Source organism: Rhodococcus sp. IEGM 1379 (assembly GCF_030056815.1).
GTDB lineage: Bacteria > Actinomycetota > Actinomycetes > Mycobacteriales > Mycobacteriaceae > Rhodococcus_F.
Genome location: NZ_JASHKR010000005.1, coordinates 57,672 through 115,033 on the forward strand (window position 1 = coordinate 57,672; position 57,362 = coordinate 115,033).

58 protein-coding genes, 2 pseudogenes and 1 riboswitch (2 of these 61 cut by a window edge) are annotated in these 57,362 nt (G+C 61.1%); of the genes and pseudogenes, 41 read left to right on the forward strand and 19 right to left on the reverse strand.

Annotated features, from left to right (window positions below; genetic code table 11):
- The 4 genes from QM600_RS04775 to QM600_RS04790 form a co-directional block, all read right to left on the reverse strand.
- Positions 1-655, reverse strand: partial view of an RtcB family protein gene (locus tag QM600_RS04775; RefSeq protein ID WP_283260328.1) — the 5' portion only. Its footprint begins 527 nt before the window's first position; only the first 655 of its 1,182 coding nucleotides appear in the window; its start codon is at positions 653-655; its stop codon lies off the left edge, out of view.
- A 97-nt stretch (positions 656-752) separates the two neighbouring features.
- A complete protein-coding gene (locus QM600_RS04780) occupies positions 753-971 on the reverse strand; it encodes a hypothetical protein (protein WP_094272291.1) in 219 nt (72 codons plus the stop codon).
- Positions 972-1,047: 76 nt separating this feature from the next.
- A complete protein-coding gene (locus QM600_RS04785; protein WP_283260329.1) occupies positions 1,048-1,464 on the reverse strand; it encodes a hypothetical protein in 417 nt (138 codons plus the stop codon).
- Between the two features lie 98 nt (positions 1,465-1,562).
- Positions 1,563-2,285 (reverse strand): hypothetical protein, encoded by a 723-nt coding sequence (locus QM600_RS04790; RefSeq protein WP_283260330.1) that lies wholly within the window; start codon positions 2,283-2,285, stop codon positions 1,563-1,565.
- Between the two features lie 703 nt (positions 2,286-2,988).
- Between QM600_RS04790 and QM600_RS04795 the strand changes: the two genes are divergently transcribed.
- From QM600_RS04795 to QM600_RS04805, 3 genes and pseudogenes are all read left to right on the forward strand, one after another.
- On the forward strand, positions 2,989-4,122 hold the full coding sequence (locus tag QM600_RS04795; protein ID WP_283260331.1) for an Ig-like domain-containing protein: 1,134 nt from the start codon (positions 2,989-2,991) through the stop codon (positions 4,120-4,122).
- Positions 4,123-4,151: 29 nt separating this feature from the next.
- On the forward strand, positions 4,152-5,897 hold the full coding sequence (locus QM600_RS04800; protein WP_283260332.1) for an Ig-like domain-containing protein: 1,746 nt from the start codon (positions 4,152-4,154) through the stop codon (positions 5,895-5,897).
- Positions 5,898-6,133: 236 nt separating this feature from the next.
- Positions 6,134-6,274: pseudogene (locus QM600_RS04805) on the forward strand (ATP-binding cassette domain-containing protein); the annotation flags it as partial.
- Positions 6,275-6,405: 131 nt separating this feature from the next.
- Here the strand turns inward: QM600_RS04805 and QM600_RS04810 are convergent.
- Positions 6,406-7,140, reverse strand: coding sequence for a hypothetical protein (locus QM600_RS04810; protein WP_283260333.1), 735 nt, complete (start codon positions 7,138-7,140; stop codon positions 6,406-6,408).
- A 527-nt stretch (positions 7,141-7,667) separates the two neighbouring features.
- Here QM600_RS04810 and QM600_RS04815 point away from each other — a divergent pair.
- The 5 genes from QM600_RS04815 to QM600_RS04835 all read left to right on the forward strand — a co-directional run bounded on the left by QM600_RS04815 (position 7,668) and on the right by QM600_RS04835 (position 12,536).
- Positions 7,668-8,024 (forward strand): YraN family protein, encoded by a 357-nt coding sequence (locus tag QM600_RS04815; RefSeq protein ID WP_283260334.1) that lies wholly within the window; start codon positions 7,668-7,670, stop codon positions 8,022-8,024.
- Positions 8,024-9,532 (forward strand): YifB family Mg chelatase-like AAA ATPase, encoded by a 1,509-nt coding sequence (locus tag QM600_RS04820; RefSeq protein ID WP_283260335.1) that lies wholly within the window; start codon positions 8,024-8,026, stop codon positions 9,530-9,532. The genes QM600_RS04815 and QM600_RS04820 overlap by 1 nt, the downstream gene beginning before the upstream one ends.
- The gene (gene dprA, locus QM600_RS04825) at positions 9,529-10,656 is read left to right on the forward strand and encodes a DNA-processing protein DprA (RefSeq protein ID WP_283260336.1); all 1,128 of its coding nucleotides are present in this window, start codon (positions 9,529-9,531) and stop codon (positions 10,654-10,656) included. The genes QM600_RS04820 and dprA overlap by 4 nt, the downstream gene beginning before the upstream one ends.
- Before the next feature lie 475 nt (positions 10,657-11,131).
- Positions 11,132-11,491, forward strand: coding sequence for a histone-like nucleoid-structuring protein Lsr2 (locus QM600_RS04830; protein WP_283260337.1), 360 nt, complete (start codon positions 11,132-11,134; stop codon positions 11,489-11,491).
- A 274-nt stretch (positions 11,492-11,765) separates the two neighbouring features.
- Positions 11,766-12,536 carry a siderophore-interacting protein gene (locus tag QM600_RS04835; RefSeq protein WP_283260338.1) on the forward strand — a complete coding sequence of 257 codons (771 nt, stop codon included), beginning with the start codon at positions 11,766-11,768 and terminating at the stop codon, positions 12,534-12,536.
- Here the strand turns inward: QM600_RS04835 and QM600_RS04840 are convergent.
- Entirely contained in the window at positions 12,533-13,723 is a 1,191-nt protein-coding gene (locus QM600_RS04840) for a multidrug effflux MFS transporter (RefSeq protein ID WP_283260442.1), read from the reverse strand. The two genes, QM600_RS04835 and QM600_RS04840, sit on opposite strands and share 4 nt — an antisense overlap.
- A gap of 78 nt (positions 13,724-13,801) precedes the next feature.
- Here QM600_RS04840 and QM600_RS04845 point away from each other — a divergent pair, with 78 nt between their 5' ends.
- Complete coding sequence (locus QM600_RS04845) at positions 13,802-14,734, forward strand: tyrosine recombinase XerC (protein ID WP_502942880.1); 933 nt, start codon at positions 13,802-13,804, stop codon at positions 14,732-14,734.
- Between the two features lie 123 nt (positions 14,735-14,857).
- Positions 14,858-15,976: a MinD/ParA family ATP-binding protein gene (locus QM600_RS04850; protein ID WP_283260340.1), complete on the forward strand. Its 1,119-nt coding sequence runs from the start codon at positions 14,858-14,860 to the stop codon at positions 15,974-15,976.
- A gap of 2 nt (positions 15,977-15,978) precedes the next feature.
- Here the strand turns inward: QM600_RS04850 and QM600_RS04855 are convergent, their stop codons facing one another.
- Positions 15,979-16,488, reverse strand: a complete 510-nt coding sequence (locus tag QM600_RS04855; protein ID WP_502942881.1) for a M23 family metallopeptidase — start codon at positions 16,486-16,488, stop codon at positions 15,979-15,981.
- A gap of 304 nt (positions 16,489-16,792) precedes the next feature.
- Between QM600_RS04855 and rpsB the strand changes: the two genes are divergently transcribed.
- The 6 genes from rpsB (at position 16,793) to QM600_RS04885 (ending at position 21,877) form a co-directional block, all read left to right on the forward strand.
- The gene (rpsB, locus tag QM600_RS04860; protein WP_094272305.1) at positions 16,793-17,662 is read left to right on the forward strand and encodes a 30S ribosomal protein S2; all 870 of its coding nucleotides are present in this window, start codon (positions 16,793-16,795) and stop codon (positions 17,660-17,662) included.
- 115 nt (positions 17,663-17,777) lie between these two features.
- Entirely contained in the window at positions 17,778-18,605 is an 828-nt protein-coding gene (tsf, locus tag QM600_RS04865; RefSeq protein ID WP_283260341.1) for a translation elongation factor Ts, read from the forward strand.
- Between the two features lie 213 nt (positions 18,606-18,818).
- Positions 18,819-19,547 carry a UMP kinase gene (gene pyrH / locus QM600_RS04870; protein WP_243620633.1) on the forward strand — a complete coding sequence of 243 codons (729 nt, stop codon included), beginning with the start codon at positions 18,819-18,821 and terminating at the stop codon, positions 19,545-19,547.
- 70 nt (positions 19,548-19,617) lie between these two features.
- A complete protein-coding gene (frr, locus tag QM600_RS04875; protein ID WP_094272308.1) occupies positions 19,618-20,175 on the forward strand; it encodes a ribosome recycling factor in 558 nt (185 codons plus the stop codon).
- 52 nt (positions 20,176-20,227) lie between these two features.
- Positions 20,228-21,124 (forward strand): phosphatidate cytidylyltransferase, encoded by an 897-nt coding sequence (locus QM600_RS04880; protein ID WP_283260342.1) that lies wholly within the window; start codon positions 20,228-20,230, stop codon positions 21,122-21,124.
- 6 nt (positions 21,125-21,130) lie between these two features.
- Positions 21,131-21,877: a class I SAM-dependent methyltransferase gene (locus QM600_RS04885; RefSeq protein ID WP_283260343.1), complete on the forward strand. Its 747-nt coding sequence runs from the start codon at positions 21,131-21,133 to the stop codon at positions 21,875-21,877.
- A gap of 80 nt (positions 21,878-21,957) precedes the next feature.
- Here QM600_RS04885 and QM600_RS04890 read toward each other — a convergent pair whose 3' ends face one another.
- Together QM600_RS04890 and QM600_RS04895 are read right to left on the reverse strand one after the other, a co-directional pair.
- On the reverse strand, positions 21,958-22,800 hold the full coding sequence (locus QM600_RS04890) for an HpcH/HpaI aldolase/citrate lyase family protein (RefSeq protein WP_283260344.1): 843 nt from the start codon (positions 22,798-22,800) through the stop codon (positions 21,958-21,960).
- Between the two features lie 95 nt (positions 22,801-22,895).
- Positions 22,896-23,306 carry a LapA family protein gene (locus tag QM600_RS04895; RefSeq protein ID WP_283260345.1) on the reverse strand — a complete coding sequence of 137 codons (411 nt, stop codon included), beginning with the start codon at positions 23,304-23,306 and terminating at the stop codon, positions 22,896-22,898.
- A 102-nt stretch (positions 23,307-23,408) separates the two neighbouring features.
- Between QM600_RS04895 and rlmN the strand changes: the two genes are divergently transcribed.
- A complete protein-coding gene (gene rlmN / locus QM600_RS04900) occupies positions 23,409-24,518 on the forward strand; it encodes a dual-specificity RNA methyltransferase RlmN (protein ID WP_283260346.1) in 1,110 nt (369 codons plus the stop codon).
- Between the two features lie 82 nt (positions 24,519-24,600).
- On the opposite strand, the gene QM600_RS04905 is transcribed toward rlmN, so the two are convergent.
- Positions 24,601-24,870 carry a DUF2631 domain-containing protein gene (locus QM600_RS04905; protein WP_283260347.1) on the reverse strand — a complete coding sequence of 90 codons (270 nt, stop codon included), beginning with the start codon at positions 24,868-24,870 and terminating at the stop codon, positions 24,601-24,603.
- A 120-nt stretch (positions 24,871-24,990) separates the two neighbouring features.
- On the opposite strand from QM600_RS04905, the gene dxr reads away from it, so the two are divergent.
- The 5 genes from dxr (at position 24,991) to QM600_RS04930 (ending at position 31,416) form a co-directional block, all read left to right on the forward strand.
- Positions 24,991-26,148 (forward strand): 1-deoxy-D-xylulose-5-phosphate reductoisomerase, encoded by a 1,158-nt coding sequence (gene dxr / locus QM600_RS04910; protein ID WP_283260348.1) that lies wholly within the window; start codon positions 24,991-24,993, stop codon positions 26,146-26,148.
- A 6-nt stretch (positions 26,149-26,154) separates the two neighbouring features.
- Entirely contained in the window at positions 26,155-27,378 is a 1,224-nt protein-coding gene (locus tag QM600_RS04915; RefSeq protein ID WP_283260349.1) for a M50 family metallopeptidase, read from the forward strand.
- 74 nt (positions 27,379-27,452) lie between these two features.
- Entirely contained in the window at positions 27,453-28,610 is a 1,158-nt protein-coding gene (ispG, locus tag QM600_RS04920) for a flavodoxin-dependent (E)-4-hydroxy-3-methylbut-2-enyl-diphosphate synthase (RefSeq protein WP_283260444.1), read from the forward strand.
- Positions 28,611-28,716: 106 nt separating this feature from the next.
- The gene (locus QM600_RS04925) at positions 28,717-29,553 is read left to right on the forward strand and encodes a GNAT family N-acetyltransferase (RefSeq protein ID WP_283260350.1); all 837 of its coding nucleotides are present in this window, start codon (positions 28,717-28,719) and stop codon (positions 29,551-29,553) included.
- 48 nt (positions 29,554-29,601) lie between these two features.
- Entirely contained in the window at positions 29,602-31,416 is a 1,815-nt protein-coding gene (locus QM600_RS04930; RefSeq protein WP_283260351.1) for a penicillin-binding transpeptidase domain-containing protein, read from the forward strand.
- Positions 31,417-31,420: 4 nt separating this feature from the next.
- Here the strand turns inward: QM600_RS04930 and QM600_RS04935 are convergent, their stop codons facing one another.
- Positions 31,421-32,233, reverse strand: coding sequence for a LuxR C-terminal-related transcriptional regulator (locus QM600_RS04935; protein ID WP_283260445.1), 813 nt, complete (start codon positions 32,231-32,233; stop codon positions 31,421-31,423).
- 174 nt (positions 32,234-32,407) lie between these two features.
- Between QM600_RS04935 and QM600_RS04940 the strand changes: the two genes are divergently transcribed.
- Positions 32,408-34,030, forward strand: coding sequence for an AMP-binding protein (locus QM600_RS04940; RefSeq protein ID WP_283260352.1), 1,623 nt, complete (start codon positions 32,408-32,410; stop codon positions 34,028-34,030).
- 5 nt (positions 34,031-34,035) lie between these two features.
- Here QM600_RS04940 and QM600_RS04945 read toward each other — a convergent pair.
- Positions 34,036-34,242: pseudogene (locus QM600_RS04945) on the reverse strand (ABC transporter permease); the annotation flags it as partial.
- On the opposite strand from QM600_RS04945, the gene QM600_RS04950 reads away from it, so the two are divergent.
- The 4 genes from QM600_RS04950 (at position 34,193) to QM600_RS04965 (ending at position 37,705) form a co-directional block, all read left to right on the forward strand.
- Positions 34,193-34,465: a hypothetical protein gene (locus tag QM600_RS04950; protein WP_283260353.1), complete on the forward strand. Its 273-nt coding sequence runs from the start codon at positions 34,193-34,195 to the stop codon at positions 34,463-34,465. The pseudogene QM600_RS04945 and the gene QM600_RS04950 sit on opposite strands and share 50 nt — an antisense overlap.
- A gap of 116 nt (positions 34,466-34,581) precedes the next feature.
- Positions 34,582-35,301: a transglutaminase-like domain-containing protein gene (locus QM600_RS04955; protein ID WP_283260354.1), complete on the forward strand. Its 720-nt coding sequence runs from the start codon at positions 34,582-34,584 to the stop codon at positions 35,299-35,301.
- 29 nt (positions 35,302-35,330) lie between these two features.
- Positions 35,331-36,188, forward strand: coding sequence for a type I methionyl aminopeptidase (gene map / locus QM600_RS04960; protein WP_283260355.1), 858 nt, complete (start codon positions 35,331-35,333; stop codon positions 36,186-36,188).
- A gap of 2 nt (positions 36,189-36,190) precedes the next feature.
- Positions 36,191-37,705 carry a cobyric acid synthase gene (locus QM600_RS04965; protein WP_283260446.1) on the forward strand — a complete coding sequence of 505 codons (1,515 nt, stop codon included), beginning with the start codon at positions 36,191-36,193 and terminating at the stop codon, positions 37,703-37,705.
- A 26-nt stretch (positions 37,706-37,731) separates the two neighbouring features.
- Here QM600_RS04965 and QM600_RS04970 read toward each other — a convergent pair whose 3' ends face one another.
- From QM600_RS04970 to QM600_RS04980, 3 genes are all read right to left on the reverse strand, one after another.
- Positions 37,732-38,655 carry a hypothetical protein gene (locus QM600_RS04970; RefSeq protein WP_283260356.1) on the reverse strand — a complete coding sequence of 308 codons (924 nt, stop codon included), beginning with the start codon at positions 38,653-38,655 and terminating at the stop codon, positions 37,732-37,734.
- Positions 38,655-39,521: a PhzF family phenazine biosynthesis protein gene (locus tag QM600_RS04975; RefSeq protein WP_283260357.1), complete on the reverse strand. Its 867-nt coding sequence runs from the start codon at positions 39,519-39,521 to the stop codon at positions 38,655-38,657. Before QM600_RS04975 ends, QM600_RS04970 begins: the two co-directional genes overlap by 1 nt.
- 709 nt (positions 39,522-40,230) lie before the next feature.
- Positions 40,231-40,818 (reverse strand): hypothetical protein, encoded by a 588-nt coding sequence (locus QM600_RS04980; RefSeq protein ID WP_283260358.1) that lies wholly within the window; start codon positions 40,816-40,818, stop codon positions 40,231-40,233.
- Between the two features lie 382 nt (positions 40,819-41,200).
- Between QM600_RS04980 and QM600_RS04985 the strand changes: the two genes are divergently transcribed.
- From QM600_RS04985 to QM600_RS05015, 7 genes are all read left to right on the forward strand, one after another.
- Positions 41,201-41,635 (forward strand): hypothetical protein, encoded by a 435-nt coding sequence (locus tag QM600_RS04985; protein ID WP_283260359.1) that lies wholly within the window; start codon positions 41,201-41,203, stop codon positions 41,633-41,635.
- Positions 41,636-41,743: 108 nt separating this feature from the next.
- Complete coding sequence (locus QM600_RS04990; protein WP_283260360.1) at positions 41,744-42,187, forward strand: PPOX class F420-dependent oxidoreductase; 444 nt, start codon at positions 41,744-41,746, stop codon at positions 42,185-42,187.
- An 88-nt stretch (positions 42,188-42,275) separates the two neighbouring features.
- A complete protein-coding gene (locus QM600_RS04995; RefSeq protein WP_283260361.1) occupies positions 42,276-42,893 on the forward strand; it encodes a TetR/AcrR family transcriptional regulator in 618 nt (205 codons plus the stop codon).
- Complete coding sequence (locus tag QM600_RS05000) at positions 42,890-43,210, forward strand: hypothetical protein (RefSeq protein ID WP_283260362.1); 321 nt, start codon at positions 42,890-42,892, stop codon at positions 43,208-43,210. Before QM600_RS04995 ends, QM600_RS05000 begins: the two co-directional genes overlap by 4 nt.
- Entirely contained in the window at positions 43,207-44,022 is an 816-nt protein-coding gene (locus QM600_RS05005) for an enoyl-CoA hydratase/isomerase family protein (protein WP_283260363.1), read from the forward strand. Before QM600_RS05000 ends, QM600_RS05005 begins: the two co-directional genes overlap by 4 nt.
- A 21-nt stretch (positions 44,023-44,043) precedes the next feature.
- Complete coding sequence (locus tag QM600_RS05010) at positions 44,044-44,340, forward strand: hypothetical protein (RefSeq protein WP_283260364.1); 297 nt, start codon at positions 44,044-44,046, stop codon at positions 44,338-44,340.
- A gap of 574 nt (positions 44,341-44,914) precedes the next feature.
- Entirely contained in the window at positions 44,915-45,460 is a 546-nt protein-coding gene (locus QM600_RS05015; protein WP_283260365.1) for an alpha/beta fold hydrolase, read from the forward strand.
- A 66-nt stretch (positions 45,461-45,526) separates the two neighbouring features.
- Here QM600_RS05015 and mtr read toward each other — a convergent pair whose 3' ends face one another.
- Entirely contained in the window at positions 45,527-46,903 is a 1,377-nt protein-coding gene (gene mtr / locus QM600_RS05020) for a mycothione reductase (RefSeq protein WP_283260367.1), read from the reverse strand.
- A complete protein-coding gene (locus QM600_RS05025; RefSeq protein WP_283260368.1) occupies positions 46,900-47,928 on the reverse strand; it encodes an alpha/beta hydrolase in 1,029 nt (342 codons plus the stop codon). The genes mtr and QM600_RS05025 overlap by 4 nt, the downstream gene beginning before the upstream one ends.
- Before the next feature lie 146 nt (positions 47,929-48,074).
- On the opposite strand from QM600_RS05025, the gene mqo reads away from it, so the two are divergent.
- The 7 genes from mqo to cobA all read left to right on the forward strand — a co-directional run bounded on the left by mqo (position 48,075) and on the right by cobA (position 55,884).
- Positions 48,075-49,613 carry a malate dehydrogenase (quinone) gene (gene mqo / locus QM600_RS05030; RefSeq protein ID WP_283260369.1) on the forward strand — a complete coding sequence of 513 codons (1,539 nt, stop codon included), beginning with the start codon at positions 48,075-48,077 and terminating at the stop codon, positions 49,611-49,613.
- Between the two features lie 11 nt (positions 49,614-49,624).
- Positions 49,625-50,101 carry a GNAT family N-acetyltransferase gene (locus tag QM600_RS05035; protein ID WP_283260370.1) on the forward strand — a complete coding sequence of 159 codons (477 nt, stop codon included), beginning with the start codon at positions 49,625-49,627 and terminating at the stop codon, positions 50,099-50,101.
- A gap of 52 nt (positions 50,102-50,153) precedes the next feature.
- Positions 50,154-50,310: riboswitch (adenosylcobalamin (AdoCbl) riboswitch) on the forward strand.
- Between the two features lie 36 nt (positions 50,311-50,346).
- Positions 50,347-52,260, forward strand: coding sequence for a magnesium chelatase subunit D family protein (locus QM600_RS05040; protein WP_502942886.1), 1,914 nt, complete (start codon positions 50,347-50,349; stop codon positions 52,258-52,260).
- Between the two features lie 22 nt (positions 52,261-52,282).
- Entirely contained in the window at positions 52,283-52,897 is a 615-nt protein-coding gene (cobO, locus tag QM600_RS05045) for a cob(I)yrinic acid a,c-diamide adenosyltransferase (protein ID WP_283260372.1), read from the forward strand.
- Entirely contained in the window at positions 52,891-54,267 is a 1,377-nt protein-coding gene (locus tag QM600_RS05050) for a cobyrinic acid a,c-diamide synthase CobB (RefSeq protein ID WP_283260373.1), read from the forward strand. Before cobO ends, QM600_RS05050 begins: the two co-directional genes overlap by 7 nt.
- 13 nt (positions 54,268-54,280) lie before the next feature.
- Entirely contained in the window at positions 54,281-54,664 is a 384-nt protein-coding gene (locus QM600_RS05055; RefSeq protein ID WP_283260374.1) for a cobalamin biosynthesis protein, read from the forward strand.
- Positions 54,661-55,884, forward strand: a complete 1,224-nt coding sequence (cobA, locus tag QM600_RS05060) for a uroporphyrinogen-III C-methyltransferase (protein WP_283260375.1) — start codon at positions 54,661-54,663, stop codon at positions 55,882-55,884. Before QM600_RS05055 ends, cobA begins: the two co-directional genes overlap by 4 nt.
- Before the next feature lie 75 nt (positions 55,885-55,959).
- Here the strand turns inward: cobA and QM600_RS05065 are convergent, their stop codons facing one another.
- Positions 55,960-56,862 (reverse strand): hypothetical protein, encoded by a 903-nt coding sequence (locus QM600_RS05065; RefSeq protein WP_283260376.1) that lies wholly within the window; start codon positions 56,860-56,862, stop codon positions 55,960-55,962.
- A gap of 253 nt (positions 56,863-57,115) precedes the next feature.
- Positions 57,116-57,362 carry the final stretch of a hypothetical protein gene (locus QM600_RS05070; protein ID WP_283260377.1) on the reverse strand. The gene runs 1,694 nt beyond the window's last position, so the window shows 247 of its 1,941 coding nt (coding positions 1,695-1,941); its start codon lies beyond the right edge, outside the window — the gene reads right to left on this strand; its stop codon occupies positions 57,116-57,118.

The following is a 57,362-nucleotide window of genomic DNA, read 5'->3' on the forward strand; positions in this document are numbered from 1 at the left end:
TGATGTAACAATCGAATTCGGGTGTCTTCTCGATCAGGTAAGCCAGGTCCGGGTCAGGCAAGTCGATGTGCCAGCGGGCGCACAGGTCCTTGGCGATCTTGATGTGATGGTGCGCGATCTTGTTGCCGATACCGCGACTGCCCGAATGCAGGAACAGCCAGAGCGCGTCATTTTCGTCGACTGTGACCTCGATGAAATGGTTGCCGGACCCGAGTGTTCCGAGTTGAAACCGCCAGTTGTTCTTGAACTGATCGTAGAACGGCAAGCGATCACCGGCCATCGTCTCGAGTTCTGCGATACGTGGTTTTGCGGTTTCGGTCAGTGCCTTGTTGTAGACACCGGCCGATAGTGGGACGGAGCGTTCGATGCTGTGGCGAAGTGTGCTCAGGTCGCGGCCTTCGATGTCATAGGCGTTGAACTGAGTCTTGACCGCGATCATCCCGCAGCCGATATCCACGCCGACAGCAGCCGGCATGATTGCACCTTCGGTTGGGATGACCGAGCCGACCGTTGCTCCCGCACCGAGGTGTGCGTCGGGCATCAACGCCAGATGCGGCTGGACAAAAGGCATCTGGGACGTACGCAACGCTTGCTCGCGAGTCTTCTCGTCGAGAATCGATGCCCAGTTCCACAGCCTTTTGGTAATCTTCTCCATCATTTTCTCCCACATAGTGCACATCGGAACCTGGTGGTTCTTTTGTGGTGTGCAGGGATGACAATGCTCGCCGAGAGGTGCTGGGCGCAACCTATTTTCATGTGCGAAGGCCGTCGGCAAGCTCGTAAATTCTGCCGACATACTGTTCCTGGAAGGCTTTTCGGGCTGCTTCTGCTTCTTGCCGGGCACCGGCATGCGCGTAGACATACTCGAGGTGAACCAAACTCTCGCCGATATCGACGCGGCGCTGATCGAGCACCGTCAACTCGTCGACCAATCGCTGCAACTCGTGAGTTGCCTCTGTTGTCTCGTTCATGGCGGTCCTCGATGTGCTCGTCGGTGCGTCCTGTTTCAGGTTAGCATTGTTCGAACAAATATTCGAAGAATTTTGATCAGCTCCCAGGGATGAATCCTGGATAGACGAAGTGGCCGGGCCCGCCGCCGGGAAGACCGGATCCCGTCACGCTCGGAAAATTGGCCTGCAAACGCACAAGCTTGTGCGGATTTCCGTACTGATCGGCCTGCCAGCAGCCGGTCAGGGCTCCGTGAAAGGAAGTGCACACAATGCGCGTGCTGGTGCCGAACGGCGATGTCAGTCGGTCCTCGTTCACAAGCGGATTCCAGTACGCCGGGTTATCGGGGGTGAGGAAATTCGAGTTATCGAACGGCACCGACGGGCTCGGGTACGGGGGTATCGGCGGCCACTCGTCTTGAGCCGACGCCATCCCGGTACTGCCGAGGGCAATCGCCGCAACTGATGCTGCGACTACTGCAGCCTGGGTGAGGTGGCGTGTGCGAGGTCTTGTCATCTGTCGAGAATAGGACGCGACGGCCTCGGATAGAACAAAACCGTGGACCTGCTCGAAGTGCGGTGGCTTCGAGCAGGTCCACGGTTAGTGGAACGGAACTAGCTGCCGTTCTTGAAGATCCGGGAAATGACGTCGCCGATGAAGTCGCTGAGCGATCCGGTCGAGGACATGTTGCTGTCGGAAGATCCGAGGCCCGCTCCGTCGAGGCTGCCGGAGACCGATTCGCCGGCGTTCTTGGCACGAACGGTGAAGCAAGCGTCGAGGTTCGGCAAGTTGTTGCCGACGGCCGCGGTGCCTGCAACGGAGATGCCGCCGCTGGTGATCTCGTCGCCTACAGAAACGCCGGCAGGTACAAGGTAGGTCATCTTGACCGTCAACGGGTTCGATGCGGTGACGGACCATCCGCTGCTAGCGACCTTGTATCCGGTGCCGTCGGCAGTCGCCGCTACGGTTTCGGTTTTCAGGCCACCGATTGCGTGGAAAGCTGTTACTTCGGCCTGGACCGGTGCGCCGAATCCGCCGGGCGCGAAGTCAGTCACTCGGTCCACGAACGGGTTTCCAATTCCGCTGGTGCTGATGACCGTCTCGTAGGTCACCTCGGTGCCGGCAGCTACCTCGGCTTCGGTCACCGACTTGGTGTAGGTGTGACCGACACCGATCAGTTCGCCAGTCGAGGCGTCCTTCTTGGTCGCGCTCGAGGACTGCTCGCAGGTCGGTGCAGCGGAGGCAATTCCGGCGCCCATTCCGACGGTGACGCCGGCGGCGATGAGGGTGAGCGACGCGGTGGTAGCTACAGCGCGGCGTACTGAGGTGCGTGACATGTGTGGTTCTCCATTTGGTCGGGCGGTAGTGCAATTGCAGGTCCTGGACGCCCCCGCGTCAGGCTGGGGATACTTGCCTGGTCACGATGGATTGGAAACTTCGAGACCGAACGCGACTGCCTGAGACAAGCGTCCATTTTGCGGCAAGATCCACAGTTCGGATCGTATATGAGGTTTGCGCCTTAGTGACTATTCGGTCATCCTGACTTCCTGTAACCCGTGTCACTATGGGTTGCCGGGAACTCTCGTCAGATGGCATCGTGCAATCCTTACCTGCAGGAATATGGCGCCCGCTCCCTGTTGGGTTCGGCCGTCTGCGTGGGTTTTGGGCACGATATCGGTGGACGCATAGCTATTAACAAGCAAGTTCAATGTTGTCCGCCGGCACTTACGGTGAAGCAGTGGGACGTGTTGGACGGGATTCGTCAAGCTGTTCTGTCGACCAGAAATCTCGTTCAACAGGGTGTCGCATTCTAATGATTGGACGATTGTCCAGTCGTTTGCCCGAATCAGACGAATCGGCGGTTGCTCTGTGGTCTACTGCTCAGAACGTTGACGGTTTGGTGAGCAATCAGGATAAGGAGCCTTTCACTCGTACCTGTCGAGCTCGAATTGCCGCATGAGTGCCAATGGTCTCCGCGTGCAGGCGTCAGCGTTCGTTTCGAGAGCTCGAATTTTCGAGCGCTAACCAAGGAGTAGATGAATGGTATCGACGTTGGTTCGTAGAGGGGCGGTAACTGCCGCGTCCTTGGCTGGTTGCCTTGCTCTCGTAGTGGGTGGCAGCGGCATTTCATCGGCAGCGCCTGTGGATCGTCCGTTCACCGCGTCGTGCCACGGCTGGCAGTTTCCCGGGCCGATCACCCACAACGAGACGCGTGACTCCGGAGTCACGATCACCGCACCGGCTGCCGTCCCGCCGAACTCGACCTTCACGTATCGCATCGCGCCCAAACCGATGACGGTACCCAGCAGCGGCTACGACCTCAGAAACGTCGTGAACTGGACGCGCCTGAAATTCGATTTCGACATCCCCGCCGGCACAACATTTGTCGGCGCGCAGATCGCTGCCGGTACGAGTTCGAATCTCGGCGGCGTCGCACCGTCGGTCAATCGGATCAACGACAACGGCTCTTCCGACCCGAACGGTGCACACCTCCGGATCTCGGGCAACAACATCACCGCCGGCAACGGGCCGAGCACCAGCAACAACAGCGGCGGCGGGATCGAGGTCGGCGGCGGGCAGACATTCCAACTCCCCGCCGTCGATGTCACCGTAGTTTCGGGGGTAGTCGGTACCCAGATCAAGCCGATGCTGCGTGTGACCGACACCAATTCCGGTTCCTACGACAGCGCGAACAATTACCTGACCTTCCTGCAACAGGAAACGTTGCTCGGTGGGGTGAAGTATTGGCTGACTACCAATTGCTCACCACGCGACAACAAGTCGGCTGCGCTGAACTCGGGCGGTCAGCCGCTGACAACAATCAGCGTTGATTCGAATCTGGCCCAGACCGAGACGCGAATCAGCGCACCCGCCAGTGCAGTCGTCGGGGATTCGATCGAACTGACGGCGACAGTAACTCCGATGCCGTCGGGCGGAATGGTGCAGTTCCGTGACGGCGACGTCGACCTCGGAGCTCCGGTAGCCGTGGTCAACGGCGTTGCGAAGGTAAACCGGACATTGACCGCGGCCGGTGACCGAAACATAACGGCGCACTACTTGGGTGCCACGGGATACATGGAATCCATGTCCGGAGCCGTCACGGTCAATGTCACCGAACCATCGGTCCCCGAACCCGGGTCCGGCAGTCTCGGCAGCCTCGGATTCGGATCGTGAAAATTGTGAAGAGAGAACAGGATTCGTCGATGAAAACAGTGTTCCGGCGCGGCAGCGCGATCACAGCAGTATCCGCGTTGGCCGGCGGCGTGCTCATGGTCGCCGGGGGTGCAACCGCCTCCGCCGACCCTGAGATCAAGAACGTGGGTTTCACAACCGCGTGTCATGTCCGCGAGATGGACGGTGCCGCAAGCCCGATCACGTTCAACGAGACCCTTGGATCGGGGGTTACTGTCACCGCACCCGCTACGGCGACTCCGGGAGAAACCTTCACCTATCGTTTGCAGCCGAAGGAGATGAAGGCGAACAGTGGGGGCCATGCCAGCCGGGGGGTTGTGCATTGGGCGCGGATCAAATACGACTTCGATATCCCGGCGGGGGTGGAATTCGTGAAGTCCGAACTTGTGGTGAACAGCGCCTACGGTCTCGGATCCGACAGTGCCACTCCGACTGTCACCCGAATCGACGACAGTGGAAACTTGTCCGCGACCGGTACACATCTGCGGATTTCCGGTCTGAATCGCACGACCGGAAACGGTCCGGAATCCGCAGTTCGATCCAGTGATGGAATCATCGTCGGCGCAAACACCACATTCCGTCTGCCCGCGATCGATGTCACGGTCAAAGCCGGTGCCGCCGGCACCGAAATCAAGCCGTCGGTGCGGGTCTCCGATTCGGGTTCCGCCAATTACGACAACGACAAGAATGCCCTCACTTTCGTCCAGCGCGAGAAAGATGTTTTCGGGGTGAATTACTGGGAGCGATACAACTGCTCCCCCCGGGACAACAAGTCGTCCGGCCTCAATGCCGGCGGTCAAGCGCTCACCACGATTTACGTCAGTCAGCCGACTACGACGACAATGCAGATGCCGGCGTCGATACAGGCGAGTACTCCGACCGAGCTCGTCGCGAATGTCGGTCCGGCTCCGGTGAGCGGCAACGTGCAGTTCCGAATTAACGGTTCCGACATTGGTTCGCCGGTTGCGCCCGGGGTCGATGGTGTTGCGCGGCTACCGTATACGTTCTATACCGCCGGAACAGCACAAGTGTCTGCGGCATTTCAGGGAGTCAACGGATTCCTGAGTTCGAGCTCGACGGAGTCCACGGTGACGGTGACCGCAGCGCCGGTAGTCAAGCAAACCGACACGATTGTGACTGTGCCCGGTGACGCCAAGACCGGTACGTCGGTGACTCTGAAGGCGCAGGTATCACCGCTGCCCACCGCCGGTACTCTCCAATTCAAGGACGGTGCTGCAAATATCGGTGACCCCGTCACCGTGAGTGCCGACGGAAGCGCGACCTACGAACACGTCTTCACCTCAGCGGGAACACATGCTGTGTCGGCGTATTACTCCGGCGCAACAGGATTCATGCCGTCGATGGCACCAGCACAATCGGTGATCGTGTCGGATCCGGCTCCGTCGGACGTCGCGACTTCGGCTTCGCTGACTGTTCCGGCTTCGGCGAAACAGTCTGCCGCGGTTGAACTGTCGGTGACGATCGCACCGAACCCGGGTGGGGGCTCCGTCCAGTTCTTTGACGGTGACCAGCTTATCGGCGGGTCCGTTGTTGTCGGGGCAGATGGTGTAGCACGGATGGCGCACACGTTCACCTCGATCGGCGATCATCGGATCAAGGCTGTATTCAACGGGCGCGCTGGGTTCACTCAGTCGACGTCGGATGAATCTGTTGTGAGCGTGTCGGCGACGCCGGGAGATGGCGGCAACGGCGGAACAGGCAGCCTCGGCTCACTGGGTGGCCTGTTCGGTTCCTGACCTCAACCGAACACTACTGCCCCTGCTGGAGTAGGGCAGTAGTGTTCGGTTGGCAGTATTCTGTGAATGTAACTTTATGTTCGACAACATATTTCGGTAAATTTTCCGTACCAACTGTCGGTTGGTCTAGAGTTTCGTCGCGGATGTCCCAGCACCGAAAATCTGGCGATTGAACTCGCTTTTTCGACGAATGTCCTTGACCGCCGGCGCCCTCGCTCTCGGGGAGTTGGGTCACCCGGCGACTAAATACGCTCAGCGGTGGTCAGGTCGTATCACTCGGTCTCGCGGCGCAACTGTTGCGCCGCCCGGACGTGTTGTTGCTCGACGGGCCGACCAATAACCTCGACCTCGAAGCGAGGCACACGCTCTATGTGGCTTCGGTCTCGCTGGCAAGGCCGCGAAATCGGAGTGGACCGTGCGTCGGAAGCTGCAGAGGAGTACGGCACGACAATGGGCGGAGCTACCGGCATGCGCTGGTAGCTCCGCCCATTGTCTTTGCTTAGCTGGGTCAGCTCATATTGCCGAGCACATTGCCCAGGACTCCGCCGATGACGTTGGTCAGCGACCCCTGTGGGTCCGTGATCGAGCCGAAGACCTGGCCTGATCCGGTGTTCACGGAGCCGAAGCCCAGATCGTCGAGGCTGCCCGAACCGGCCTCGACGGGGTTCGGCGGACGGACGGTGACGCAGACGCCCATCGGGTTGATGTTCCAGCTGCCACTGGCAAGCACGATATTGGTGCCGGCACCGCTGTCGAGTTGAGTGCCGACGGGGACGTCATCGGGAACCTTGTAGGTGGTTTCCAAGGCGACAACGCCGCCACCGGCTGTGGTCCACCCACCGCCCTTGGCAATCACAGAATTGTTGCCGATGACGGCGGTACTGGTAACGTCCGTCCACTGCTGGTCCCCGATAACCCATTTGACGTTAACGCGCGCCTTAACCAACTGGAACCCTGCCGGGTGGAAGTCACGCATCTCGTTGACGAGTGCTCCGGAACCCGACACCTTGGTGAGGTAGGTGACGGTGTGTCCGGCTGCGACAGTGCCGTCGCCGGCAACCTCCTTGCTGAGGGTGTAAGGCGTACCGAAGGAGCCGGCCCACCGATCGGTGACTGACTGGGTGAGCGCACATGCGGGTGACGCGGAGGCAATTCCCGCGCCCATTCCCACAGTGACGCCCGCGGCAAGGAGTGCGAGGGAGGCGGTTGTGGCAACAGCGTGGCGTAGTGAGCGGCGTGACATGTAGTACTCCATTCAATCGGGCGTTCGTGCAAAGTGGGTCCTGGACGCCCCCGCGTCAGGTTGGGATGCAGGCCTGGCCTCGATTGGGTGGAAAATCCGAGGCCGGACGTCACTATGTTTACAGGACAAACGTCCGTCTTGGGGCAGGATCGACAAAAAGGCTCCAAAAAATGATTGCGAATCAGTGACTGTGTCGCCGCAAGTGTTCATGGTTGATTGGCTCACAAGGTATCGTCGCAACCTTGATCAACTGTGATAGTACGGCCATTACCTGCATGAACTTGGTCATCGTCCCCGCGTGGTTCCGGTGCCCGTGTGGGATCTGGGCGAGATTTTCGCGCCTCCTGGTTATCTATTGGCAAGTCATCTCGAAGTATGGTTTTGCGCCACCCTCAACTCCACAAGTGCCTGGTTATCCACAGGCTAGTTTCCTTTTTCCTGTCAATGGTTTCGGCGGGGCACTGTGACGCGTGGGACGCGTTTCGTATCTGCGGGCGCGCGGGAAGTAATAACTTCGGGGGTCTGTGATGGTGGGGAATATGGCGTTGGGGGCGCGGGGCGAGGATTTGGCTACCGAATTCTTGATCGGTGCAGGTCTGGACATCGTCGAGCGTAATTGGCGATGCCGGTACGGCGAGCTGGATGTCATTGCCACGGAAGACGATCGAATCGTATTCGTAGAGGTGAAGACCCGCAGCGGGTTGGGATACGGGTCGCCGGCGGAGGCAGTGACGTTTGCGAAGCGTCGTCGGATTCGGGTGCTTGCGCTGCAGTGGCTCGGTGATTCGGGCCGGTCGTGGTCGAAAGTGCGTTTCGATGTGGTGGCGGTCTTGATTCGTCGTAATCAGGAACCGGTGATCGAGCATTTCGTGGACGCGTTCTGATGGCGCTGGGACGGGCGCATTCGGTGGCGGTCAGCGGCGTCGACGGTCAGATCGTGGAGATCGAGGCTGATATCGGGCGCGGTCTGCCGGCAGTGCATTTGGTGGGTCTGCCGGATACTGCGTTGCATGAATCGAGGGATCGGATTCGGGCTGCGGTGACCAATTCGAACGAGGAGTGGCCGGACAGCAAAGTCATTTTGGCGTTGTCTCCGGCAACACTCCCGAAAGTTGGCAGTGTGTACGATCTTGCTCTCGCTTTGGCGGTGTTGGATGCGGCTAAGAAGTTGCCCCGCAAGGAGTTACGGTCAACTGTCTTTCTGGGAGAGTTGGCGTTGGACGGCAGGTTGCGGACGGTGCGGGGCGTGTTGCCGGCGGTGTTGGCTGCGAAGCGGGCGGGGTGGGGCACGGTCGTTGTTCCGCGGCAGGCAATGGCGGAGGCAGGTTTGGTGAAGGGGATCGAGGTGCTCGGCGCTGATGATCTGTCTTCGGTGATTTCGTGGTTGCGGGGTGAGATTTTTCTGCCGGTGCCGGAGCCATTCGAGCGGGCTGAGGAGATCGGGGTCAGTGATCTCAGTGAGGTTGTGGGGCAGGCGGATGCGCGGTGGGCTATCGAGGTGGCGGCGGCGGGTGCCCATCATCTGATGTTGACGGGCCCGCCGGGGATCGGGAAAACGATGTTGGCGCAGCGTCTTCCGGGGATATTGCCGCCGTTGACGGAGAGTGAGGCGTTGGAAGTGACGGCTATTCATTCGGTGGCGGGCGTGTTGACGGCGGATCATCCGTTGATCGATATGCCGCCGTTTATTGCGCCGCATCACAGTTCGTCGGTGAGTGCGTTGGTGGGTGGCGGTAGTGGGATGGCGCGTCCGGGTGCGGTGAGTCGGGCGCATCGCGGGGTGCTGTTCCTCGACGAATGCGCCGAGATCGGCGTCAAGGTACTCGAAGCATTGCGAACGCCCCTGGAAGACGGCGAAGTCCGCATTGCCCGCCGGGACGGCGTCGCGCGGTACCCAGCACGGTTTCAACTGATCCTGGCTGCCAATCCGTGTCCGTGCGCGCCGCCACGTGATGCTGATTGTGTGTGTGCGCCCGCGGCGAGGCGTCGCTATCTAGGCAAACTTTCGGGCCCATTACTGGATCGCGTGGATATCAGAGTGCGGATGCAGGCAGTAGCAACCGGTGCGCTGATCGACGAGGTGGGGGAGAGCACCGAGAGTGTGCGAATCCGAGTGGCGGCGGCGCGGGACGCAGCGTCGGAGCGCTGGAGTGAATACGGATGGCGAACAAACGCCGAAGTGCCGGGGCCGGCGCTGCGGCAGAAGTTCCGGCTTTCCCGCGACGCCTTGGCGCCGGTCGAACGTGCGCTTCGCAAAGGTGTGATCACGGCGCGCGGGGCTGATCGAGCAATCAGAGTTGCGTGGACCGTTTCGGATCTGGCAGGAGAAACGATGCCGGGGGCAGATCAGGTAGTGACGGCACTCGATTTCAGGGACAGGGGATTCCAATGACTGCGCATGATCCGCAACAACTGGCCTGGGCATACCTTTCGGCGGTTGCTCAAGGCCCGAGCATTCACCTGGCGACGCTGGTCGAGCACCTCGGAGTCGAGGAGACTGCGCACGCGGTGAAGACACGTGACCTGCCGTCGTCGTTGGAGGAGAAGACTCGCGCCCGCGCACATATCGATACGGCGCAACGTGATCTGGATCTGATGGCCGCGATGGGCGGAAGGTTGGTCACGCCGGATTCCCCCGAATGGCCGGCCTGGCGACTGCTCGCATTCGACGGGCTTGATGCAGCGGCGGGCGAGGTTCCGCCATTTGTTTTGTGGGTCTTGGGTTCTCGGGATCTTTCGGAATTGACGGAGCGATCGGTGGCGATTGTGGGAACCCGGGCCTCGACGTCCTACGGGGAACATGTCACCGCTGAGATCGCGGGTGATCTGGCAGTGGACGGATGGACAGTGACATCCGGTGCGGCCTTCGGGATCGACGGGGCGGCTCACCGTGCAGCATTGGGCGTCGGTGGGACCACTGTTGCAGTGCTGGCCTGCGGAGTGGATCGTGCTTATCCGTCAGGGCACGCTCGTCTATTGCGTCAGGTCGTGAACTCGGGCGCGGTCGTCAGTGAGTATCCACCGGGAACGACGCCGGCCAAGTTCAGATTCTTGGCCCGAAACCGATTGGTCGCGGCATTGTCCGACGGTGTTGTCGTTGTCGAAGCTGGATGGCGCAGTGGTGCGAGGAATACTGCGAATTGGGCACGGAAACTCGGGCACCCGGTCATGGCTGTCCCCGGGCCGGTGACATCTGCCTCGTCGGCTGGTTGCCATCGAATGATCCGCGAAGGAGAAGCCCATTTGGTGGCGAATGCCGTGGACGTTGTAGAGGTGTCCGGACCCTTCAATCTTGTCGACTCGGAATCCGATGCCGCAGCGGTTCGTGACATCGACTCATTGAAGGGTAATTCTCGTCTCGTCTACGAAGCATTACCCGGAGCCGGTTCTCGGAGCACGAATGAGTTGTCCGAGGAATCGGGGTTGCTGATTTCTCAGGTACGCGCAACGCTTCCGTTGCTCGAGTTGGAGGGATTTGTCGGTTCTGACGGTAGCGGATGGTTTCGTGCCAAATAGTTCCCGTTTTTTCGGCCGATTTGGTCGGTAATGGTGTGATTGGCCATTTGCTGGATCGTTCGTCGAATCATTGCCAGATCGGTGTGAGTGCAACAGATCAGGGTTATGGGCATGTCAGGGTGTTTTCGCGAGGGGGCTTGCGGATATGTCGGCGGTATGCGGGAGCGTCACTGGCTTCGCTCGCATCAATGTCGTGAGCAATTCTCAGGAAAGCCTCAGGTAGATGTGCTTAAACTCCGATTAGTCGGTATCGGCGAGATAGAGATGTGAGTGATGTCGTCTATCGGTCATCGAAATTAATCGTCCTGGGCGGTGCCAGCATCACTTTTGAAGCAATGCAATGTCGCTAACTCGCCGCTATACGTACCGTGGGGTCTGTTCGATGTCGGATCGATCCTGAGGGCATCTTTGTTGCATGGGCGAGAATCTGTGTATTGTGAATCGAAAGCGAAACATTCATTGAAAGAGGAGTGCAATGGCTGAGAAGCTGATTCGGCAACTCATCGACGATCTTGACGGTAAGCCGATCGATGACGGCTTTGGTGATCGTATCGAGTTCTCCTACCAGGGAACCGATTATGTGATCGACCTTCGTGCTACCAATGCAGAAAAGTTCGATGCTGCGGTCAAGCCGTTCGTTGACGCTGCAGCCAAGGTGACTACTCGTCGCGGCAAGAAGTCGCAGCTCGCATCGCCGCAGGCCACATCGGGTTCGGGGCGCTCCAAGGAGACCCTGCAGGCAATCCGTGACTGGGCAGCGAAGAATGGTTACGAGGTTGCACCGCGTGGTCGCATCAAGGCAGAAATCATCGACGCATTCGATGCAGCACACTAGAGTGCATTGAACTTCTCTGGCACCCCACAGAATTTGTGGGGTGCCAGAGTTGTATTTACCCTTCCATTGCTTTGATCGAAATTTGAAGATTTTCCAAGAAGATATCGTAACCGCATTTCCACTTCGTCCATTCAGGTTGGTCGGTTTGAGTGACTTATCGTCCGCTGATTCGGTCGGTAACTGCGACATCAAGTGGCCGTGCTTGCTATCGACCGTCGACAATCGGAAATCCATGTACCATCGTTAGGTAACACTAACTTTGGAGGATGTGGCTGTGGCCAAGCCGACGACAACGCTGACCGTCCTACGTACGAAAAAATTGACCCCACACATGGTGCGTGTGTTTCTCGGTGGTCCAGGATTTGATAGCTTCACTCCGAGTGTGTTCAGTGACTCGTATGTCAAGATCGAATTCGGGACCGCTGACGACTTGGTGCTTCGGACCTACACGATCCGAAGTTACGACAGCAAGGCTCGCGAGATTGCGATCGATTTTGTGGTTCATGGTGACATGGGGATAGCGGGCCCGTGGGCCTCGTCGGCATCAGTTGGTGCGGAGATAACAATGAGAGGACCCGGCGGCGCCTTTTCGCCGGCAGTATCGGCGGATTGGCATCTCTATGCGGGTGACGAATCTGCCATTCCGGCAATTTCTGCCGCTGTAGAGCGGCTTTCGCCTGATGCAATCGGTTATGTCGTCCTCGAGGTCGGCGGGGTCGAGGACGAGATTGCCATCGACCCTCCGAAGGGCATTGTCGTCAATTGGGTGTACCGGGGTGCGTCTTCGGACGTAGTCGGCGATGAATCAGCCGGCGACAATGCGCCGCTAATCGCGGCAGTGAGGGCGCTCGAATGGCTCCCGGGTTGTCCGCAGGTATTCATTCACGGCGAGGCACAGGCCGTCATGCATAATCTGCGCTCGTACATCCGGAAGGATCGCGGTGTTCCGGCGGGGTCCGCATCGATCTCAGGTTACTGGCGTCGTGGACGTACAGAAGAAGGATTCCGGGTATGGAAGTCGGAGTTGGCGGCGTCCGAACGCTAACCCTTTGTCGACAAGCTGTCTTCGAGATCGCCGCTTCGCGTGAGCGACGCCAACGCCACAGCGGCGAGTAATCCGAAGGTAGGAATCGATACAGCCATCGGAATGGCTGTATCCGGTCCGGCGATTCCTACTATCGGCGAAACGACTGCCGCCAATCCGAATTGACCCGCGCCCATCAGTGCTGAACCGGTGCCCGCGGCTTCGGTGACCTCTCCCTGTGCGAGAGCAGTTGCGTTGCCCATGATGAAGCCGATGCTCGAGATCGAAAAGAAGAGTGGAATCAGTAGTGCGGCTGGGTTTGTGGAGTTGAAAATCGCAGCAGCACAGAACAATGCGGCTCCTGAAGTAGATAGAAGGCTGACTCCGAAGATGAGGAGCGTGCGTGCGCTCACTCGGCCTAGTAATCGGGTGGTAATGGTAGCGGCCAGCACCATTCCGACGGCGTTGGCTGCAAAAACCATCGAGAACCGCGAAGGGCTGAATCCGAGTACGTTCTGCACTACGAAGGGTGACGCCGCGATGTAGGAGAACAACGCACCGAATCCGAAGATGAAACTGAGTGCGTAACCGAGGTACCGACGACTTCCGGTGACGTAGCCGAGATTCAACGCGAGAGCCTTCAGCCCGCCACCGTGGCGGCGCTCCGGTGGCAGCGTTTCCGGAACCAGTGTGATCACTCCGGCAACCATGACTCCGCCCGCAATGGTCAGCACCCAGAAGATGCCGCGCCACCCGACCGGGCCGAGTAGCGCGCCGCCGATCAGTGGAGCGACCACCGGTGCGATTCCGCCGATGATCATCATGATGCTGAACAGTTTTGCTGCTCCGTCGCCGCGAGCGCGATCGGCAATGCAAGCGCGGGCAAGCACGATCGCCGCGCCGCCGCTCAGACCCTGTATCAGGCGGGCGCCGATCAGGAATTCGATGCTGGGGGCGAGGGCGCACGCCGCACTGCCGAGTGTGGTGACAATCGCAGCGCCGAGCAGGAGGCATCGGCGTCCGATGCCGTCGGAGATCGGTCCGATTATGAGTTGGCCGATTCCCAGTCCCGCCATGAAAGTCGTGAGCGTCAACTGAATACTGGCAGCGGATGTGTCGAGCGAATCGGCCATAACTGGCAGTCCTGGCAAATACATGTCGGTAGCGAGTGGTGCGATTGCAGATATCAGCGCGAGAATGCACAGCATTTTTATGGGAATTGCTCGGTTCACCGACCTACCCTACCGGCGAGGGCGCTTGAAGTTTTCTGTGAGGAAGGTGACGGTATGGGCATGAGAGATGAATTGCCACGACGGTTGTCGATCCATCTCGACGCATATGCCGAACACTTGCGCCTCGGGCGCGGACGTTCGGAGCACACGATCCGCGCCTACGTCGGTGATGTGCGTTCGTTGCTCGAGCATCTTGCCGGGCAGGCGCCTGACGTCGAACTGGCTGAACTGGATCTGCGGGTACTCCGTTCTTGGCTGGCCGTACAGAATGCGGGGGGAACGGCTCGAACAACGGTTGCGCGGCGAGTGTCGTCGGCGCGGGGTTTCACGGCCTGGCTTGCGCAGACGGCGCGCATTCCGGCGGACCCCGGCTCGCGGCTGACGGCGCCGCCGGCCCAGCGGACTCTGCCGGTCGTGTTGCGTCAGAATCAGGCCATTGAGGCGATGGAAGCGTCGAAAATTGGAGCGCAGCAACATGATCCGGTTGCGCTTCGTGATCGATTGATCATGGAACTTTTATATTCCACCGGAATTCGTGTGGGGGAACTGTGCGGACTCGACATGGAATCCGTGGATTCGGATCGTCGTTTGTTGCGTGTGCTCGGTAAGGGAAACAAGGAACGGTCGGTGCCGTACGGGTTGCCGGCCGAATCGGCGATCGAGCAGTGGCTCGAGGCCGGACGGCCGATGATGGCGTCGGAGAAATCCGGCAGCGCACTGTTGCTGGGCAAGCGCGGCGGACGGCTCGATCAACGCCAGGCGCGATCGGTAGTGCACGAGAGTGTGGCGGCAGTTCCCGGAGCTCCGAATCTGGCACCGCACGGACTTCGCCATTCGGCAGCGACGCATTTGCTCGAAGGTGGAGCGGACCTTCGTGTGGTCCAAGAATTGCTCGGCCATTCGAGCCTGGCGACTACTCAGCTGTACACGCATGTATCGGTCGAACGACTCCGGGCAGTCCACGATCAGGCGCATCCTCGAGCCTGAAAATTTGCGCGGCGGGAGTTCTGTTGCGTGATTTGATAGCGTCGCGAAGTGAAAGAGTGGACAATCAGCAAGGTTGGACAACCATGTTACGCCGCTCGATGATATGCAATTTCCGGGGGAATCGTGAATCGCCAAAACGTGGAACACCTGCCGCAGGCCGGCCAGACTGCCTGGGTTGCAGGACCGACTCCGATCGCCCTGGCGCCGGTTCCTGCGCCGGAACCTCAGGTGTGGGCACAGGAATCGTGGATGGCGCCACCGCAGGCTGCAGGCCGGTCGAGTCAACAGCAAGTTACCAATCAGGATCTGGTTGCTGACGCATTACTGAGGCGGGCGAGACGGACTCCACGTGGCGGCTGGCGACGGGGTCTCCACCGGGCTACCGGAGGGTTTGTCAATGTCGGAGAGTCCAGTTCCGATCTCCGTGACCAGGCGCTGGTGGCGCGAATCGAGCAGCCGATCCGAAACGACTACCGAATTGCCCTGCTCTCGCTCAAAGGGGGGGTGGGCAAGACAACGGTCACCGTCGGGCTCGGATCGACATTTGCCTCACTGCGCGGCGACTGTGTTGTAGCTGTCGACGCCAATCCGGATTTCGGGACGTTGGCACAGCGTGTTCCGTTGCAGACACCGTCGACGGTTCGGGATCTGATCGCGGCGAGGCCGGATATCAACAGCTACTCGGATGTGCGGATCCACACTTCGCAGGCACCCAGTCGGCTCGAGGTCTTGGCCAGCGAGCAGGATCCAGCCATCTCCGAGGCTTTCAGCGAAGGTGACTATCGCCAGGTCATCGACATCTTGCAGGTTTACTACAACATCATCCTGACCGACTGCGGAACCGGAATCATGCATTCCGCAATGACCGGGGTTCTCGACCTCGCCAATTCATTGGTGCTGGTCAGTTCGCCCGCAGTCGACGGCGCGCGCAGTGCTGCCGCAACCTTGGACTGGTTGCAGATGCACGGATACGGGCACTTGGTGGAACGAACGGTTGTTGTCGTCAGCGCCGCGCGACCCGGTTCGAGTGTCATCGACATGGACGCGCTCACCGATTACTTCATGCGTCGGTGCCGGGCGGTCAAGGTTGTGCCCTTCGACGAACACCTTGCCGAAGGATCGGTCATGGATCTGGAATTGCTCCGGCCTGCAACCAAGCGGGCGTTCATGGAGCTGGCTGCAATGGTTGCCGACGATTTCGCCGATTCCGCTGGGCGTCACGCCGTTGCAGAATGGCGTTGAGGTCAGCGTCGAAGTGGTTTGAGTCGGAGCGGTTGATCGTGGATCAAGCCGAGAGGATCCAGGTACTCACGGGCCCGTCGTAGGCCCCAATGGAGACAGGCGGCCACGGCGCAGCGCTCGTGCCCCGGTTCGAGTGTCCCGATCATCGTTCCGATTCCCACGCGTTCACCCGCAGCGACCACTGCCGTGACAGGTTCGTAAGTAGTTCGGACGCCCCCGACATCGTCGACGGATACCACCGGCTTTCCCGCAACCGTCCCGGCGAAGGTCACGGTTCCGGCGCCGGCTGAGAGCACTGCCTGATCGACGGTTCCAGCCAGGTCGACCCCGCGATGCCCGGGGAGCCAGTTCTTCGCAGGATTGTCGAAGATGCGTTCGACCCGGGGCCGGGGCATCAAGGGCCAATCGAATCGCGAATCCGCGAAGGCTGACGGGCTGGTCGAAAAGGTGGCCAACATGGCCGGCGTGCACAGTGTGACGGCGATGCGCTGCAGCAATGCAGAAGGTGTCATCCCCTGAGTGTGACGCCGATTTGTGTCGTGAAAGCGCAGATCAGGGTGGTTATCCACAGGTTCGGGTGGTATCCCCAATTTCGAAGAAGGCCTTGCGATACCGAGCTGGTTATGGCATTGCCGGACAAGGACGTACACTTGTCGAGCGGTCTGTGTTCGCACAGTCCGACTTCGCGCGCCCGCGCACGTTTTTTCGGCCTTCGGCTGGTCCTGTATTTCCGGATACGGGTCCGACGGCCGTGTGGGCGCCAGGGCGCGGTGCCACCGGCACTGCGCAGCAACCGAATTGAAAGAGAGAACAACAATGCCTGTTGTAACTATGCGGCAGATGCTTGACAGCGGTACCCACTTCGGGCACCAGACCCGTCGTTGGAACCCGAAGATGAAGCGTTTCATCTTGACCGACCGCAACGGCATCTACATCATCGACCTCCAGCAGACGCTGACGTACATCGACAAGGCGTACGAGTTCGTCAAGGAGACGGTTGCCCACGGCGGCAGCGTCCTCTTCGTCGGCACCAAGAAGCAGGCACAGGAGTCCATCGCTTCTGAGGCCACTCGCGTCGGAATGCCCTACGTCAACCAGCGTTGGCTCGGCGGCATGCTCACCAACTTCACCACCGTGCACAAGCGTCTCATCCGCCTCAAGGAGCTTGAGGCAATGGAGCAGACCGGTGGATTCGAAGGTCGCACCAAGAAGGAAATCCTCATGCTCACGCGTGAGATGACCAAGCTGGATCGCACCCTCGGTGGTATCCGCGACATGGCCAAGGTTCCTTCCGCTGTGTGGATCGTCGACACCAACAAGGAGCACCTGGCAGTTGCCGAGGCGCGCAAGCTGAACATCCCGGTCATCGCGATCCTGGACACCAACTGCGACCCCGACCTCGTCGACTACCCGATCCCGGGCAACGACGACGCCATCCGCTCCGCAGCACTGCTCACCAAGGTTGTCGCTTCCGCGGTTGCCGAGGGCCTGCAGGCGCGTGCCGGACTGAGCGCCGACAAGGACGCAAAGCCCGAGACCGCAGCCGGCGAGCCCCTCGCCGAGTGGGAGCAGGAACTGCTCTCCGACGTTGCACCCGCTGCTGAAGCTGCTCCCGCCGAAGAAGCAGCTCCGGCTGCCGAGGCTGAAGCTGCCCCCGCCGCAGAGGCACCGGCCACCGAGGCCTGATTGCTTGAAACCGGCCCTGACCAGAGTTCCTTTGGTCGGGGCCGTTTTCGCCGGTAGGGCATTGCTTCACCAAAAGACCACGTCCGAAACAGACAAACGAGGAGGATCGCTCACCATGGCGAACTACACCGCCGCAGACGTCAAGCGGCTCCGCGAGCTCACCGGCTCCGGAATGATGGCGTGCAAGAACGCACTCGTAGAAACCGACGGCGATTTCGACAAGGCTGTCGAGCAGTTGCGCATCAAGGGTGCAAAGGATGTCGGAAAGCGCGCAGAGCGCACCACCGCTGAAGGTCTCGTTGTCGCCAAGGATGGCGTCATGATCGAGATCAACTGCGAGACCGACTTCGTTGCCAAGAACGAAGACTTCATCAAGCTGGCCGACGCCATCGTGACCGTCGCCGCAGCCGGTAAGCCTGCCGATCTCGACGCCCTCAAGGCACTCGAGCTCGACGGCAAGACCATCGCGACCGTCATCACGGAGCAGTCCGCGAAGATCGGCGAGAAGCTCGAACTGAGCCGCGTCGCAACCTTCGACGGCCCCGTTGCCGTGTACCTGCACAAGCGCAGCTCCGACTTGCCGCCCGCTGTCGGCGTTCTCGTCGAGTACATCGGCGAAGGCGATGCCGCTGCCGAGGCTGCTCGTGGAGCAGCTATGCAGGTTGCAGCACTCAAGGCCAAGTACGTCACGCGTGACGAGGTTCCCGAGGAGATCGTCGCTTCCGAGCGTCACATCGCCGAAGAGACCGCCCGCGCAGAAGGCAAGCCCGAGCAGGCTCTGCCGAAGATCATCGAAGGCCGCGTCAACGGATTCTTCAAGGACGTCGTACTGACCGAGCAGTCTTCGGTTACGGACTCCAAGAAGACCGTCAAGGCGATCCTCGACGAGGCCGGCGCGACCGTCAAGCGCTTCGTGCGTTTCGAGGTCGGCGCTTCCGCTTAATCCGGAGCCCGTACACATGGACCCCGCCAGAAGAGCATCGCTCATCCGGCGGGGTCTACGTGTACCTGTGGCCTCCGATGAGGCAGGATAAGAGTGCCTTCGGGACGCGTCTCGAAAGATCGTCCCGAAGATTTGTGAATCGCCGGTACCAATTCGGCGATTGAATAAGGAATTAAGGACCCCACCGGGTCTTGTATCGAACTGAGGAGAACAATGTCCGAACCAGCCAACGAACGTCCAGGATTCAAGCGGGTCCTGCTCAAACTCGGCGGCGAAATGTTCGGAGGCGGCAAGGTCGGACTCGACCCCGATGTGGTCACCAAGGTGGCTGAGCAGATCGCGGAGGTCGTCCGATCGGGCGTGCAGGTAGCAGTAGTCATCGGCGGCGGAAACTTCTTCCGCGGCGCCGAGCTGCAGCAGCGTGGTCTCGACCGCGCGCGTTCCGACTACATGGGCATGCTCGGCACGGTCATGAACTGCCTGGCTCTGCAGGATTTCCTGGAGAAGGAAGGCGTCGACACCCGCGTGCAGACTGCCATCACGATGGGTCAGGTCGCGGAGCCGTATCTGCCACTTCGTGCACGCCGGCACCTGGAGAAGGGTCGCGTTGTCATCTTCGGCGCAGGCATGGGAATGCCCTACTTCTCTACGGACACCACAGCGGCGCAGCGCGCACTGGAGATCGGTGCCGAGGTCGTCTTGATGGCGAAGGGCGTCGACGGAATCTTCACTGCCGATCCGCGTCTCGATCCGACCGCGACGATGTACACGCAGATCACGCACCGCGAGGTCATCGAACGTGAACTCAAGGTTGCCGACGCCACGGCATTCAGCCTGTGCATGGACAATTCGATGCCGATCATGGTGTTCAACCTTCTGATCGAGGGAAACATCGCACGTGCCGTGTCCGGTGAGAAGATCGGAACACTGGTCAAGTCGTGACCGACACCCACAATTCGTTCGACAATTCGATCCTGAACGACATGAAGCAGACCGACATGGAGGAACAGCCGTGATTGATGAAGCGCTCTTCGAGGCCGAAGAAAAGATGGAAAAGGCTGTCGCGGTGGCCAAGGACGATCTCGGCTCGGTTCGTACCGGACGCGCAAACCCCGGCATGTTTTCTCGCATCGTGATCGACTACTACGGCTCGATCACGCCGATCACGCAGCTCGCGAGCATCAATGTGCCCGAGGCTCGCATGGTGATCGTGAAGCCGTACGAGGCTTCGCAGCTCAATGCCATCGAGACCGCAATCCGTAACTCGGATCTCGGTGTGAACCCGTCCAACGACGGCAGCATCATCCGGATTTCGGTTCCGCAGCTCACCGAAGAACGTCGTCGTGAACTTGCCAAGCAGGCCAAGTCCAAGGGCGAAGATTCCAAGGTCACGCTCCGCAACATCCGTCGCAAGGCGATGGACGAGCTCAGCCGGATCCAGAAGGACGGCGACGCCGGCGAGGACGAGGTCGGACGTGCAGAGAAGGAACTCGACAAGACCACAGCTAAGTACGTGCACGTTGTCGAGGAGCTCGTCAAGCACAAGGAAGCGGAATTGATGGAGGTCTAATCCTCCTCGCGTTCCACGTGTTTGTTTGTCGGGAGTAGATCAGGGAGTTTGGGTGCACGCACAAGAGGGAACCGCCGGCGGTCCCGTCACGGACGGGCCGACGGGGGGCGCTGTTGGCGCGCAGCCGCCTACGTCGAAGGCCGGCAGGAATCTTCCTGCCGCCATCGGCGTCGGACTTGGTCTCGGAGCCTTGGTCATCGGGACCTTGGTTTTCTTGCCGCCCGGCTGGATAGCCGTTGTTGCCATCGCAATGTTCATCGCGACGTGGGAAGTCGCTACGCGTCTGCGTGAAGCTGATATCGAGGTTCCGCGGATCCCGTTGTTGGTCGGCGGCCAGGCAACGATCTGGTTGGGTTGGCCATGGGGTCCTGCCGGTGTGATCAGCGCGTTCACAGCCACAGTGTTGGTGTGCATGGTGTGGCGACTGTTCGACCACGGACTGAAAGCAACCCCGAAGAACTTCCTGCGCGACACATCGATCTCGGTGTTCGTACTGGCGTGGATTCCACTGTTGGCGTCGTTCGGTGCTCTGATGGTGCTCGAAGACGACGGCCCCGGGCGAGTCGCAGTCCTCATGATCGGTGTGGTGTGTTCCGACGTCGGTGGTTACGCCGCCGGCGTGCTGTTCGGTAAGCATCCGATGGTTCCCGCGGTCAGCCCGAAGAAGTCTTGGGAAGGCTTTGCCGGTTCGATGATCTTCTGTGTGATCGGCAGCTTGCTGACGGTGACGCTGATCCTCGACGCGAACTCGATGATCGGTGTTCTACTCGGAGTTGTTCTCGTCGTTGTAGCTACCTTGGGTGACCTCATCGAGTCGCAGGTCAAGCGTGAACTCGGAATCAAGGACATGGGCACCCTCCTGCCGGGCCACGGCGGAATCATGGACCGGTTGGATTCGCTTCTCCCGTCAGCGTTTGTCACATGGCTGATCTTGTACGCACTCGTCTGATCTCTCGTGCGTGAGTTGTTCTCGGGCCGGGCCAAGCCGATTCCCAGTCCGAACATCTTGCCCAGTCCCAACATCTGGCACTGGCCGGACGTGTACGAGGTCGAAAATCGAGCGCAGGACGTCGACGGCGCCGTCTGGGCAGCAATGCGGGCTGCTGTGGATTGGACTGACCGTGACGTCGTCGACATCGGTTGTGGTGCAGGCTTTCACCTTCCGGAATTTGCCCGCGACGCGCGTCGCGTCGTCGGAGTGGAACCGCACCCACCCCTTGTGAAGTTGGCGCGTGATCGAACTCGCGCTTCTGTCTTGATCGATGTGGTCGAAGGTTCCGCCGAGTCGACGGGAATCGACGAATCTTCGGTCGATCTTGTTCACGCCCGTACTGCCTACTTCTTCGGCAAGGGATGTGGCGCGGGAATCCGTGAGGCAATGCGCATTCTTCGGCCGGGTGGTGCGCTGATGATCGTGGATCTCGACGTCAGTGCGTCGCCGTACGGCGATTGGATGCGCGCCGACCTCCCCAAGTACGACGCGGCCGCTGTTGAATCGTTCTTCGCGGCTCAAGGTTTTTCCCTCGCCCGCGTGGATACCCGGTGGGAGTTCGCGACTCGGGACGATCTGCGTCGGGTTCTGGGTATCGAGTTCACCGAGAAGACTTCGGAGCGTGCGTTCGCGCAGGTCTCCGGACTGGCATTTCCCGTTCGCTATCGCGTGCACGTCCGATTGAAGCCGCGGTCGTTGGAAATCATCTGACGTGCCGGAATCTCACGTCAGGCGCTCCCGAAAGTCTGAGCGCCTGACGCCTTCTGCACCGATTCAGAACCCGAGAAAAATTAGCGCTGATTCGTGATGTGGAACAGGGTGGCAAGCTTGTGGATCTTCTTTGCCTTTGCGAGTCTCGGCAGGTCACTGCCGTCGCGTACCCGTGATCCGTCTTCGCCGAGGTCGTCGATGACGTCCTGCGCCCAGACTGCGTCGGCGATGGACGGGCTCAGTCCGGCATTGACAGGGGCGGTTTGCGCCGTGGTCATACACAGCTTGCCCGCCATACCGAGCGAGAGGGTGATTGCGCAGTCACGCGCGAGCAGATCTTGATCCGTACCCAACGTGGGGCCGTCGATCGGTGCGGCGATGCGGGCTGCGCGACTAGCAATGGTCAGGCGCGAGCGTGGGTACGACATCGAGGTGGGGGAGTCGTCCATCCCGGTGTCGCGTCGGAAGTCTCCGCTGCCGAATGCCAAGCGGAAGGTTCCGTCGGTGCGTGCGATTTCCGGTGCGGCTTCGAGTCCGACAGCCGATTCGACGAGTGCCAGGATCTTGGTGCCCGCGGGGAGTCGCTCGGCGGTGGCGTCGACCTGCTGGCCGCTCTCGGTCTTTGCGAGCATGACGCCTTCGAGTCCGGGCAGTCCGGCCAGTGCGGCGAGGTCTTCTTCCCAGAACGGGGTGGTCGCGTCGTTGATGCGCACCCACGCACGGTTGTGTGCGCTCAGGAAATCGACGACGTCTTTTCGGGCGGCAGGCTTGTCGGGCGGGGTGACTGCATCCTCGAGATCGAGGATGACGGCGTCGGCCGCGCTGGCAAGGGCGGCGTCGAAGGTGTTCGGTTTGGATGCAGGGACCAGTAGCCACGATCTTGCCTGTTCAGGAGCAATTCGTAAGGTCACAGGTCTCTCCATGTGAGTAGTCACATCAGGGCCTTTCCGGTGATTTCCACGACACCAATGATGCCTGGTGAGCAAGGGTTCAGGCCAATTGCGTAACTAGATTTCAGTCACAGTTGACGCTTCGCTGCGCGTCGAATCTGAACGATGCGTATACCGCCGGCCAACGCCATTATCAGTGCCCCGGCAATCGCCGAGAGCAAGATCGTGATGCCGAGCGGAAAATCTATCTGCCACGCCAAGATCTTGACCGAAACGCTCTCCAGATTCTGCAGGATGAACACCAGCAGAAGGATCAGCACGATCGCACCTATAACCAGGCCAACCCAGGTAGTGGCTGCGCGGGTGCGGTCGGTGACGGCGTTTCCGGGCGGCGTCGGGGAGGGCGGGGCAACAGGTTCAGGATCGTGCTTTTCGACGGCCGTCATATCGTCTGTCTCGGGTAGTTCCGGGTCGGATCCGAATCCGTCGGTAGGACCGTATACGGGGGCGTTCGACGGATCTTCGGGTGTGCTGGACATGAGTCGATCATCACGCAATAGCGGTGAACATGCACGCCCTACGGGCTCAGAAGCGGGCCGCGGTGGGGGTGAACGTCAAAACAATGGGAGAATGGTGTAACTATGGCTGCCTCTCTTCCCCTCGTCTTCAATGCACCCAAGCGTGGAATGCCTCCTCGGCACCTCGCCGACCTCGATTCTGCAGAGCGCAAAGAAGCGGTGAAAGAGCTGGGTCTGCCCGCCTTTCGGGCCGATCAGTTGGCTCGGCAGTACTACGCCAGGCTCGAAGCCGATCCCGAGAAAATGACCGACCTTCCGGCGTCGGTGCGGGAAAAGGTCGGGGAGTCGCTGTTCCCGAAATTGCTGACGCCGATCAAGCATCTCTCGTGTGATGCCGGAGACACTCGCAAGACCCTGTGGAAGGCGCACGACGGCACGCTGCTCGAGAGCGTCCTCATGCGTTACCCGGAACGGGCGACTTTGTGCATCTCGAGCCAAGCCGGTTGCGGAATGGCTTGCCCGTTCTGCGCAACCGGTCAGGCCGGCCTCGATCGGAACCTTTCCACGGCTGAGATCGTCGACCAGGTTCGTGACGCGGCCGCCGCGATGCGCGACGGCGAGATCGCCGGTGGACCGGGCCGACTCTCCAACGTCGTGTTCATGGGCATGGGAGAGCCGCTGGCCAACTACAAGCGTGTGGTTGCTGCCGTGCGTCGCATCACGTCACCGGCGCCCGACGGACTCGGACTCTCGCAGCGATCCGTCACCGTCTCGACGGTCGGTTTGGCTCCGGCAATCCGCAAGTTGGCCGACGAGGGCCTGAGCGTCACGCTCGCCGTGTCCTTGCACACGCCTGACGACGAACTTCGCGACACCTTGGTCCCGGTGAATAACCGTTGGTCGGTGGCCGAGGTTTTGTCAGCCGCACGTTACTACGCCGATCAGACTGGCCGGCGCGTGTCGATCGAGTACGCGATGATCAAGGAAGTCAACGATCAGCCGTGGCGCGCAGACATGCTCGGCAAGAAACTGAAGAAGGCACTGGGTGGCCTTGTTCACGTCAACCTCATTCCGCTCAACCCCACCCCGGGTAGCGAATGGGACGCCAGCCCCAAGGATGTCGAGCGCGAGTTCGTGCGCCGCGTCATCGCCCAGGGTGTTTCCTGCACAGTTCGCGATACACGTGGCCAGGAAATCGCTGCCGCTTGTGGTCAGTTGGCTGCCGAAAACTAAGAGCTCCAACACAAAAGACCTCCACGAACACTTGGTTCGTGGAGGTCTTTTGCTTGTCTGTCTCTATCGCGTGCGTCTGTCTCTATCGCGGGTGGCGACGGAGAATCATGTCGCGGATCAAGATGATCGCCATCAATCCGGCCGTACCGATCAGCCACAGGTCTTCGACCTTGCCGCTGTGATTGCCGATCATCATCAGGAGAAGGAATACCGTGAAGAACCATCCGGCAATACGCATCGCCTTGAGGCTTTCACCACTCCACCCCCATGCGGCTGAGGGGACCTCGGCCTCATCGACGTGCGAGACCACGACGGGGGCGCTGGACTTGACGTCCAACTGGGTATCGGCCACGGTCGATCCTCCTGCTCATTCGGTTTAACTACTGCCCAATATCGTGACATACGACCGGCCGTCGTACGTAGTTGGGCGTCGATAAGGTTGTTCTCAGGTCTTATCAGGAACAATGGACGAGTGCAGGAAACCAGACCCACCCGCGTCCTTCTCCTCGGCAGTACCGGTTCCATCGGTACTCAGGCCTTGGAAGTCATCGCCGCTAACCCCGAACGGTTCGAAGTGGTCGGTCTGGCTGCCGGCGGGAACAACATCGAGTTGTTGGCCCAGCAGATCGAAGCGACGGGGGTCAGTGACGTCGCCGTGGCCAATCCGGACGCAGCGGCGTCGCTCGATTCGGTAACGGCTCGTTCCGGCCCCGGCGCTGCAGCGGAGTTGGTACGCGAGAGCGGAGCCGACGTCGTTCTCAACGCCCTGGTTGGGTCGCTGGGACTGGAACCGACCTTGGCTGCTCTCGCGTCGGGTGCACGGTTGGCCCTCGCCAACAAGGAATCGTTGGTCGCCGGCGGCGCGCTGGTTACCAAGGCCGCGGCACCCGGTCAGATAGTGCCCGTCGACTCCGAACACTCGGCGCTGGCACAGTGCCTGCGCGGCGGTACGGCCGACGAAGTGGCGCGGTTGGTTCTCACTGCTTCGGGTGGGCCGTTCCGCGGCTGGACAGCGCAGGCTCTGGAGTCGGTGACGCCTGAGCAAGCCGGCGCTCATCCCACCTGGTCGATGGGTCCGATGAACACTCTCAACTCGGCAACCCTGGTCAACAAGGGGCTGGAGTTAATCGAGACGAATCTGCTGTTCGGTATCGACTACGACCGGATCGACGTCACGGTCCATCCGCAGTCGATCGTCCATTCCATGGTCACGTTCTTCGACGGTTCGACTTTGGCTCAGGCGAGTCCGCCGGACATGAAGCTCCCGATCGCCCTCGCATTGGGTTGGCCCGATCGAATTGCCGGCGCCGCTGCGGCATGCGACTTCACGAAAGCGTCGACGTGGGATTTCGAGCCGCTCGACGAAACGGTCTTTCCGGCTGTCGAGTTGGCCCGTAGCGCCGGCAAGGCCGGCGGCTGCTTCACGGCAATCTACAACGCCGCCAACGAGATTGCTGCGCAGGCATTTCTCGATGGCGTCATTACTTTCCCGACCATTGTTCGCACAGTGTCCGCTGTTCTCGATGAAGCGGGCGAGTGGTCGGCGGAACCGACTACGGTGGACGACGTTCTGGCCGCAGACGGCTGGGCACGCACGCGAGCGCGTCAGCTCGTGAAGCAGGAGGGCTAGAGCTTCGTGGTTTTCGCATTTGGCGTAGTGCTGTTTGCCCTCGGTATCGGCGTGTCCATCGCCCTGCACGAGGCCGGCCACATGTGGACGGCCAAGGCGCTGGGTATGAAGGTCCGCCGCTACTACATCGGCTTCGGTCCCAAGATCTTCTCCTTCCGTCGTGGTGAGACCGAATACGGTCTCAAGGCGCTTCCTCTCGGTGGTTTCTGCGACATCGCGGGTATGACGGCGCTCGACGAGATGACGCCCGAAGAAGAGCCGCACGCCATGTACAAGAAGGCGGCGTGGAAGCGCGTCGTCGTCATGTCGGGTGGCATCGCGATGAACTTCATTCTCGGGCTGCTCCTGATCTACGCCTTGCTACTCGGCTGGGGCGCGACCACTACGGCTCCCGCTCCGGCAGTTGTCGAGAAGCTTTCGTGTGTCGCTCCCACCCAGTACGGCCAGGACAAGAACTGGGATCTGGCGCCCTGTGAGGGCGGTGGCCCAGCCGAAGCTGCTGGAATTCTGCCGGGAGATCGCATCACCGCCGTGAACGGAAAGCCTGTCGACACGTTCAAGGAGGTGTCCGCCGCGATCCGCGATACGACGGGCACGGTTGATCTCACCGTCGAGCGCGGCGGCCAGACACTGCAGTTCCCGGTAGCGGTCACTTCTGCCGAGCGATATGTCACGGTACCGGGCAGCACGACGCCCGAACTCACCAAGGTCAGTGCGGTCGGAATCGTCGGAGTCACACCCGAGCCGGAGCGGTACAACGCGCTGACGGCTGTGCCCGCAGCGTTCGATTTCACCGGCGAGATCATGGTCGATTCGGTAAAGGCACTCGCCGACATTCCGTCGAAGGTCGGGGCTTTGTGGGAGTCCGTCACTGGCGGTGAACGAGCGCTGGACACTCCGATCAGTGTGGTCGGAGCCAGTGTCATCGGCGGTGAGGCCGCTGAACGTGCTGCGTGGCCGCAATTTGTCATGCTCCTCGCATCGATCAACTTCTTCCTCGGCGTGTTCAACATCCTCCCGCTGCTGCCCCTCGACGGTGGTCACATTGCAGTCGTGTTCTACGAACGGATTCGGGACTGGTTCCGTGCGCGTCGCGGTCTGATCGCCGGTGGTCCGGTCGATTACACAAAACTTTTGCCGATCACCTACGTCTTCATCGTCATTGGCGGCGCGTTCATGTTGCTGACATTGACGGCAGACATCGTCAACCCCATCAAGATCTTCGGATAGCGTCGACCAGTGCAATCGTCCGCGAGTGACACCCCGGCTAAACTTGCAGTGAAGCTATGAAAGTAGGCACAGACGTGACCATCCCTATCGGTTTGGGAATGCCCTCGGCACCCGCAGCGATTCTCGCTCCGCGACGCAAGACCCGACAGTTGATGGTCGGCAATGTCGGTGTCGGAAGTGATTTCCCGGTCTCGGTGCAGTCGATGACTACAACCAAGACGCACGACATCAATGCGACACTTCAGCAGATCGCAGAGCTGACTGCCTCGGGTTGTGACATCGTCCGAGTTGCCTGCCCCCGGCAGGAAGACGCCGACGCGCTGTCGATCATCGCCAAGAAGAGCCAGATCCCGGTTATCGCGGATATTCATTTCCAGCCGCGATACATTTTCGCTGCCATTGATGCCGGTTGCGCCGCTGTCCGCGTCAACCCGGGCAACATCAAGGAATTCGACGGCCGCGTCAAAGAAGTAGCCAAGGCTGCCGGCGATGCGGGCATCCCGATTCGTATCGGCGTCAATGCAGGTTCTCTGGATCCGCGGTTGATGGAGAAGTACGGCAAGGCGACGCCGGAAGCACTGGTCGAGTCTGCGTTGTGGGAAGCCGGCCTGTTCGAAGAGCACGGTTTCGGCGACATCAAGATCTCCGTCAAGCACAACGACCCGGTCATCATGGTTGAGGCGTACCGCCAGCTCGCTGCAAAATGCGACTACCCGTTGCACCTCGGCGTCACCGAGGCCGGTCCGGCGTTCCAGGGCACCATCAAGTCCGCAGTCGCCTTCGGCGCATTGCTCGCCGAAGGAATCGGCGACACCATCCGTGTCTCCCTTTCGGCTCCGCCCGCCGAAGAAATCAAGGTCGGAAACCAGATTCTGCAGTCATTGAACTTGCGTCCGCGCAAGCTCGAGATTGTGTCCTGCCCGTCGTGTGGGCGGGCGCAGGTCGACGTCTACACCTTGGCCGACCAGGTCTCCGCCGGTCTCGAAGGCATGGAGATCCCGCTGCGCGTCGCAGTCATGGGTTGCGTCGTCAACGGGCCCGGTGAAGCACGTGAAGCCGATCTCGGAGTCGCGTCGGGCAACGGTAAGGGTCAGATCTTCGTGAAGGGCAAGGTCATCAAGACTGTGCCCGAAGCGATGATCGTCGAGACCCTCATCGAAGAGGCGATGAAGATCGCCGAAAGCATGGAAGGTGATTCGTCGGAGGGTGCTCCGGTCGTCACTGTCAGTTGAGTAACACCGGGTAGAAACCTCCCCACAAATAGTAGGTTCGTGGCAATCTGAGTGCACTACAAGTCCAGTGACGAATGGACGCACCCGTGAGCGGAGGGGTTGGTCGATGCTGAAACTCCTTGGAGCCAGGCAGATCGGGAGTCGGGATCTCGACGATGTACGTCGTGTCCTCGACGCCGATCCGATTGCCTCCTGCATGATCGCCTCGCGGGTCGAGGAATTCGGCGTCGACCCGCGCATGATCCACGGTGAACTGTGGAGTCGCGGTGGCCCGTCGTCGTCGCTCTGTTTCGCCGGCGCAAATCTGGTACCGCTACGTGGGGAACTCGACGACATACGTGCGTTCGCCGACCGCGCCTGCCGGATCCCGCGAATGTGCTCGTCGCTGGTTGGTAGGGCCGAACTGGCATTGCCGCTGTGGGAGATGCTGGAACTGGACTGGGGGAGCGCGCGGGAGGTTCGCGCGGAGCAGCCGCTGATGGCTGTTTCCGAGCCGTTGGCGTGCGCGCCCAATCCGTCCGTCCGTCAGGTTCGCTCGGATGAGCTCGACATCTATCTGCCGGCTGCTGTGTCGATGTTCATCGAAGAGGTCGGTATCGACCCGCGGGCCAACGACGGTGGACGCGGATATCGGCATCGTGTGGCCAGCCTGATCGCGGCTGGGCGGGCCTGGGCCCATATCGAGGACGGGCAGGTCGTTTTCAAAGCTGAGGTGGGTTCGGTGTCGTCGCGGTGCGGTCAGATCCAAGGGGTGTGGGTCAATCCGGAATTCCGTGGTCAGGGGCACGGGATCACGGGAACTGCTGCCGTGGCCGAGTCCATCATGGCGAGCGGTCGCATTGCGAGTCTGTACGTCAACAGCTTCAACACAATCGCGCGCTCTACCTATTCGCGGGTGGGCTTCCGTCAGGTTGCGACGTTCGCGACTGTTCTCCTCGATTGAGTCGTGCCTGCGCTTTGCCGAGTGGGCCTCGACCTAGTATGGGATCCGATGAATACTCGGTCGTTCTCCCGTAGTCGTCCCGCGCAATTTCTGGCGTCCTGCACTGTCGTATTCCTGGCGGTGGGGATCACCTCATGCACCCCGAAGCCTTCGGGGCCGGAACCCGTCGCACAGCAGTTTCTGAGTGCGTTCGGTGATCGCGACATCGAGGAAGCTGCCTCGATGACGGATCGTCCTGATTCCGCGGGAGCGGTCATGAGCGATACCTGGGACGCACTGCAGGCCGATTCCATGACTGCGGAAACGACGTCGGTCAAGATGAACGGTGATACCGCGACGGTCGGCTACACCTACGTGTGGAACCTCCCGAAAGATCGTGTTTGGACGTACGACGGTGAAATTCAGATGGGTCGCAAGGACGGAAATTGGTCTGTCCGTTGGAGTTCTACCGACGTGCATCCCCGTCTCGGCGACAAGCAGACCATGTCTCTGCGATCGAAAGCCGCGCCGCGGGCTCGGGTCAACGAGCATTCGGGAACCGATGTCCTGGTTCCGGGAATCGTGTACCGGGTCAAGTTCGATCGGTCGAAGAGTGCAGACGTCATCGGTGCGGCAAATACCTTGGCCGCGACATTGGTTCGATTCGACTCGTCTCTGACCGGTCAGTCGATTGCCGAGTCATCCACCGCGGTCAAGGGCGACTACCTGGTGACACGTTTGCGCAGTGACGATTACGAAGCGGTGTCGGCGCAATTGGCTGGAATCCCCGGTGTGACCGTGTCCGACGAATCGGATCTGGTTTCCACGGATCCGGAATTTGCGCCAGATCTGTTGGGGCAGATCAAGAAAACCATTATCGACGAGGTCGACGGCAAAGCCGGCTGGAGCGTCGTCACGGTCAATCAGAACGGCGTTGACACCGATGTGCTGACGGAGACTGCACCGCAACCGGTTCCGTCGTTCACGATTAGTCTCGACCGCAACATTCAGCTAGCGGCTCAGCGGGCCGTGGCTGTCAGTGCGGATCAGGCGATGATGGTGGTCATCGAGCCTTCGACGGGCGCAATTCTCGCGGTGGCTCAGAACAAGGCCGCCGATCGTGATGGTCCGGTTGCCACGATGGGCCTCTACCCGCCGGGTTCCACGTTCAAGATCGTGACTGCCGGCGCTGCGATTTCCGGCGGTCAGGCGACGCCCGAGACTATGGTGCCGTGCCCGGGCCGCATCGAGATCGGGCAGCGCAGTGTGCCCAACTACAACGAATTCTCCCTGGGCACAGTGCCGATGGCGACTGCGTTTGCGCGTTCGTGCAATACGTCGTTCGCAAAGTTGGCCAGCGAAATGACTCCCGATGCCTTGACCACCGCAGCCTCGCAGTTCGGTATCGGACCGGAATACAACGTGGTGGGATTGCCGACGGAGTCGGGTTCGGTACCGCCGGCACCGGATCTGGTGCAGCGCACCGAAGACGGCTTCGGGCAGGGCTTGGTTGTAGTGAGTCCGTTCGGAATGGCGTTGGCTGCGGCGACGGTTGCCCAGGGGTCCACGCCGGTGCCACACCTGATTTCGGGTCGAGAAACCACCGTCGACGGTGACCGTCCATTGATCAGTGCGGAGATGGTCGACGGCTTGCGCGGAATGATGCGCCTGGTGGTGACCAGCGGTACCGCTGAGCGCGTCAAGGATCAGGGTGAGGTGTATGGCAAAACTGGTGAGGCCGAGGTCGACGGCGGCTCCCACGCCTGGTTCGTCGGCTACCGCGGGGACTTGGCTTTTGCGACTCTTGTTGTGCGGGGCGGAAGTTCGGACAATGCAGTGGGTGTGACGCGAGATATGTTGGCGGCTCTTCCCGAAGGCTACTGACGGCTCAGGGCAGTAGTCCCAGTTTTCTTGCCGTCACGACGGCTTCGTGCCGTGAGTGTGCGTCGAGTTTGCTCATTGCGCTTCTCAGATAGCTCTTGACGGTCTCCGCGCTGACGGAAAGTCGTCCCGCTGTTTCAAGGTTGGTGCATCCGAGCGCGACCTGTGACAGGACGTCGACCTCGCGTGGTGTGAGCGTCACGGTGTTTTCGGGGTCGATGCCCGTGGGGCTCAGGAGAAGTGCCAGCCGTTGGGACAGTCCCCGAAGTTTGATCTGCAGGTCGGAATCGGTGACAGTGTTTGCAACGCTGCGTAGTTCGGCGTGTACGTCACGAATCTCTTCGGTGGACATTCCGTCGCCGGTAGTGGCGGATGCGGCGTGCAGGAGTTGGAGTCGTCTGTCGACTTCGTCGCGGATCGCCAACTCCGTGCCCAGGCGCCGCGACGCGGACACCATGATGTCGGCAGTTCGGTTGCCGATCGGGGCGAAGTCTCGGATTGCGGCATAGAGCACCGCGCGCGATTTACCCGCCACCATGACCGGGACAGCGAGGATGGAATGAAGTCCTTCGCTCAGTACCGGTCGGTCGAAATGATGGGTGATCGATTGAGAATTGCCGTAGTCGTTGACTGCGAACGGCGAGCGTTGGGCGACGACGCGTCCGCCCATGCCCGATCGCGGCGGGATAGCGAGACCTTTGAGGTTGTTGGTGCGGGTGCCCACGAACTCGGTCAGGTGCAAAGTTTCGTCCTGCACTTCGCCGCCGAAGAGTACTGGAACTACTCCCTGAGCTGCGATTGATCGAAGTTCGCTTCGCATGGCGTCCCCGTCGCGGGGGCGTAGAAGGTGTGATGCAAGTCTGGACACGCCGTACCCCTTTCCGGGGGTAGTGAAGTTTCCTTGTGAGCTGGATCATAGGTGCAAGGCAGTACGTATGACGAGTCGGTCGTCGAACCCGCCGCCCAACCATACGACCATCAAAGGAGCACGTCGATGAGCACCGATCCCACCGCACGGGTGCGTGAGCTGTTGGAACAGTACGACACCCCTGGCGCCAGCGTCGCAGAACTCCTCTGCGACCGGCACCCTGCGGCCGGTGTTGCGTTCACCGTCATCGAGGCGGACCTCAGTTCGGTAGACCTGACTTACGGTTACCTCCGAGAACAGTCGTCGCGCTTTGCGGCGGCGCTCGCGGATCTCGGGGTGGAGCCAGGCGACAACGTTGCGACGCTCATGGGCAAGTCTGCTGATCTTGTGGTGGCGCTACTCGGAATCTGGCGTCGTGGCGCAGTCCACGTGCCGTTGTTCACAGCTTTTGCCGCTCCGGCGATCGCCTTCCGGTTGACGGCCAGTGGCGCGAAGGTTGTTGTTTCCGACGCAAATCAGCTGGATAAGCTCACGCCGGGCGAAGACATTCCGGCCGACTCGTCCTGGCGCGTGATTGTTGCCGGCGGCGCAGCAGGCGACGAGTTGGACTTCGACGCACTGGTTGCGGCGCAGGATGGCGACGACCCCCGCGGTGTTGCGCAGGCTGTCGGTGGCGACGCCCCGATGGTTCAACTGTTCACCAGCGGTACGACGGGAACTCCCAAGGGCGTGCCGGTACCTGTTCGCGCACTTGCGTCGTTCCAGGCCTACCAGGAGTTCGGTCTCGACGTCCGTGAGGACGACGTGTTCTGGAATGCTGCAGACCCGGGCTGGGCATACGGGTTGTACTACGCCTTGCTCGGCCCGCTGGTGGCCGGAACTCGCAGTTTGCTCCTGCACGCTGGGTTCTCGGCACCACTGACGTGGCAGATCATCGAGAAGTTCGGCGTCACCAATTTTGCTGCCGCGCCGACGGTCTACCGCAGTTTGCGTGCGGACAAGGCGCCGGTTCCCGACGGAGTCTCGCTGCGTCGGGCATCGTCGGCGGGAGAGCCTCTGACGCCGGATGTTGTTGCGTGGTCGAAGGGTTCATTGGGCGTCGAGGTGCGCGATCACTACGGTCAGACCGAGCACGGCATGTTCATCGTCAATGCGTGGGCCGACGAAATTCGTGAGGATGTACGGCCGGGCTCGATGGGTCGTCCGCTGCCGGGTTGGTCCGCTGCTGTGCTGGAAGATGATTCGGACGACGTGGCGCCCGCTCGCACTCCGGGACGGGTGGCGATCGATACCCACAACAGTCCGCTGATGTGGTTCACCGGATACGTCGACGCTCCCGAGAAGACGAAGCAGCGTTTCACCGAGGATGGTCGTTACTACATCACCGGTGATGCCGGAATGACGGATGAGGACGGATTCTTCTACTTCTCCTCCCGCGACGACGACGTGATCATCATGGCCGGCTACCGCATCGGGCCCTTCGACGTCGAGAGTGTGCTGGTCATGCACGAGCATGTTGTCGAGGCCGCTGTCGTCGGTATGCCGGACCAATTGCGTGGCGAAGTTCTCGAAGCGTTTGTCGTTCTGCGCGAAGGTGTTGACGGCAACGATGATCTGGAGAAGGAACTGCAGACTCTGGTGAAGAAGAAGTTTGCCGCCCACGCCTATCCTCGGACGGTGCACTTTGTTCCGAGTCTGCCCAAGACGCCCAGTGGCAAGGTTCAGCGGTACATCTTGCGTAAGCGATAGCAGGTTCAGCGTCGGCGGATCCTGCCGACCACCCTGAGGGCGCTAAGGGTGAGGGCCAGCAGCAGGGTGGTATTTGCTGCGGCAAGAAATACCTGGCCGCGGTCGGTGAGTCCGAAGATGCTGACCGGCAATGTCTTCCATGTTGCCGGGTAGACCATGACGGTGGCGCCGAGCTCGCCCATCGACAGTGCGATCGAGTTACGTGAAGCAGATCAGCAGGACCTCCACATGCCCAACCTGCCGGTCAATCCGCCGGCGGAAGTTGGCGATCCCGAAGTGTGGGCCGGCCGAGAACGGGCGCGGCTCATCGAGGAGAACAGAGACCTCGGCTTGATCGACGTGGAACTCGAAGGATGGTTCCCGTTCACCACTGTGCTGGTGACCTTCCAACTCTCGGTCGACCAGCATTGTGGCGAGGTGCTTCCACCTTACTGAGTTCCGTACACCTGGACATCATGGAAACCGGCGGCGTCCGACGCTTGAGGTCGCGATCGCACGACGCTTTCGGTCGAGTCTGGGTGTGATGCCCGATGCGCGGTTACTGTGCAGGTATGACCTGTGCCGTGATTTCCGGACTTAGAGGCGGCGACGCGACCAGTCGTGACGCCGAGGGCGGAGTCTTCGCGTCGGTGATTCTCGATTGGGGTCACCCGAGCGTCGAACAGTTTTATGCCGATATCACGCACGAGGCGATGTCGGAGCCGGAGTTTCTCGTGGCGGCTCACCGTGTGATCCAACAGAGAATTCGCGCTGTCTACGCACTCGACGACACCCAGCCGGTTTCGGTCACTCTCGGGCGGGGACGTGGCTCGTGCAGTCAGCGTCTTGCTGTTCTCGAGGCATTGGCACGCCGTCACGGGATTGCGACTCGGGTGACCGGGCTGATCCTGCGTGGCGAGTTCTGGTACCCACGATTTCGCAGATTGCATGCGTTCATCCCCGAGTACGTATTGCTGGCCTGGCCGGAGTTCCTGATCGACGGCAATTGGTGTGACGTATCTGAGGTGCTGGTGGAACCGACCGAGACCACGTCGTTCGAGCCGTTCGCCAATGCCGGAGCCGAGACCCTGTTCGACGCACTCTCGCGGGCTCCGATCAGGTGGACCGAAGCGAGCTCGTGCGATTGCCTGGACTTCTCCGAGTTCGTCGACGAGGAGCTGGGTACCTTCGATTCTCGCGACGCGCTTTTCGCGGAATTCGGCCAGACGATGTCTGCTCCGATCAGGGCAGTCATCGATCCCGTCTTCCGGAATTGGAGTGCGTCCGGCTAGCTCGAGGGTCGAGGTCTAGGCTGTTCTGCATGTCTGTGCGCACACCGTTGGTCCCCGGAACCGTCTCACCTGTACTTGCCGTGCCCTCCAAGATCGAGCGGCCCGAGTACGCGTGGAGGCCGACCGCCAAGGAAGGCAACGAGCCGTGGATCCAGACTCCGGAGACCATCGAGGCGATGCGTATTGCCAGCAAGATCGCTGCGCAGGCGCTGCACGAGGCCGGTAAAGCGGTTGCTCCCGGTGTTACCACGGACGAGCTTGATCGCATCGCTCACGAGTACATGATCGACCACGGCGCCTACCCGTCGACGTTGGGCTACAAGAGCTTTCCCAAGTCTTGCTGCACTTCCCTCAACGAGGTGATTTGCCACGGAATCCCCGATTCCACCGTCATTCAGGACGGTGACATCGTCAATATCGACGTCACCGCGTATATCGGTGGCGTTCACGGCGACACCAATGCAACGTTCCTCGCCGGGGATGTATCCGAGGAGCATCGACTGCTCGTCGAGCGCACCCACGAAGCTACGATGCGGGCGATCAAGGCAGTCAAGCCGGGGCGCGCACTCAACGTCATCGGCCGCGTCATCGAGTCGTACGCTCACCGTTTCGGCTACGGCGTCGTCCGCGACTTCACCGGCCACGGCATCGGTGAGACCTTCCACAACGGCCTCGTGATCCTGCATTACGACGAGCCCACGGTCGAGACCATCATCGAGCCCGGCATGGTCTTCACCATCGAACCGATGATCAACCTCGGCGGCATTGACTACGAGATCTGGGAAGACGACTGGACTGTCGTCACCAAGGACCGCAAGTGGACGGCTCAGTTCGAACACACCTTGGTTGTCACCGACACCGGTGCCGAGATCCTGACCCTGCCTTGACCCTGCGTGGTGCCCTGCTCGTAGCGGGCACGACGTCGGATGCCGGTAAGAGCGTGCTTGTGGCCGGTCTCTGCCGGATGCTGGCACGCCGCGGTGTTCGTGTCGCGCCGTTCAAGGCGCAGAACATGTCCAACAACTCCGTCGTCACCCTGGACGGCGGCGAAATCGGTCGTGCTCAGGCACTTCAAGCACGGGCCTGTGGACTCGAGCCGAGTGTGCGTTTCAATCCCGTGCTGCTCAAACCGGGAAGTGATCGCACGTCGCAGCTGGTGGTGCGCGGCAAAGCGATGACGACGGTCGGTGCTCGTGACTACATGCAGCATCGGGCGTGGTTGCGCGGCGTCGTCGCGGAAGATCTGGCGTCGTTGCGCGAGGACTTCGACGTCGTGATCTGTGAGGGCGCTGGTTCTCCAGCCGAGATCAACTTGCGGGCAACGGATCTCGCAAATATGGGGTTGGCCGAGGCGGCGCAGATTCCGGTGATCGTGGTCGGTGACATTGACCGTGGGGGAGTCCTTGCGCATCTCTTCGGGACTGTCGCGGTGCTGTCGGAAAGTGACCAAGCCTTGATCGCCGGGTTTGTGATCAACAAGTTTCGCGGTGACGTCGGACTGCTGGAACCGGGCCTCGAGCAACTGCGCGAGTTGACTGGGCGTCCAACGCTGGGTGTCATTCCCTTCGCCGAAGATCTGTGGCTCGACGCCGAGGACTCCTTGGGCGTGACCGGCAATGCTCCGGTGGGTCGACCCAGGCCGCCAGTCGGATCGTCGTGGCTGACCGTTGCCGCAATCCGATTGCCTCGCATCTCCAACTCGACAGATGTAGAAGCGCTGGCTTGTGAACCGGGCGTTGCGGTTTCGTGGATCACTGATTCCTCGCGGGTTCGTGATGCGGACCTCGTTGTCATCCCGGGCAGCAAGTCCACCGTGAGTGATCTCGAATGGTTGCGTAGTACCGGACTGGCCGACGAGATCATTGCCCGAGCCGGTCGAGGGCAGCCGATTCTCGGTATTTGTGGCGGCTACCAGATGCTGGGCAAGACGATCGTCGACGACGTGGAATCGGGATCCGGCACCACGCCCGGTCTCGGCTTGTTGAATCTCGATATCGAGTTCGCTGCGGACAAGGTGCTCGCCCAGGTAGACGGGCACGCCGATGGTATTGCAGTGTCCGGGTACGAGATTCATCATGGACGGGTGGTTCGCAACGGGGACTCGCCGTTGCTGCATAACTCTGACGGTTCTCCGGAAGGAAGTATTCGAGGGTCGGTTCGCGGGACTCACTGGCACGGGCTTCTCGAAAGCGACGAGTTCCGACGGATGCTGTTGACGGATCTCGCCGGCGACGGATTTGTTGTTGCCGAGAATATTTCGGTCGCTGAGGTCCGTGAACAGCAACTCGACCTCCTGGCCGACCTCGTCGAGAAATATGTCGATCAGGATGCGCTCGACAAACTGATCGGTGGGGGAGTGCCGAAGGGCTTGCCCGTCATCAGTTCTCGCGTCGGAGTCGGCTAACCGGACTGTTCTCGACCGACGTTCGGTTACGTGAGCGTACTCAGTAGCAGTGGTGTCGAAGTCAGGGGCATGAATCTGTCGATCAGGACCCGCTGGCAACCGTCCATTTCGACCACGGCGGTCTTCTCCACGTCGACGCCGTCTGCGCCTCGGACCTCTATCGACAGCGCAGAAACACGGGATGCGGGTAGCGAGCATTCGGACGCTGGTTCCAGAAGCGCAATCCCGCGCAGCAATACAACGTCATGCGCCCGGGTCGATTCGACGAACGAAACTTCGGACCCGTCGATGCTGTAGTGGCAGATCGAGCGAGCTGTGACCGACAAGGCGTCGGCGTCCATGGGTGTCAATCCAGGTGTCGGCAGCGACACATCAAGTTCACAGCCGGTGTATCCGTGTAAGCCGCTGGCCGAGAGGGTGACTGGCCGCGCGGTTCGGCTCGACTCCGTGAGCGCGCGTACCTCGCCGAGTCCATCGGGGATGTTGTACCCACACTCATCCTCCGGATACGAGGCACGCATTCCTCGACCCTTGTCGTCGATCAACCATAGATCCGGCAGTGACGCTTCCGAAGAAAATGGGCAGATCCGCGTTGTGTTGTCGAGTACCTTGGACGGAGCCTTCAGCGCCTCGAGTGCCGCAGTCGGATTGCCAGTCCATCGGACCTCGTAGAACGTTGCAGTCGGTCCTTCTGCTACGACTGAATCTGCCTGCAGCTCACAAGTAATCGCTGACACGGGATGGAAGTTGACAGGTACCGCGCCCGGCCTCGGGCTGAGGTTGCTGACCCGGTCCGTCAACGCGACCGCTTCGGGGGTGAACGGCACAGCGCACTCGGCGGCCTCGACAATCTCGGCCGGTGTGCGGACTGGACACCTTTCAGGGATTGTGGACGTGCAGCCAGCCACGGCAAACAGAGACGCTACCGAGGCGATGGCCAGAAGTCTCATCAGTCGTCCTCACTGATCGGGACTGCCGTGCCCGTCACCGCGATGCCGCCTTGCATCGGAATATCGACCAGCAGGATGCTCGGCCTACCGACATTCCGGCCCTGGTGAATGGTGATGCGGCGGGGAGTGTTTGCGGGATCGAGAGCACGAAGATACCCACCCGTCGAGGCTGCCGCGGATCCTGTAGCCGGATCTTCGGTGATGTCGCCGGCAGGGAAAACGTTCCGGGCTTCGAAGGTGTTGTCGTCCAATCGATGCAGGAATGTCACGGTTCCGGGCCAGCCTTGCGCATCCATCAGTGCGCGCATTGTGGAGGGGTTGAAGGTGAACTTGTCGAACGTCGACCGGTCCCGAAGCACCACGACGGGATGGGTGTTGCCGGCATAGGACAGTCGGGGAGGGAAGTCGGTGTCGATGGCCGAGGAGTCGAGACCGACGAGTCCCAGTAGGGCGGTGAGTACGGCGTGATCGATATCCGTCACCGACGGTTCGACGCTGGTGAAAGTGGCACGGATGCCTGATTCGTCGACCTGGGTCGTGATCGGCACGGGCCCGACGGAAGTCTCGAACACGAAGGTGCCGGCGCCGTCGCGTTCGGTGAGTGCCACGGCGGTGGCGATGGTGGCGTGACCGCAGAACGGGATCTCCGAAATGGGGGAGAAGTATCGAATTATGCTGTGCTGCTGGTTCTCTGCAGACCCTGGTTCGGTGATGAAGGCGGTTTCCGGATATCCGATGTGGGTCGCGATTGCCTGCAACTCTTCATCGTCGATTCCGCGGGCATCCAAAAGGATTCCTGCTGGATTGCCGCCGGCGGGATCGGAACTGAATGCCGTGTAGCGAAGGATGTCGGGTGCGAGGGCCATGGATCTATTCTTCACTGCGGAAATGCGGTGAGTGAAGGACCGGATTCTCGGAACTGGACTGCCCGACGCCGTGACTTTCGGAATTGATTTGTAGGTCACGCATCGACTATTTCGGCCCCTTGAGGTGCAGGACATCAGAAATCCCTATATACCCAGCCTTGGGTTCATTTGGAAGGCTGATTGGCAAAAGGCCCATGCTTTCCCGGCGTTCGTTAACCGAGAAAACCTACTGTGCTAATTGCGGCTTAACCTGCACGTCGGGGAACTGTGCGCGAAACTCCTCAATAATTTCGTAGACCTCGTCATACCAATCGAGGACATTTATCCCGGGACGCCAACGCGGCCGCGATGCGAAACCATCGATCTCCTCCACGAAAAACTTTTGAAAGCGGTCAGTCCTCGCGAGTATCTTCTCTCCCAGGGTATCGTCAATCCCAATTTGGCCGGGGAGAACGTACGGCTGCCTCGGCTGGCTGATTCTTACCAGTTCTTTCGAAGGCCAGAGAGAACTGGGATGGCCATAGTCAGGGTAGAGGCTAATGACAAGGCCGTCCGTGCCTCATATTTTCATTCTGACTACTTGAGTCTTCGCGAAACTGCCTGGGCACCTGTACTTTTGAGTATCTCGATTCAACTGTTGAGCCGTTCAATCCTTATATGCACGCTCCGTACGGAGGTGCCTCCTACCGGCCTGTTGCGTGGCCACTACTTACGGAAACGCGTACCAGTTGTCAGCAACCAGGCTATAACGACCGAATTGGTCCGGGTTCGGGGTGCAGTTCGCCGTGTATATCCACCCGGCATTGAGTACGACGCTCTGCTCGAGGTCGGCGAAATACACGCAGTTGTCCTCTCGGATATAGACGTGGAACTCGAGTCCGTCGATCACGGTTCTTCGGCCGGTATATGGTGTCTGGTTCTGCTGCATCGAGTCTGCGAGTTGTTCCATCTCACCCCGAGCCCGGTCGAAGGCGCCCTCCGTCGGCATCGGCACCAGCACAAACACAAAGGCTGTCGACGCCACGACCAGTGGGGCAAGCCCGATCTTCCACGACAACTGCTGTTCACGTTGCCAGTAACCGTAGGACCGGAAGATCCAGAGTGCGCCGACAACCGTCAACCCTAGAAGAGCTATCCCGACCGTTGCAGCTTCGAGGAGGATAACTGCGGGACGGGAGTATCGCCACCAGTCGTAGCGCACTCCAGCAAGCAGGGCTAGGAACGGGACTGCGGCGAGAGCGAAGCCGAGTCCAGGCGGACGTGCTCTGAGAAGCTTGTTGTCACGGTGGCCTCTCATTCTTCGCACATTGTCAGAGTAGCCGCGGGATTCGGCAATGATTCCCGAAGTGCTTTTTCAGATCGCAGTCTGTCAGCCCGGACAGTGACGTTGTTCTATTCGTCCACCATTTCAGCCCGATTGTTGGGTGCCGTAGGGAGTCGGGAGACATTTGATGTGGTGGCGTGTCGTTGTACTCAGATGTGAACGGTTGGCAGATCGTCCGGGAAGAATAAGCGGATGAGCCTGAGCGTGTGCACCGACATATCGGCGTCCGATTGGTTGGTTGGGCAGGATATGCCCGTGGTACCAACTCGCCGCGAAGGGTCCGGTCGGGTTTCCGGCCTATGCAAGGCTCCGGTTCCTTCCTGACACCCCTTTCGAGGGCCAGAAGACAACCGATGTGGGCTTTGCAGACAGTTGGTACGAGGACAATGCCGAGCAATTCGCAATTGTCCTGGAATTGCTGTCCCGCTACACCTCCACACCCGACGACTGCTTCTTCTGCTTGTGGGACGGCTGGGGATGTGAGGTCATCGGCGATGACGTTCCGATGGTGAAGATCCTCAACCGTGACTACTGGCTGTTCCGCGGTGCATTCACGGATTGGGGTGACTGGGGCCGCGATGCCCAGTTCAGTCCCCGCGGTGCGTCTGGCGCTGACCCGGCGTTCATCTGGCCGTCGGATCACGCGTGGTGTGTCGCAAATGATGTCGATCCTGACTTCGCAGTGATCGGAGGGCCGGCCGAGGCGATCCAACTTCTCATCGCAGATCCGCGGATCGATGCGGTAACCGTTGCCCCGTACACCGCCACCGATCCCGACCGCTACTACTGAATGTCGGTGGATGGCAAGGGAAATCCTTCGGTGCAAACGTGCGAGTCGTTCCGGGATTAGCAGCCCGACGTCAGGAACAACGTAAGCGCCACCGTCGTTGACCGAACTATGACTGACCACGCAGAAATCCGGGACACGTTGCTCGAGCTTGTTGCCAAAGGGAAACAGGGCGTCTTGGCGACGATCAAACACGATGGCCGACCTCAACTGTCCAACATCATTTATCTGTGGGACGCAGAGTCGCGAACTGCATCGGTGTCGATTACGGCGGACCGCGCGAAGAGCAAAAATGCAGCCCGGGACCCGCGCGTATCGCTGCATGTCAGCGCACCTGATTTCTGGAGCTATGCAGTGATCGAAGGGTTGGCAGAACTGACATCCGTGGCTGCGGATCCACACGACGAGGTTGTCGATGCGCTGGTCGAGTTGTACCGCGACATCAGTGGCCGGGAGCATCCCGATTGGGAGGATTACCGCCGTGCCATGGTCGCCGAGCGTCGCCAGATTCTGAGCCTGCGCGCGGAGCACGTCTACGGCGCGCCGGGGAAGTAAGCGAACGAGCAGTGAACACATTCGGACTCGTCGTGCGTTTGGTTGCAAATTTCCATTTGATAATAACGTTACGGTTTACTATGTAATTGTGAATTCCGAGATCCAACCCCGACCTGGACGTCCTCGTGACCTGAGCAAGGATCAGGCAGTGCTCGTGGCAGCACGTCGACTCCTGGCAGATGTCGGCTACCAACAGACAACGATTGCGGCGATCGCGCGGATGGCCGGTGTGAACACGCCTGCTATTTATCGCCGGTGGCCTACGCGGGAGGCTTTGATCGAGGAAGCCGTGCATGGCACGGGCGGACACCCCCTGCCTGATGAATCCGGCGACCTCCGGACGGACCTTGGCCTCTGGGTGCGTGTCTTCCTCGTTCGTGCTGCACGTCCGGCTGCGCGTGCCGGTGTTCCGGGTCTACTTGCTGATTCGCAAAGCCACGAGGCCCGTCAACGACTACTGGTGATCGGCGCGCCGGTCCGTACGGCCTTCCAAGGTCTGTTCGAAGGTGCCGTAGCGCGAGGCGAAATCCCGGCCGGCGTAGACGCAATGTTCCTGTTCGACTTGATGTCCGGTGCAACGACAATGCGTGGGTTGACCAGAGGTACCGAGGACGAGGACGGCTTTGTCGATTCGCTTGCGGGTTCCCTGTTCGTGTTGGCTGCGCACGCCACCGAGACGCGTGAAATGAAAGCGGTGGACAAGTGAAGGTCGACCTTCAGTTGAACGGCCGGCCCGAGGACGGGGCAGCACGGGCGAAAGAACTTGTCGCCCTGGGATCAGACGGCCTTCACGTTCGAGGGAGCGCACGACGTGGGAATCGCGAATTCGACTCGATGAGGGACCTGATTGATCGCGACATGATGAACGCCATTGCGGTGGTGGGAACTCCCGAAGAATGTGCAGCGAAGATCATCGCGCGATTCGGCGACCACGCCGATCGTGTGTGCTGCTATTTCCCGGGCTATCCGGTGGTGGATGAACATATCGCGGAGATGATTTCGGCGCTCGAGGCGGATCAATGACAACTGGGCTGTCGGTGGAAGTGGACAGTGGTGTCGCCGTCATTACCCTCGATCGTCCGCAGCAGCGCAATGCGTTCACCGGGGCAATGGGTCGGGCGCTGGGAGCGGCTTACCGCGCCCTCGACGACGACGATGCGGTTCGCGCGATCGTGCTGACCGGTGCACCTCCGGCGTTTTGCGCGGGCGCAGATCTCGGTGGCGGTGGTGACACCTTCGATGCACCTGTGGGCGAGGGATTTTCGGCCTCACCGGTAAATCCACCGGCTTTCGATCTACGTAAGCCCGTCATTGCCGCAGTGAACGGACATGCGATCGGAATCGGTCTGACCATTGCGATGCAAGCCGATATCCGGATTTTTGCCGAAGACGCAAAATATGCGATACCGCAGGTTCGTCTGGGTGTGTTGCCCGACGCCATGGCACATTGGACAGTTCCGCACATCGCAGGGATGGCTGCCGCGGCAGATATCTTGTTGACGGGTCGCACATTCGACGGAGCCGAGGCGCTCCGTCTGGGGTTGGCGAGCCGCTGCCTACCGGCGGACGAAGTGTTGCCTGCCGCGTTGGAAATCGCGCGTGACATTGCAGTGAACGTTGCGCCGATGTCGGTGGCGATGTCCAAACGGCTCTTGTGGCAGAGCGCGCAGCGCGGATACGGGCCGGGGCAAGTGGCAGACCTCGAAACGGAACTCCACCTGCGGGTGATGGGTAAGCCGGACGCCGTCGAAGGAGTTCGAGCGTTCATGGAACAGCGTGATCCCCAATGGGTTTCGAAACTGTCCGAGGAATGGCAGGAGGTTGCGCCGGAATGACGTCGCAGCCAACAGACGTCCTTGCGCTCACCACAGGCGATGTCCTCGCGGGCGTTGACGGCGGCGTGGGCAGCTTCGCAGGGAATCGTCGTCGCATCGTCGCCGGAGTTGGCCGTGCATCCGGACGTCGTCGCGGAGTTCGACCGCGCGGTCGAGATCGCCAACCAGGACCTCGCGCGGGTGGAACAGATCACGCGCTGTCGGGTGCTTCCGGCGGAGTGGACTCCGGAAGGCGGGGAAATGACGGCGAGTGTGAAGATCATGAGGCGCGCCGTCCATGAGAAATACGGCGAAGTGTTCGACGCTCTGTACGCGTAGTGAAGCGGCCCCGGGGATGTGCCCTGGGGCCTTTCCGGCGACTATCCCGTCGCGGAAAGGCAACGGCGCCATACCTTTCACGGTCTTTCGGACACCGTGATAGCTGATCGACGTGCCCGTATGCATTTTGGGATTCGGCAACGACGTAGCTGTCGCCGGAAAATGCGGGATCGTTCCACTCCTCGCCTAACGTCCCTGGCAAGACCAGATACGGATGTTCGACGACTTCGGTGAACTGCGCGATCTCCGTGTCGGTCAGTGCTCCTTCGCCCAGCCAGTTGTTTCCTGTGCTGCGGCAGGGGGTGCCTCGTGGTGTCCTCTCGGTTGGCATTTGCGTCTGGTGACACCGATGTTGTCGACGGTTGTTGCCGCATTGGGTCAGTCAGGAAATTTCGCCCGATTGTCCGCCTCCGAATCGAGCGAACGGTACGCCCATCGCCTCAGATGCGCCGAAAGGTGCGTTCGCTCGGAACGGGGGCTAAAAGCCGTAGCTTTGCCCGCAAGACTGTATGAGTTCTCATACTTGGTGCGCTGCACGGTACAGCGGTGATCAAGTCGCGTACCGTTTCCATTCATGGAACTGACTCGAGTAGCGGTGGGCAAGGGGTCGTGCACCGTTCGGATCGACGGACCGGTCAGCAAGCATGCGGTTCTGTTGCTTCCGGGCAAGGGCGATCCCGTCGATGTGTACGACACAGTGTGTGAGCGCCTGCACAATTCGGATTTGCGCACCGTAGCGGTGGAATCGATCGAGAATCTCGACGAAACGACTGCTGTGGTTCTTCTGGACGAGTTGAACATTGCGTGGGTGAATTTGGTGGGGCACCGGGAGGGCGCGGATCTTGCGTGGTTGTTGGCGGCACGTCAGTTCGGACGGTTTGCGAGTCTGATTTCGGTGGATCGTGGTCATCCGGCGGCCAGTGGCGCTGTAGGAGTTCCTCCGGTCGAGGTGCCGACGACGATTGTTGTGGGTAGCGCCGGACGTGCACTTGCGGATGCCAGCGGCCGATTTGTGTACTCCGATTTCCGGGTGGCAGAAGTACCCGGTGTTGACGACATCGTGAAGTCGGCACCGGCAGAACTCGCGACGGAGATCGTGCTTCGCACCAGTTCCTGGTGAACATCTGACATACAAAAAGGCGGACACTCCTCAACGGGAGTGCCCGCCTTTTCTGTTGAAAGCCGATCAGATATCGAGTCCGAGCAGTGCGTTCTCGACGACCTCGGACAGGGCCGGGTGGATCCAGTATTGGCCGCGGGCCATGTCCTGAGCGGTCAGGCCGAAGCTCATGGCCTGGATGAGGGGCTGGATGACGGTAGGCGCCTGGGTGCCCATGACGTGAGCACCGAGGAGGCGTCCGGTGCCGCGCTCGGCGATCACCTTGCAGAGTCCCTCTTGGTCTTCCATCGCCCAGCCGTAGGCGACGTCGCCGTAGGCCTGGACCTTGACGGAGATGTCGAGTCCGGCGTCGCGGGCCTGCTTCTCGGTCATTCCGACGTCGGCGATCTGCGGGTCGGTGAAGACAGCAGCGGGAACGAAGCGATGGTCGGTGCTGCGTAGCCCGGAGGTGTCGTTCCACGCGTCCTGCAGCAGGTTGTGCTGAACGACGCGCATCTCGTGGTTGGCCACGTGCTTGAGCTGATACGGCGACGAGACGTCGCCCATCGCGTAGACACCTTCGACACTGGTGCGCTGGAATTCGTCGACGACGATCGAGCCATTGTCGTCGATGGCGATGCCCGCCTTGTCGAGGTCGAGAAGATCGCCATTGGGCTTGCGGCCCACCGCAACCAGGAGGACGTCGCCGGAAACGACTGTGCCGTTTTCCAGTTCGACGGCGATGCTGTCGCCGTCGGACCGAACGGACTGCATCGGTGAGCCGAGATGAACGTCCCACTTCTTCGTGGCCAGCTCGGTGAAACGCTCCGAGATCTCGTCGTCCAGATGACGCAGCAGCCGCCCACTGCGACCGATGATAGACACGCGAGAACCCAACGCGGAGAACACGTGTGCAAATTCGGTAGCGATGAATCCGGAGCCGACGATCACGAGATGCTCGGGAAGTTCCGGGAGACGCATGATGTCTTCATTGGTGTAGTACGTCACGCCGCTCGAAGAAATTTCTTCGGGAATGATCGGCCTGGACCCGGCCGCGATCACAATCTGATCTGCCGTGATGGTTTCGCCCGTACCGGTGTCGATGGTCTTCGGGCCGGTGAAGGTGGCGTGGCCGCGGTAGACGGTGGTGTTGGGGAGATCCTCGCTGCGGTAACGCTCACCGCCGGCAGAGATGGGATCGATGCGTCCGAAAACGCGCTTGACGATGTCGGACCAGCGCACGCCGTCGAGGGTTGCGTCGATACCGAACTTCTCGGCATGGGAGATGGTGTTGGCAACCTCGGCGGCGTACACGAACATCTTGGTCGGGATGCACCCGACATTGAGGCACGTGCCGCCGAAGGTGCCTTCTTCGAGGATGGCGATCTTCTTGCCGTCGAAACGCTCGTCGGGCAACGAGTTTCCGGAACCACTGCCGATGATGGCAAGGTCGTAATGCGTCACTGCGCAGTCTCCTGTGTGATGTCAGCGTCTGCGGCGAGGTGGCCTTCGAGCCACACCAGCCACAAATCCAGTTCGGAAAAAGCTGCGGCCAGAGGCTTCTCGGTGGAGAGAAAGACGTCATGGCGCGCGCCGTCGATAGGAACGATCGTAGTGCGATCGCCCAGGCAACCTGCCCAGCGCGCGATCTGTCTCACATCCAGGACGGAATCCGCGAGGTCGACGCTCGGGTTGTAGGACTTTGCGAATTGCGACTTCTTGGAGCGCAGGATCAGTGCGGGTACACCGATGTCGAGGCCGCGGTGCAGTTGCGCGTGTCCGGCGCGTACTGCTCGCATCCAGCCGAACGTGATGGGGCAACCGGACAGTGGCTTCCAGTCCAGGTTGTAGTCCCACTCGCCGTTGGCGGAGACATGCAAGCTCGAGCCGTACGTCGGCAATCCGGTACCTGGGATGACGGTCTTCGCGGACATTCGGCCCAACGCATCGATGGCTGCGGTGCCGACGGATCGAACCATCGGCGGGCCCTGGAGGTCGAACCACGGGCTGTTGAGCACTATGCCGGCGATGCCGAGTCCGGCGGTTCCGCCAGGCCGGCGCTGGAGTCTGTCCAGCCACAAGGGAACGATAAGACCGCCGGTCGAGTGAGCCATCAGCAGCAGTTCACTGCCGTCGGTCTCGGCGTTGACGATGCGCAGTGCCTCGTTGAGTTCGGCGTCGTACAGCGCGAGATCCGACACGTAGTGCGCGGTATGGCCCGGTTTCAGCGATCGCCCGCACTTGCGCAGATCGAGCGCGAAGAACGCGTATCCCTGCGCAGCGAAGTGCTCCGCCAGATGTTTCTGGAAGAAGTAATCGGTGAACCCGTGTACATACAGAACTGCGCGGGTTGCGCGGGCCGCGTCGCCGGGCGGTTGATAGCGGACCAGTGTGGCATCCACCTCACCTTCGCCGTCCGGATCGGTTCCGAGAGGAATGGTCAGCTGCTGATATCCGTCTCCGAGGACGTCTGGAACCCATGTAGTCACAGATCACAATCTAATCGTCGTTTCACGTCCGCGTTGTAGCGCACAATTGGGTGAGGTTAACGGCGCACTTACGCCCAGGTAACCTGTTCGGCGTAACACAGCAGGCGGATGCGCGCACGGCAAATGACAAGGAAGTCGATTCTCCAGTGTCGAATCAGAACGCGGTAGAGACGAAGACGGATGTAGTGCTCGTGGGCGCAGGCATCATGAGTGCGACGCTGGGCGCCCTGTTGCGCCAATTGCAGCCCGATTGGTCGATCTCGACCTTCGAGCGCCTCGATGCCGTCGCAGCCGAGAGCAGCGACCCGTGGAACAACGCAGGAACTGGTCACTCCGCGCTCTGCGAGCTCAACTACACCCCCGAGAACTCGGACGGCACGGTCGACATCAAGAAGGCCGTCAATGTCAACGAGCAGTTCCAGGTGTCCCGTCAGTTCTGGGCGCACGCAGTTGAGCAGGGCATCCTGACGCAGCCCAAGGAATTCATCAATCCCGTCGCACACGTGAGTTTTGTCCACGGTGAGGCCAACGCCAAGTACCTGCGTGCCCGCTACGACGCACTTGCCGGCAATACCCTGTTCCGTGGCATGGAGTACATCAACGATCCGGCCGAGTTCACCAAGCGTCTGCCGCTGATGGCCAAGGGCCGTGACTTCTCGGACCCCATCGCCCTCAACTGGAGCCAGGACGGCACCGACGTCGATTTCGGAGCGCTCACCAAGCAGCTCGTCGGCCATATCGGCAAGACCGGCGGCAAGATGTACTTCGGCCACGAGGTCACCAACCTGACGCAGAACTCCGACAAGACGTGGACCGTCAAGGTCACCAACACTCGTACCGGTGAAAAGCGCGTCGTCCGTACACGATTCGTATTCGTCGGTGCCGGCGGTGGCGCTCTGCACCTGCTGCAGAAGTCGGGCATCAAGGAAGCCAAGGGATTCGGCGGCTTCCCGGTCAGCGGCGCGTTCCTGCGTTGCACCAATCCCGAACTCATCGCGCAGCACAGCGCGAAGGTGTACGGCAAGGCCGCTGTCGGCGCTCCGCCCATGTCGGTTCCGCACCTAGACACGCGCGTCATCGGCAACAAGCCGGGACTGATGTTCGGACCGTACGCCGGCTGGTCGCCCAAGTTCCTCAAGCAGGGTCGCGTCACGGACCTGCCGGGCTCGGTCAAGCCCAACAACATCCTGTCGATGCTCGGCGTCGGCGTCAGCGAACTCGGACTGGTCAAGTACCTCGTCAGCGAGCTGACCAAGAGCGAAGCCGGCCGTATCGTCGACCTGCGTGAGTTTGCGCCCAAGGCACAGGCTCAGGACTGGGAGCTCATCACCGCGGGCCAGCGTGTCCAGGTGATCCGCCGGGCCAAGGGCAAGGGCGGCGTCCTCGAATTCGGTACCGCCGTCGTGGCTGCCGAAGACGGATCGATCGCTGGCCTGCTCGGTGCATCCCCGGGTGCGTCGACGGCTGTTCCAGCTATGCTCGACGTCCTCGAGCGCTGCTTCCCGACCGAATTCCAGGGCTGGAAGGGCAAGCTTCGCGAGATGATTCCGTCTATCGGCGTCAAGCTCGCCGACAACGAGGGCCTGTTCGACCAGGTGTGGGATTGGTCCTCGAAGGTGCTCGAGCTTGACTCCGCCAGCGCAACCGGGTCTTCTCCGGTCGCGGATACCGCAGCAACTGTGTGATAGTCCGACCCATGACGGCAACAGCAGCACTCAAACGTTCGTGGGCACTCGATCTCGACAACAAGACGTTTTACGAGTTGTTGAAGCTTCGAGTGGAGGTCTTTGTCGTCGAGCAGGCGTGCCCGTATCCCGAGTTGGACGGGCGTGACCTGCTGACAGAGACACGCCACTTCTGGCTCGAACAGGATGGCCAAGTGGTGTGCACCCTTCGCCTTCTCGAAGAGCATGACGACGGCAAGAAGAGCTTCCGAATCGGACGACTCTGCACTTCCCGTCCGGCTCGTGGCAAAGGTCACACAACGCGATTGCTTCAGGCAGCGCTCGCCGAGGTCGGCGAAGCCCCGTGCCGCATCAACGCCCAGACGTATCTGGTCGAGATGTACAGCAAGCACGGCTTCAAGACGGACGGTGAAGAGTTCCTCGAAGACGGAATTCCCCACACGCCGATGCGTCGTGGTGGCGGCGAAGCGTTTGTAGTCGCAAGCTAGTTCTGCAAGTCAAATGACCCTGGTCGGCTCATCGGAAAGTGAGCCGACTAGGGTTTTTTTCGATACCGAATGCTCGCGGGGAAGTCCTGTTCGATTCAGGCGCGGTCCCGCCACTGTGAAAGATCTCATCTGCGAAACGAGATCTCAGCCAGGTTGCCGCGACGTTCGGATGAAGCCAAGTTCTCGGCGAGGAAACCGAGAGGTGGAGGGATGTCGACGTGCGTGTAGAAGATGATCAGGCGGCGGTGGCGGGTTTTCCGTTCAGTGCTGTTGTAGGCCAGGACCAATTGCGGCTGGCGTTGATCCTGTGTGCGGTGCACCCGGGAATCGGCGGTGTGCTGGTTCGCGGCGAAAAGGGTACGGCCAAATCCACGGTGGTGCGCGCTTTGACGGCGCTGCTGCCGGCTGTCGACGACGCCGGTGTCAGCCGTCCCGCGCGACTGGTGGAACTTCCCGTCGGTGCGACGGAAGATCGCGTGATCGGCTCGATCGACCTCGAGAAGGTTCTTCGTGACGGTGAACGCGCTTTCCAGCCCGGTTTGCTGGCCGCAGCCCATCAGGGCGTTCTGTACGTCGACGAAGTTAACCTTCTTCACGATCATCTGGTGGACGTTCTCCTCGACGCCGCAGCAATGGGCCGGGTGCACATCGAACGTGACGGAATCTCGCACTCACATGCGGCGAAGTTCGTTCTCGTGGGAACCATGAATCCCGAAGAGGGAGAACTGCGTCCACAGTTGTTGGATCGTTTCGGTCTCGCAGTGGATGTGGCAGCATCCCGGGATGTGGACGTGCGCATGGAGGTTGTACGCCGCAGGCTCGACTACGAACGCGACCCGCAGGCTTTTGCGGCCCGCTACGCGCCGGCCGATCAGGACCTGGCGGCCGAAATTCTCGCGGCACGTGGGCAATTGGATTCCGTGGAGTTGAGTAACCGTGAGCTGCGCAGAATTGCGTCGCTCTGCGCATCTTTCGACGTCGACGGTATGCGGGCCGATCTGGTTCTCGCTCGCACCGCCACCGCTCACGCCGCGTGGCGTGGGGATACCGAGGTGACCGAAGAAGATGTGCGGATTGCCGCGGAATTGACTCTGCCGCACCGTCGTCGACGTGACCCTTTCGACGAGCCGGGTCTTGATCAGCAGCAACTCGACGAAGCGATGCAGCAGGCAGACGATGATGCGCGCGCCGGTGAGCCTGAGCCGCCCGAGAATCCGGAACCCGGCACTGAGTCTGACGACACCGGCCCTGATGATTCTGGTCCCGACGATTCCGGCCCAACAGACGACGGACCGGATGACGAGGGTCCCGATGACGATGGCCCCGGCGGGGGAGTGCGTGCGACCGAACGACCTTCAGCTCCGCCGAGTAGCCAGTTCGCCACCAAACTCCTCGAAGTTCCCGGTGTGGGCGAAGGTGCGCCCGGACGCCGTTCGCGCTCCCTGTCTTCGCGTGGACGGGTCGTGCGGCCTACCTCCGATCGCGGTCACGGACTGCATCTGACAAGCACGGTATTTGCGGCTGCAGAATCCCAGGTTGCGCGGGGCCGCACTGCGGGACGGCTTCGGCTGGCGCCGACGGATCTGCGGGGTGCGATTCGTGAAGGGCGAGAAGGCAATCTGATCGTGTTTGTTGTCGACGCATCGGGTTCGATGTCGGCGCGTGATCGTCTGTCTGCCGTCACGGGTGCGGTAGTTTCTCTCCTTCGTGACGCGTACCAGCGCCGCGACAAGGTTGCCGTGATTACGGTGCGCGGGCGCGAGGCAGACATCGTTCTGCCGCCGACGTCGTCGGTGGACATCGCTGTTCGCCGGCTGCAATCCATGCGCACGGGCGGTAAATCGCCACTGGCAGAAGGTTTCCTGCGGGCGCGGGAAGTTGTTCTGCGTGAACGGCTTCGGGACCCGCAGCGCCGGGCATTGGTAGTCGCACTTACCGACGGCCGCGCTACCGGCGGCAAGGACGCACTGCACCGTGCCAGGGTCGCTGCGCATCTGTTGGCCGACGCGTCGGTCTCCTCGATTATGGTCGATTGCGAAACCGGGCTTGTCCGTTTGGGATTGGCCGCCGAGTTGGCCCGAGAACTGCGCGGCGGATGCGTCCGCCTCACCGAATTGTCAGCGCAGCAGGTCGCGGGCGTCGTCCGCGCCGCAGCCTAACGTCTTTCCCCAGGAGATCACCATGCCCAAGGGCATTCCCGAATCAGTTCCCGACGACGGCTTGACCACACGTCAGCGTCGTAACGCACCGGTGCTTGCGGTCCACACCGGACCGGGCAAAGGCAAGTCCACCGCAGCGTTCGGTATGGCGCTGCGCGCTTGGAACCAAGGTTTCGACGTCGGCGTCTTCCAGTTCGTGAAGAGCGCGAAGTGGAAGGTCGGCGAGGAAGCAGCGTTCCGCGCGCTCGGAAACCTGTACGACGAGACGGGCGTCGGCGGCCCGGTGCAGTGGCACAAGATGGGCGAAGGCTGGTCGTGGACCCGAAAGGCGGGTAGCGAAGAAGATCACGCCAGCGCGGCTGCCGAGGGGTGGCAGGAGATTGCCCGACGCCTCGCTAACGAGGAACATCGCTTCTACGTGCTCGACGAGTTCACCTACCCCCTCAAATGGGGATGGGTCGACGTCGACGAGGTTGTGCAGACGCTGCGTGACCGACCGGGCAATCAGCACGTTGTCATCACCGGACGCGATGCGCCACAGGCGTTGATCGACGCGGCTGATCTGGTGACCGAAATGACCAAGATCAAGCACCCGATGGACGCGGGCCGGAAGGGTCAGCGGGGCATCGAATGGTGAGTGCGTCTACGCCGGCTGTGGTGATCGCCGCACCCGCATCGGGGAGCGGCAAGACCACGGTGGCCACGGGATTGATCGGTGCGCTTCGTAGTTCGGGTAGCAGCGTCGCGCCGTTCAAAGTGGGGCCCGACTATATCGACCCTGGTTATCACGGACTGGCCGCGGGACGGCCGGGACGCAATCTCGACACCGTGCTGGTCGGGATGGACCGCATCGGTCCGCTCTACAATCACGGCACCGCCGGCTGCGATATCGCAGTCGTCGAAGGTGTCATGGGTCTGTTCGACGGCAAGATCGACGAGGCCAACGCGCAGGCATCGGCGGAGGGGTCGACGGCCCAGGTTGCGGCAATTCTCGGTGCGCCGGTTGTCCTGGTCATCGACGCGCGTGGACACAGTCAGAGTTTGGCTGCCGTGCTGCACGGCTTCGCGACCTACGACGCGAGTGTGCGCATCGGGGGAGTGATTCTCAACCGCGTCGGCAGCGCCCGTCATGAGCAGGTGTTGCGACACGCGTGCGACAAGGTGGGAATCCCCGTCCTCGGTGTCGTTCCGCGGTTGGTGGAGTTGGAAGTACCTTCGCGGCACCTGGGCTTGATTCCGGCTGCGGAGCACGGCATTGCGGCCGTTGCCGCGGTGGAGGCGATGGCGGAGTTGATCGCGACTCATACCGATCTCGGCGCGATCCGTGCTCTGGCGTCGTCGACTGTCACTGCGCCCGCGTGGGATCCGGTAGCGGAAGTGGGGATCCATCACGATTCACGACCAGTGGTCGCCATAGCCGGCGGGCCCGCCTTCACCTTCGGATACGCGGAGCACCGTGAACTTCTGGTCGCGGCGGGCGCGGACGTACAGGTCTTCGATCCACTCACGGGCGAATTACCCTCCGGTACTGCGGCATTGGTGCTCCCTGGCGGATTCCCCGAAGAACATGCCGTCGACCTGGCATCCAATACTGTTTTGCTCGCGCAGGTTCGAGACCTCGCCGACGGCGGTGCCCCCATTCATGCCGAGTGCGCCGGACTTCTCTACCTGGCCCGCAGTCTCGACGGACACGAGATGGCCGGTGTTATCGGCGTCGACGCGCAGTTCGGTAAGAAACTGACTCTCGGATACCGAGAAGCTGTGGCGCTGGGGGATTCGAGTGTGTTCGAGGCCGGGGCCAGGGTTGCGGGGCACGAGTTCCACCGGACGTCCCTGGTGTTCGCCGACGCGGACGGGTGCAACCCGGCGTGGGGTTGGCGGCCCTGGGACGGCGGCGCGATGCGGGAGGGCTTCGTTCGAGGTGGAGTTCATGCCTCGTATCTGCACACGCACCCTGCCGGTCAGCCGAGATCGATCACGAAATTTGTCGAGGCAGCCGGTGGGTGAGGTGTACGTCGGAGTGGGATTCACGCAGTCGGCAACCGTCGTAGACGTAGTGACCGCAATACGCGCCGTTGCCCCTGAAGACAATTCGATCGTGGGGCTTGCCACCGTTACGAGTAAGGCAGCGTCATCCGTACTCATCGCCGTCGCCGAGATGCTGTCGACGCCGATCATCGCGTTCGGGCCGGAAGCCCTTGCCGCAGTGATCGTTCCGTCGCCGTCCCGAAGAGTCGAGCAGGTTGCAGGTACCCCGAGTGTGGCGGAAGCCGCTGCAATCCTTGCCGCCGACCACGGCCGATTGATCGTGGGGAAGACTTCCACTGATGCGGTGACGGTTGCCGTGGCCGGTAAAGTTCCACCAGCATGCACAACGATGAGAAATGAAATGGAGTGCGAGTGAGCGAGCCCACCGCAGATGAGACCAACTACTTGGTCGGACTCAATCTGACCGATCGGCGCGTTGTCGTGTTCGGCGGCGGGACTGTTGCCCAGCGTCGACTCGGTCTGCTGGTCAGCTCGGGTGCCCGCGTGCACGTCATCAGTCGCGCAGTCACACCGGCTGTGGAGGGAATGGCAACAGCGGGGCAGATCACACTCGAGCTGCGTCCGTATCGGGACGGGGATCTCGACGGTGCCTGGTATGCGATCGCGTCGACGGATGAGCCGGAGACCAACGCGGCGATCGTCGCGGAGGCAGAGCGTCGGCGCGTCTTCTGTGTACGCGCGGACAACGCGAAACGCGGCACCGCCGTAACGCCCGCAAGCGCCGAGTACGACGGCATGAGCATCGGCATCCTGGCCGGCGGCGATCATCGTCGTTCGGCAGCTGTTCGTACCGCTGTGGTCGAGGGGCTGCAATCCGGTCTCCTCGCAGATACCGCCGAACCGGCTGCGCCCGGTGTAGCACTTGTCGGTGGCGGCCCCGGCGATCCGGACCTGATTACCGTGCGCGGGCGTCGTTTGTTGGCACGCGCGGATGTTGTTGTTGCGGACCGCTTGGCGCCGCCGGAATTGTTGGCGGAACTCGGTCCCGACGTCGAGGTGATCGATGCGGCGAAGATTCCGTACGGCCGGGCCATGGCTCAGGAAGCCATCAACGCTGCGCTGATCGACAATGCCAAAGCCGGAAAGTTTGTCGTCCGGCTCAAGGGCGGCGATCCGTACGTATTCGGTCGTGGATACGAAGAGTTCGAGGCCTGCGCCGCGGCGGGAGTGCCCGTGACTGTGGTGCCGGGAATTACGAGCGCGATTTCCGTACCGTCGGCTGCGGGTATTCCGGTCACGCATCGCGGCGTCACCCACGAGTTCGTGGTTGTCAGCGGTCACGTTGCTCCGGGCCACCCCGATTCGTTGGTCGACTGGTCTGCTCTGGCGAAGTTGCGGGGCACGATTGTTCTGCTGATGGCAGTCGAGCGCATCGAATTGTTTGCGGCGGCTCTGATCGAGGGTGGGCGCCCCGCGAGTACTCCGGTGATCGTGATCCAGGAAGGTACGTTGCGCACTCAGCGTGAGGTCCGGGCGGACCTGGCGACTGTCGCTGCGCGGGTCAAGGACGAGGAGATCAAGCCTCCGGCAATTGTTGTGATCGGACCGACCGCGGGATTCTCGCTCGCCGGGTAACACGTTGCACGTCAAAAGGTCTGGCCTTCACTCGGCAAGAGTGAAGGCCAGACCTTTTATGAAGGTGGTGTCTGGTTAGAGCGCGGCACCGATGAGAGCAGCTGCGACGAGGGGAGCGGTGACCGGAGCCTTGAAGGTCACCGGGGTCGTGGTGTCCTGGGTGCGGTCAGCCGAGCCGTGTGCTGCGATGGTGTAGAACGAGCAGGTATTGGCGAGGCAGTCCGAAGCGCCCTTGACGGCGAGTACATCGACGGTGGTGCTCCACTTGCCGTCAACAATGTTGGCGGCCTTGATCCAGGTGGTGGTCATCCAGGCACCGGCCTCGGTGAGGGAGTACTTGTTGTCCTGGACCAGGCCGACGTAGATGCCCGATCCTGCGCCGGAGAATCCGGTGCCGGAGACGGTGACGGTTTCACCGGCCGCGGCGATGCCGGTGGCGTTCGAAACGGTGACTGTCGGTCCGGTCGGAACAACGACGGGTGCCTTGAAGGTGACGGGGGTCTTGGTGTCCTGGGTGCGGTCTGCCGAGCCGTGTGCTGCGATGGTGTAGATCGAGCAGGTGTTGACGAGGCAGTCCGAAGCGCCCTTGACGGCGAGTGCATCGACGGTGGCGGTCCACTTACCGTCGACGATGTCGGCGGTCTTGAGCCACGCGGTGGTCATCCAGGCGGTGGAGTCGGTGGCGGAGTACTTGTTGTCCTGGATGAGTCCGACGTAAAGGCCCGATCCGGCGCCGGAGAACCCGGTGCCCGAGACGGTGATGGTCTCGCCGGCAGCAGTGAGGTCGGTTGCCTTAGACAGGGTGACCGCCGGTGTGGGGTCTGCGGGCTCTTCAGGTTCGCTACCGCCGAGGCTGCCCAGCGAGCCGGTGTTGAGTCCGCCGAACGGCGTGATCTGTGCTCCGGCGACGCCCATCGACATTGTCGCGGCGATTGCGGTGGCTGCGGTGATGATCGCTACCTTGCTGAATACGCGCATGGTCCTGCTCTCTTGTGTGGGACGCCCTTTTCGGCGGCCTGATTCGAACTAAGTTAGGTAAAGCTAGCCTAATTTATGGACGTTTGTCTAGTTGCCATCCACCTTGTGGGACAACAGAATTCGCGTCGAGTCTGCACATGTGGGCAGCGCTGAACGCCGGCCCCGATTCAGGGAATCCGTTGTCATGCCTGTAATGGTTTTGCCGGTCGGATGGCTCGCGTCGAGCCATCCGACCGGTGAGAGAAACCTGGTTCTAGGTTCGGCGGCGGAGCGCGAAGGCCGTTGCTATCGCACTTCCTGCCCCGATGAGGCTGCCGACCACCAGCGGCGCGATCCAGCCGTAGCCTCCCGAAAACGAGTCGGCGAGGTTGCGGATCGCTGCGTTCGAATCTCCCGGAGCTCCGGCAGCCACTGCGTCGGCCTCCGACGGGTTGTCGCCGAAGCTCACCGGCGTCTTGGTGTCCTGGCTGCGGTCACTCGAGCCATGCGCGGCAACGGTG

Coding starts and splice junctions, on each gene's coding strand:
- QM600_RS04780 (WP_094272291.1), bottom strand. CDS start 971: ATGAACGAGACAACAGAGGCAACTCACGAGTTGCAGCGATTGGTCGAC.
- QM600_RS04785 (WP_283260329.1), bottom strand. CDS start 1,464: ATGACAAGACCTCGCACACGCCACCTCACCCAGGCTGCAGTAGTCGCA.
- QM600_RS04790 (WP_283260330.1), bottom strand. CDS start 2,285: ATGTCACGCACCTCAGTACGCCGCGCTGTAGCTACCACCGCGTCGCTC.
- QM600_RS04795 (WP_283260331.1), top strand. CDS start 2,989: ATGGTATCGACGTTGGTTCGTAGAGGGGCGGTAACTGCCGCGTCCTTG.
- QM600_RS04800 (WP_283260332.1), top strand. CDS start 4,152: ATGAAAACAGTGTTCCGGCGCGGCAGCGCGATCACAGCAGTATCCGCG.
- QM600_RS04810 (WP_283260333.1), bottom strand. CDS start 7,140: ATGTCACGCCGCTCACTACGCCACGCTGTTGCCACAACCGCCTCCCTC.
- QM600_RS04815 (WP_283260334.1), top strand. CDS start 7,668: ATGGTGGGGAATATGGCGTTGGGGGCGCGGGGCGAGGATTTGGCTACC.
- QM600_RS04820 (WP_283260335.1), top strand. CDS start 8,024: ATGGCGCTGGGACGGGCGCATTCGGTGGCGGTCAGCGGCGTCGACGGT.
- dprA (WP_283260336.1), top strand. CDS start 9,529: ATGACTGCGCATGATCCGCAACAACTGGCCTGGGCATACCTTTCGGCG.
- QM600_RS04830 (WP_283260337.1), top strand. CDS start 11,132: ATGGCTGAGAAGCTGATTCGGCAACTCATCGACGATCTTGACGGTAAG.
- QM600_RS04840 (WP_283260442.1), bottom strand. CDS start 13,723: ATGCTGTGCATTCTCGCGCTGATATCTGCAATCGCACCACTCGCTACC.
- QM600_RS04845 (WP_502942880.1), top strand. CDS start 13,802: ATGGGCATGAGAGATGAATTGCCACGACGGTTGTCGATCCATCTCGAC.
- QM600_RS04855 (WP_502942881.1), bottom strand. CDS start 16,488: ATGACACCTTCTGCATTGCTGCAGCGCATCGCCGTCACACTGTGCACG.
- rpsB (WP_094272305.1), top strand. CDS start 16,793: ATGCCTGTTGTAACTATGCGGCAGATGCTTGACAGCGGTACCCACTTC.
- tsf (WP_283260341.1), top strand. CDS start 17,778: ATGGCGAACTACACCGCCGCAGACGTCAAGCGGCTCCGCGAGCTCACC.
- pyrH (WP_243620633.1), top strand. CDS start 18,819: ATGTCCGAACCAGCCAACGAACGTCCAGGATTCAAGCGGGTCCTGCTC.
- QM600_RS04890 (WP_283260344.1), bottom strand. CDS start 22,800: ATGGAGAGACCTGTGACCTTACGAATTGCTCCTGAACAGGCAAGATCG.
- QM600_RS04895 (WP_283260345.1), bottom strand. CDS start 23,306: ATGTCCAGCACACCCGAAGATCCGTCGAACGCCCCCGTATACGGTCCT.
- rlmN (WP_283260346.1), top strand. CDS start 23,409: ATGGCTGCCTCTCTTCCCCTCGTCTTCAATGCACCCAAGCGTGGAATG.
- QM600_RS04925 (WP_283260350.1), top strand. CDS start 28,717: ATGCTGAAACTCCTTGGAGCCAGGCAGATCGGGAGTCGGGATCTCGAC.
- QM600_RS04930 (WP_283260351.1), top strand. CDS start 29,602: ATGAATACTCGGTCGTTCTCCCGTAGTCGTCCCGCGCAATTTCTGGCG.
- QM600_RS04935 (WP_283260445.1), bottom strand. CDS start 32,233: ATGCGAAGCGAACTTCGATCAATCGCAGCTCAGGGAGTAGTTCCAGTA.
- QM600_RS04940 (WP_283260352.1), top strand. CDS start 32,408: ATGAGCACCGATCCCACCGCACGGGTGCGTGAGCTGTTGGAACAGTAC.
- QM600_RS04955 (WP_283260354.1), top strand. CDS start 34,582: ATGACCTGTGCCGTGATTTCCGGACTTAGAGGCGGCGACGCGACCAGT.
- map (WP_283260355.1), top strand. CDS start 35,331: ATGTCTGTGCGCACACCGTTGGTCCCCGGAACCGTCTCACCTGTACTT.
- QM600_RS04970 (WP_283260356.1), bottom strand. CDS start 38,655: ATGAGACTTCTGGCCATCGCCTCGGTAGCGTCTCTGTTTGCCGTGGCT.
- QM600_RS04975 (WP_283260357.1), bottom strand. CDS start 39,521: ATGGCCCTCGCACCCGACATCCTTCGCTACACGGCATTCAGTTCCGAT.
- QM600_RS04980 (WP_283260358.1), bottom strand. CDS start 40,818: ATGAGAGGCCACCGTGACAACAAGCTTCTCAGAGCACGTCCGCCTGGA.
- QM600_RS04990 (WP_283260360.1), top strand. CDS start 41,744: ATGACTGACCACGCAGAAATCCGGGACACGTTGCTCGAGCTTGTTGCC.
- QM600_RS05005 (WP_283260363.1), top strand. CDS start 43,207: ATGACAACTGGGCTGTCGGTGGAAGTGGACAGTGGTGTCGCCGTCATT.
- QM600_RS05015 (WP_283260365.1), top strand. CDS start 44,915: ATGGAACTGACTCGAGTAGCGGTGGGCAAGGGGTCGTGCACCGTTCGG.
- QM600_RS05035 (WP_283260370.1), top strand. CDS start 49,625: ATGACGGCAACAGCAGCACTCAAACGTTCGTGGGCACTCGATCTCGAC.
- cobO (WP_283260372.1), top strand. CDS start 52,283: ATGCCCAAGGGCATTCCCGAATCAGTTCCCGACGACGGCTTGACCACA.
- QM600_RS05050 (WP_283260373.1), top strand. CDS start 52,891: ATGGTGAGTGCGTCTACGCCGGCTGTGGTGATCGCCGCACCCGCATCG.
- QM600_RS05065 (WP_283260376.1), bottom strand. CDS start 56,862: ATGCGCGTATTCAGCAAGGTAGCGATCATCACCGCAGCCACCGCAATC.